The organism is Streptomyces sp. NPDC090119, assembly GCF_044747085.1.
Classification (GTDB): domain Bacteria; phylum Actinomycetota; class Actinomycetes; order Streptomycetales; family Streptomycetaceae; genus Streptomyces.
In genome coordinates, this window is sequence record NZ_JBIVDK010000008.1 from 115,344 (window position 1) to 171,219 (window position 55,876).

Here is a 55,876-nt window from a genome sequence, read left to right on the forward strand (position 1 = left end):
GCGCGCCGCGACCAGCAGCCGGACCCCGATCGGGTCGCCGTGCAGCGGGCGGATGGCGAGGTCGGAGCGGGGGTGCGCGGTGGGCTGGCTGACCGTGACCACCTCGCCGGTGGCGGCCAGCGAATAGGCGGTGAGGTAGTCGCCGTGCAGCAGGTCCGGCTCGATCCCCGCCTCGCGCAGCACCCGGCAGATCGCGTCCCACTCGCCGTCCACCGTGGAGTCGACCATCCACCGGTCCTCGGCCAGCTCGGTGAGCCGCACCTCGCTGCGGGCCGCAGCCGGATGGTCGGCGGCCAGCGAGACGAACTGCGGCTCCCGCTCCACCAGCACCCGCAGCCGCAGCCCGTCCGGGACCCGCAGCGGGCTGCCCTCCACCTCGTGCACGAAGGCCAGGTCGAGCGCGCCCTCGGCGACCAGGCGCAGCAGCGCGTTCGCGGACGCGTCCATCTGGAGCGAGGGATCGGCCGCGGGCACGCGTGAGCGCAGTCGGCGCAGCCAGCCGGGCAGGGCGCGGCTGGCGGTGGCGCCGATCCGCAGCCGGGGCCCGGCGGAGGCGCGGGCGGCGGCCGCGCGGGCCTCGGTGACGAGCGCGGCGAGTTCCCCGACCAGCGGCCGGGCCCGGCTCAGCACCATGCGGCCCAGCGGGGTGGGGCGGCAGCCGGTGTGGCCGCGGGTGAAGAGCCGGCCGCCCAGCGCCTGTTCGATCCGGCCCAGCTGGGTGCTCAACGAGGGCTGGGCCAGGCCGAGATCACGTGCCGCCTGATGCAGGCTGCCCGCATCGGCGATGGCGCACAGAACCCGGAAGTGCCTCACCTCTAGCTCCATGACGGGAGCCTAGGTCGGTTGAGCATGCCCACGCCAGACGCATAAATCACCGCGCACCGGCACGAGTTGCCGGTGATAGCCCGGTGCTATCGCAACTTGCCATTAGCCGGGGGCTGTTGATCTATCCAAGACTCGGAGGCAGCCGGTCGTTCACCCCCACTCGAACGACGGCGACCCCCACACGCATCGAAAAGAGGAGCACCCCACATGTCGTCCTCCAGCATGCCCGCGAAGACCACCAGAATGTTCGTCGCCCTGGGCCTCGGCGTGGCCGCCGCCACGTTCGGTGCCGCCGCCCCGGCGTCCGCCCAGCCCGTCGCCGCCACCGCCCACGCCGGATACACCGGCTCCGCCCAGGAGTCGGCGAACAACAAGGCGTTCTTCGACGCGGTCATGAAGTCGGTCGCCGAGAAGCGGGCCGACAACCCGGGCCTGAAGTCGGTCACCATCACCTACAACCCGTCGGCCGCGCCGACGTTCAGCTCCCAGATATCGAGCGCCGCCTCGATCTGGAACAGCTCCGTCTCCAACGTCAAGCTGTCGGCCACCTCCGGCACCGGCGACTTCTCCTACCGCGAGGGTGACGACTCGCGCGGCTCGTACGCCTCCACCGACGGCCACGGCAGCGGCTTCGTCTTCCTGGACTACGCCCAGAACCAGCAGTACGACTCGGTCCGCGTCGTCACCCACGAGACCGGCCACGTGCTCGGCCTGCCCGACCACTACGAGGGTCCGTGCAGCGAGCTGATGTCCGGCGGCGGCCCCGGCCCGTCCTGCACCAACTCCAGCCCGGACGCCAATGAGCGCGCCCAGGTCGACCAGCTCTGGGCCAACGGCTTCGCCAAGGCCCTGGCCAAGGTGAACCAGGCCCGCTGACCCCTCAGCGCGCCCGACAGGAACACCGGACCGCGGATCGTCGCCCCCACGCGACGGTCCGCGGTCCGTCGTGCGTGGGGGCCGTACGCGGTGCCGGTGACAGCCGGGTGATAGCGCCCCGCTATCCCAACTTGCCATCATCCGGACGCCGTTGACCTGCCCGAGACTCATGGGCAACCGGCCGTTCACCCCCATACGGACGGCCCCCCACGTACGAAACGAGGACCCCACATGACGTCGTCCCGTACGTCCGCCAAGACCGTCAGATCCCTGCTCGCCCTCGGTCTCGGCGTGGCCGCCGCCGCGCTCGGCGCCACCACTCCCGCCTCCGCCCAGCCCGCCCCCGTCGCCGCCCCGCACGCCGGGTACACCGGCTCGGCGCAGGAGGCGGCCAACAGCAAGGCGTTCTTCGACGCCGTGGTGAAGTCGGTCGCCGAGCAGCGGGCCGACAACCCGAGCCTCAAGGCCGTCACCGTCTACTACAACGCCAGCCAGGCGCCGAGCTTCCGCTCGCAGATATCGAGCTCCACGTCCATCTGGAACAGCTCGGTCTCCAACGTCAAGCTCGCCTCGACCACCGGCACCGGCAACTTCTCCTACCGCGAGGGCAACGACTCGCGCGGCTCGTACGCCTCCACCGACGGCCACGGCCGGGGCTACGTCTTCCTGGACTACGCGCAGAACCAGCAGTACGACTCGATCCGGGTCACCGCGCACGAGACCGGCCACGTGCTCGGCCTCCCCGACCACTACAGCGGCCCGTGCAGCGAGCTGATGTCCGGCGGCGGCCCCGGCACCTCCTGCACCAACCGCTACCCGAACGCCGCCGAGCGTTCCCGCGTCAACCAGCTGTGGGCCAACGGGCTCGCCAAGGCGCTGGCGAAGGTGAACCAGGACCGCTGAGCGTCCTCCTGAACCCGCGGGCCGTCGTCCACCCGGTGGACGGCGGCCCGTTCGCGTGCGGGCTCAGTCGTCCGAGCCGGGCGGCGGGCGCTCGATGAGGTTCTGCACCGCCCGGCTCAGCACCAGCACGCCCCCGACGATGAGGATCGCGCCCAGCGCCTCGGGGACGAGCCACCAGCCGGTGCGGATGCGCTCGTGGAACAGGAAGATGCCCAGGGCCAGGCTGACCACCGCGTCCCCGATGGTCAGCGCGGGCTGGGCGGCGGCCAGCGGGCCCGCCTGGAGCGCGTTCTCCAGCAGCAGCACCGCCGCCGCGCCCGCCAGCGCGAAGCCGTACGTCTGCCAGGACGTGAGGAACGCCTCGAAGCCCTCGTCGGCGAACGTGCCCGTGGCCGACTTCAGCAGAGCCGCCGTCAGGGCGTTGGCGATCGCCGATCCCGTGGCCAGCAGGGCGGCGCGGCCGGTGGCCGGACGCTCGTGCCGGGCCAGCAGCACGACCACGACGATCGTTCCGACGCCCAGCACCAGTGCCGGGACCCAGCGGGTCAGCGGCGCCTGGTCGCCCGCGCCGTGCGGTGCGGCCGCCGCCAGTAGCACGGCCAGGCCCACCACCACCCCGCCGACCCCCCACCAGCCGTAGCGAGGCAGATGCCGGTGCAGCAGTGGGCCGACGATCAGCAGCGCGAACGGCAGCTCCAGGATGAACAGCGGCTGCACCAGGGCCAGCGGCCCGTTGACCAGCGCCAGGCTCTGGAACACCGCAGCGCCGATCACCCCGGCCATGCCCAGCACCCAGGCCGGGCGGCGCACCAGCTCCGCCAGCAGCTTGAGGCCGCTGCGTTCGCTGGTGGAGGCCGCCTTGCGCTGGAACGCCGTGCCCATGGCGTTGCTCGCGGCACCCGCGACGGCGAAGGCCGCGGCCAGTTCGATCACTGATGTCTCCCGCCTGCGTAAAGCCTATGAAAAGCCTACGAAAGCCCTGCCCCGTGCGCCGCTGGACCGCCGCCGCGCACACCCGTCCGCGCCAGGCTCTGGCCGAAGCTCCGGCCCGTATTCACTCGTTCGGGTTCTTTCTGTGCTGATGTCCGGGTCTGGGCGCATGGCGCGTCGCTGGACGGAGAGAACACGGACATGACGGACATGCACGAACCGAATCCGGGCAGTCCCCTCCCCGGTCCGCGGTCCGCCGCCGCTTCCGACGTGGTGTTCACCGCGGACTTCACGTCCGAACGGCAGTGGGTGGCGGGCCGCTCCTGGGCCTATCCCGACGGCGGCCCGATCAATCCGGGCGACGACAAACTCGACTACCTGGTGGCCGACCCCGCCTACAGCCGCTCGGGCGTCTTCCGGGCCCGACGCAGACCCGACGGCCGGTTCAACACCGGACTGCTCACCACCGAGGGCAGCCCGGACGGCTTCCAGCTCCGCGCCGGGGACGTGCTGGAGGCCCGCGTCCGGCTGCCCCGCGAGATCGGCGCCTGGCCCGCCATCTGGACCTGGCGGGACGGCGGCCAGGAGGTCGACGTCTTCGAGTACCACCCGGACAACCCCGACCTGCTGGAGTTCACCAACCACGTCCGCGGCAGCAACCGCTACTGGCGCGACGACATGATCAGCCCCGGTGCCTGGGTCGATCTGCGCACCGAGTTCGGCACCCGCTCGGTCGTCTGGTGGGTAAACGGCAGACGCGTCTTCGCCGACCAGCGCGGCACCGGACGCGGCTGGCACGCGTACATCATCGTCAACCTGTCCGTCTGCGGCGGCCGCTACCACCCGCCACCCCGCCGCGAGACCACGGAGATGTCCTACACGGTGAGCCGACTCGTCGTCCGCCGCCCGAACTCCACCCTCGCCGAGGCCCAGGCCGTCACCGCCGAGGAGGGAACCGACGACCAGAAGACCGAAGTGTGACGCACCGCCCCCGGCCGACTCGCGGCTGAGTACCTGATGGCACTGCTCTGCGGGTCGAAGGTCAGCTCGATGCGGATGCACCCTGTTGTGACGGAGCGAGATGGTTGGCCCTGGAAGGGGCTTGCGGGGCCGCCTGAGACTGAGGCGCAGCCGGTCACTAGGCTCCGGCCCCATGACCAGTGATCTCGGGTTCACATGCGCGTGCTGCGGGACCCGCCACCCTGAGCTTCCCATGAACTGCACGGCCGAGGCCCCGGCTGTGTGGGAGTCGGCCTTTGCCGACGCCGACGACTGCCTGCTCTCGTCGGACCAGTGCGTGATCCGCGCGCAGCACTACTTCGTCAAGGGTCTGATCGAGATACCGGTCATCGACAGCGACGAGGTGTTTTCCTGGGGCGTGTGGGTCTCGCTGAGCCGAGAGAATTTCTCCCGGGCCGCGGACCTGTGGGAAAACCCCAGTCGAGAGTCCGAGAAGCCGTACTTCGGCTGGCTCACCACCGACCTGCCGGTCTACCCGGCCACGACTCTCGACCTGAAGACCTACGTCCACACCCGCCCGGTCGGTGAGCGCTTTTTCGTCGAGCTTGAGCCCACTGACCACCCACTCGCCGTCGAGCAGCGCACAGGAATCACCCTGGACCGCGTGCGGGAGATCGCGGCGGCCGTGCTCCACGCAGGCGACGACGCGCAGCGGTGACGGCCGGCAGCCCGATATCGCCCATCCCGGTCGGGCCAACCGGCCTGAGCTCCAGGGCCCGGCGGTTCATCGAGGTGGCGGGCATCCGCGTCCCGCGGCAGGACGTCCGGCGACACCGCGACGCGATGCTCGGGCACGGGGTCCCCGCCGCGGAAGCCGACCGGGCCACCGCCTTCCAGGACCGCTGGGGCGGCCTCGCCCTGCCGCCGGCCCCGTTCTACGAGGGCGGTCCCCGCATCCTGGACGCCGGCTGCCCCGAGCGGATGTCCGGGCAGGGCTGGTCCTTCGAGGCGGGCCTGTGCCGGGTCTCCATGGCCTACAAATTCATGATCGGCCCTGACGGGGCCTTCGGCATCGACGCCTCCCACTGGACACCCCTGCACGCGGACACGGACGGCTGGGTGGAATCCCTGGCTCTCGCCGACCACGCCCGCCGCTGGGCCAGAACCGTCACAAGGATCAAAGGCAGGGCGGTCGAGGCCCTGGGCCTCGGCGGCTTCGAGCCCGTGCCCGAAGTGCGAGGAGTGACCGACAACTGGTGGCGGGGTGCGAACTCCCTCATCGCCGTGTACCGGGGTGAGGCCATCGGCCTTGACGCCCCGCAATGCCTCGAAGCCCACATGTACGGCGGCCTCGACGAGTGGGGCCTCCACGGCGGCTGACGGACAGGGGCTGGATCTGAGCACCTACGTGGTCAGAAGGGCCAACCATCTTGCTCGCTCACAGCTGCGATCCGGGAGTGGCACGCCGTCCACCGGCGGCTCGGCCGTCGGCCCAGCAGGGCGCTCCGGCGGCAACTGCTCGCCCTGTCCGCCGAGGTGCGGGCAGGACCGCACCGAGGCGCGGGCCGCTCTGCACGGTGGTCCCGTCATGGCCGAGCTGCCGCAGATCACGGGTACACGGCGCAGGATGCGGGCCGACTAAACGCGCGCTCTCCTCGTCGAGCCGGGCATCAAGCCGTGTCCCACCTGCCGTCCCGAGTCCAAACCCGGCATGGACGTGGCGTGAGCCCGTGAGGGCGGCTGCCTTGGGTGCCGGCCGACGATGCTCGCCCAGCCCAGGCGTCGGCGAATCGGTCAGGCACTTGGGGCGGGGGCGAGCGGGCCGTCATTCAGCGGGATCGACGTCAGGCAGGGGCATGCCCGTCTTGGTCAGGCGGTGGAGGCTGAGTCGGACGGCGGTCGAGCGAAGGCCAAGCTCACGCGTCAGGATCTTGGCAGGCTCGTCGGGCGACTTTCACATCAGGACGGCGCCGAGAGCACCGGCCGCCACGGTGACCAGGGCGACGGCCCAGACGCCGCAGTTGTCCTGGGCGGCGACGACGATGGAACCACTGACATTCCTGAAGGAGTCTCAGAAAAGCTTCATGTTCGACAAGTTGGCAGTAAACGCACGTAGAGCACGAGTCGCCTTAGCCTGTCTTACCTTCTTGGTGAGTTCGAACCTTCGCCCGGCAGTCCTGCCACGAACGCTGCAAGATCGGATGCTTCGGGCGGCGCCTGTCCATACAGAAACCGCTGGTAGTGGTCGGTGACGAGACGGCGCAGGTCTGCCTCAGCCGGTTCAGCACCCGTGAGTTCGAGGGTGACCTGATGTGGCTCACCCGTCATGCGCAACGGCCTGGCCAGGGAATCGAACCCGCAGACGTATTCGTCGGGCATTTCCCACCACGCCTCGGCGGAGCCTTGGTCCGGCAGGACATACATGTGGTGATCGTCATCAAAGAGAATCACGCGGCCGATCGGCATAGTCACTTGTGGAGTATGGCGCACCCTGCAGATCGGATGCGCTCCCCGGCAAGCTCGAACACCACATGGGTTTCGCCAAATAAGATGACTGCTTAGGCAACTTAGCCGCCCGGAGCCCCGCGACGACTCGACCACCAATGGGGAATCGCGACTCTATCGCTCCGTAAGACAACGTCGGCGAGGTCGTCTGCGGGACCGGACGTGACGACGGGCTGGCGGAGGGGAACGCGCCCGAGATCTGGGCCGGACTGGACATCGGCAAGAAGCACCACCACGCCGTGGTGATCGACGCCGACGGCAAGCGGCTGCTGTCCCGCCGCGTGATGAACGACGAGACCGAACCGCTCCAGCTCGTCGCCAACGTCCTGGAGATGTCCGGCGACGTGCTGTGGGCCGTGGACATCAACAACGGCATCGCCGCCCTGGCCATCGGTCTTCTCCTCAACCACGGACAGCCCGTGGCCCACCTCACCGGCCGGACCATCCACCAGGCGTCCACCACCTACCGCGGCGAAGGCAAGACCGACGCCCGCGACGCCTTCATCATCGCCGACCAGGCCCGCATCCGCCGCGACGTCAGCATGCTCCGCCCCGGCGACGACATGGTCCTCGACCTGCGGCTCCTCACCGTCCGGCGCCTGGACGTCGTCCACGACCGGACCCGCCAGATCAACCGCCTGCGCGCCCAGCTCCTGGAGTTCTTCCCCACGCTCGAACGGGCCCTGGACCTGACGAAGAAGGGCCCCGTCGTCCTGCTGACCGCTCACCAGACCCCGGCCGCGATCCGCCGCATGGGCGTTGGGCGACTGGAGACCTGGCTGCGCAACCGCAAGGTCCAGAGGGCCGACGCGCTCGCGGCCGCAGCCGTGGAAGCAGCCCAGGCTCAGATGACCGCCCTGCGTGGGGAGGAGCTCGTCGGCCGCCTCGCCCGCTCGGTGGCTGCCCACAACGATGAGGCGGCCGAACTCGACGCCCGGATCGAAGCCCGCTTTCGTCAGCACCGGGACGCCGAGATCATCCTCAGCATGCCCGGGGCATGGGCCCCACCACAGGCGCCGAGTTCATCGCCGCGCCCGGCGGCGACCTCAGCGCCTTCGCCAGCCCCGACCGCCTCGCAGGATTCGCCAGGCCCCAGTCCCTTGGGACTCCGGAAAAGTCAGCGGCAACCTGCGCAGGCCACGCCGCCACCGCGGCCTCCAACGCGCCCTCGCCCGCCGACGCATCAACGTCCTGTGGGCCATGATCCGTGACCACACATCCTTCCAGACCGCCCCGGCCGCTGGTGCCTAGGACGGCATCCGAGCAGCCACGGCACCGGCTCCGCTGGCCCGGTGAGGAACGGTCTGAAGAAGCTCCTCCGTGGACCTCGTGGCGCAGACATCCGCATCCGCTTCCTGTCCGACTGCCTTGATAGAACCTCTTCATGACATTCCGATTCACCGCCCGTGTCGCCGGAGCTGAGATCGATCCCGACGGCTACTTCACTGAAGCCGGCCTCTCCGAGGCCGAGGACGGCAGCGGATTCATCCTGTCCTTCATGGCGGGCGAGGAAGATCCCGACGACCAGGAGGTCGCCCTGGGGATGGACACTCATTGCCTGGTCACAGCTGGGCAGGGGACGGCCTATGGCTGCGTGCGCGAAGCCGTCCTGGAGGGCGATGTCCTTCGCGTCGTGCTGGACCCCGAGGCACTGGAGAGCCTTCGGCTGGAGGACAGCGAAATCGAAGCTGTCATTGAGGCACCAGCGCAAGATGTGGCCCGGTTCCGGGAAATCCTCGCTCAGGTGCTCGCCTATGGGAGGCCGGATGCCTTGCCTACCCGGGTAGCGCTCTGATCCGAGGAACAGGGCCCCACCGGGCTTGACAGTCGGTATTGGGAAGTTGCCGCGTCGACCCTGCGCCCGCAGATAGTAAGTGCCCGCCTTTCGGGGCCGTGATCGACGGTTGCGCCGTCATTTCCGATCACACGGTTGTCACACACGGCTGCGAGAATCAGGCTCGTTCCCGTCCGAGTGAGGGAGGAAACCGTGGCGTCCATGTCACGTCCGCTGCGCAAGCTGGGGTTTCTGACGATCGGGCTCTTCGATCCGGCGGAGCCCGCCCGGGGCCACGCCGACACGCTGGAGATCATCGAGCTGGGCGAGCGGCTGGGCTTCGACAGCGCCTGGGTGCGGCACCGGCACCTGCAGTACGGCATCTCGTCGCCCGTCGCCGTGCTGGCGGCCGCCTCGCAGCGCACCCGGCGCATCGAGCTGGGCACGGCGGTGATCCCGCTGGGCTGGGAGAACCCGCTGCGCCTCGCCGAGGACCTGGCCACGGTGGACGTGCTTTCCGGTGGCCGCCTCAATCCCGGGGTCAGCGCGGGACCGCCGATCCACTACGACCAGGTCAAGGAGGCGCTCTACCCGGCCTCCGTCGAGGCGGAGGACTTCGGGTACGGGCGGGTGCGGCGGCTCCTCGACTTCGTCAAGGGTGAGCCGGCCACCAACTTCAAGGGCGCCGAGGGCTTCGAGGAGTACTCCGACGTCGTCCAGCCGCACTCTCCCGGCCTCGCCCGACGGATGTGGTACGGCGGCGGCAGCCTGGCTTCGGCGCGCTGGGCCGGTGAGCAGGGCGTCAACCTGCTCACCAGCAGTGTGGTCAAGGCCGAGGACCCCGACGCCCAGCTGGACTTCGCGGCGATCCAGGCGGCCCAGATCCGGGAGTTCCGCGCGCGGCACCCCGAGGGGGCGGCGGCCCGGGTCTCCCAGGGTCTGGTGGTGATCCCGACCGACTCCGCGACGGCAGAACAGCGGGCGCGGTACGCCGAGTTCGCCGCCGCCCGGCTGCCCCGCACGGCCTCACCGCAGGGTCCGGCGCGGCTGCTGTTCGCGCCGGATCTGGTGGGCACCAGCGAGGAGATCGCCGAGCGGCTGCACGCGCACGCGGGGTTCCGCGAGGCCGACGAGGTGGCGTTCGCGCTGCCGTTCACCCTCCGGCACGAGGACTACGTACAGATCCTCACCGACATCGCGACCAAGCTCGGCCCGGCGCTGGGGCGCCCTGACGGCGGGCACCCCGGCGGCTGATCACCAGCGTCCGGGTTCCGTACCCGTCAGCGCCTCGGACGGCCTGCCGTCCACCCCGACGGGGATGTCGCCCGCCGGCATCACCCGGTGCCGGGTCCGCCAACGCCCGCATCCAGCCTGGCCGATCACACGCAGCAGCACCGGACGACGCCGGACGATCTGCGCTCCTGCACGGTGACGCCGGCCTCGCCTGTGACGGTGACGGTGACCCGCGCGGACGGATCGACGCGAGAGCGTGCCGCGAAACCGGCCCGGCAGGCGATACCGGCACCCGCCGTCGCGGCCCGGCCGTGTGCGCGCTGTGCGTCGGCCCCATCGAGGGACCGCGAGAAGAGGTCGCGCGCCGCGGCGCAAGCCCACCAGGAGGCGAAGAAGCAGGCGAAGGCCGACCGGGGACTGTCCGTGGTGGAGGAGAACCGTCGCCTGTCCGCCGCGCAGGACCGCACCCGCGAACAGCGCAGGGGGCAGAGCCGGGCGGACCGGCCGAAGGCGTAGGGGCGGGCGGACGATCGCGGTCCTGGTGCGGTACCGCAGCGATTCCGGGGAGGCACGGCTGAGGAGGCTGTGGCTCACCACCGTGTCCGAAGAAGTGCAGCGAAGCGGACTTCCCGGGATGACGCCTCGACAGCGCGAGCGTCGCTGTTTAAGATCACGGGTACGGCATCGCGTGTCGGTCACCGTCTGGGTGAGGCATGGAGGCGCCCGTGAGATTGCCTTGCGGAGGCATTCCACACATGTCAGTCGAGTTGAATCACACCATCATCCATGCCCGGGACAACCGGGAGTCGGCCGAGTTCCTGGCGCACATCCTGGGGCTCGACGTCGGGACGGAGTGGGGACCGTTCGTCCCCGTGGCCACCGACAACGGGGTCACACTGGACTTCGCCGCCGTCCCGGCGGAGTCGATCGTCACGCAGCACTACGCGTTCCTCGTCTCCGACGGGGAGTTCGACGCGGCCTTCGCGCGAATCCAGCAGGCCGGGATCACGTACTACGCCGATCCGCATCTGAAGCAGCCTGGAGAGATCAACCACCATCACGGTGGGCGCGGCCTGTACTTCATGGACCCGGCCGGGCACGGCATGGAGATCATCACACAGCCCTACGGCAGCCACGTGGAGCAGCCGGCGGCACCCTGAGGCAGTGGCAGGCCAGGGCACTCCCTGGCCTGCACTCCCCGGCCTGCACTCCGTGGCGGGGTTCAACTGCCGTGCCAGCGCCTCTTCCGGGGCACCGACCCCGCGCTTGAGAACGCCTGAAGTCCCGCCACGTCAGGCCGCATCCGAGCCATGCCCCGGCAACGCTCGGCCCCCCGACCGCGTTCGACGTATCACGCAACCCTTGCAGAGGACCCCAACGTTGTCACCTGACCCGACCACCGTTCACCCGCTGCCCGCCCACGAACGCGTGGTGTTCCTCAACCCTCTCGTCACCTCACCGAACATCGCCGTGGGTGAATACACCTACTACGACGACCCGGACGGTGCCACGGACTTCGAGCACCGCAACGTCCTCTACGCCTACGGGCCGGAGCGTCTCATCATCGGCAAATACTGCGCGATCGCGTCGGGGACCACATTCCTGATGGCCGGTGCCGAGCATCCGTCGATGGGGGTCTCCACATACCCGTTCACCATGTTCGGCGGCCGCTGGGCCGAGCAGACCCTGGACATCGTCACCGCCATGCCCAGCCGCGGCGACACGGTCGTCGGCAACGACGTCTGGTTCGGCTACCGGGCAACCGTCATGCCCGGTGTACGGATCGGCGACGGCGCCATCATCGCGGCCGGCGCCATGGTCACCGCCGACGTGCCGCCCTACACGATCGTCGGCGGCAACCCGGCCAGGCCGATCCGGCAACGGTTCGACGACGCCGGCATCGAGCGGCTGCAGCGCGCCGCGTGGTGGGACTGGCCCGCCGACCTCGTCGCCGAACACGCCCGCACCATCATGGCCGGAACCCCGGCCGACATCGAACGCATCGCCACCGAGCATGGATTGGGGAAGCCTCTTTGAGTCATTCGCCCCAGGTATCCATCGAAGAGCACGCGGTGGCCGACCGGACGGCCGGACCCTACGCCCTCACCACGGGGCCGGACGGCGCGCTGTGGTTCACCCTCGTCCACAGCGGCCGGATCGGCCGGCTCGTCCCCGGCGAGGAGCCGACGAGCCACCGGCTCGACCCCGACAGCGGGCCGACCGTCATCACCCCGGGCCCGGACGGCGCCCTGTGGTTCACCCAGTATCGGGCGGACCGGATCGGGCGGATCACCACCGACGGTGTCATCGACGAATTCGGCATTCCCACCCCCGGCTGCGGGCCGTTCGGCATCGCGGCGGGACCCGACGGTGCGCTGTGGTTCACCGAGACCGCCGCCGACCGCATCGGCCGTATCACCGTCACGGGCCACGTCACCGAGTTCCCGCTGCCCGTCACCGGTGCGTTCCCCTCGGCGATCACCGCCAGTGACGACGGTGGTATGTGGTTCACCCTCAACCAGACAAATGCCATTGGGCGGATCGACATGGACGGTGCGGTCACCCTCCACCCCCTGCCGACGGAGGCGGCAGCGCCGGTCGGGATCGCCGCAGGCCGTGACGGAGCGCTGTGGTTCGTCGAAATCGCCGCCGGGCAGATCGGACGGATCACTCCCGACGGGCAGATCACCGAGTTCCCGTTGCCCGACCGCACCGCCCGACCGCACGCCATCACCGTCGACGGCGACGGCACCGCATGGTTCACCGAATGGGGTGCCAACCGGGTCGGTGCCCTCACCCCCGACGGGTCCCTCACCGTCCACGACCTGCCCACCCCTCACTCCGAACCACACGGCATCACCGTCGGCCCCGACGGAGCCCTGTGGACCGCACTGGAGATCGGCGCACTCGCCCGTATCGCCCCACCGGACGGCAACGCCTGACCAAGCTGCCTGCTTGGGGGCAGCGGCGGAGGGGTGGCACCTGGACCGTGGTCCTGTGGTGCCACCCCTCACCGGCGCGGGGAGCGAGTCGGCTCAGTGCACGTCGACCCCGGTCCAGGCGGCCTCGACCGCCTTGTACTCGGCGCTGTCGGCGCCATAGAGGTCCGTCGCAGCCGACAGGGTGCCCTTGCGGGCGTCGGCGTAGTCGGTGGTGGAGGTGAAGTAGCTGGTCAGCGCCTTGTACCAGATCTGGAGGGCCTTGTCCCTGCCGATGCCGGTCACCGTGGAGCCGTCCTTGGTCGGCGAGTCGTAGTCGACGCCGCCGATGGTCTTCGCACCGCTGCCTTCGGAGAGGAGGTAGAAGAAGTGGTTGGCGACGCCGGACGAGTAGTGGACGTCCTCGCCGCCGACGGACGAGGTCCAGTAGTCGGCGGAACCGCCGTCCTTGCTGGGCTTGTCCATGTAGCGCAGCGGCTTGCCGTCGCCGTTGATGTTGATCTTCTCGCCGATGAGGTAGTCGCCGGGGTCCGCGCTGTTGTTCGCGGCGAACTCGACGCCGGTGCCCATGATGTCGCTGGTGGCTTCGTTCAGGCCCCCCGACTCACCGGAGTACTCCAGACCGGCGGTGTTGGAGGTGACGCCGTGGCTCATCTCATGGCCGGCGACGTCGACCGAGGTCAGCGGGTCGCTGTCGTTGGTGCCGTCGCCGTAGGTCATGCAGAAGCAGCTGTCGTCCCAGAACGCGTTCACGTAGGCGTTGCCGTAGTGCACGCGGGAGTAGGCGGCCGTGCCGTCGTTCTTGATGCCGCTGCGGCCGAACGTGTCCTTGTAGAAGTCCCACGTCGCCTGCGCGCCGTAGGCGGCGTCCGCCCCGGCGGTCGCGGGGTTCGTGGTCTTCCCGTCGCCCCAGGTGTCGTTGTCCTGGGAGAACAGGGTGCCGGTGCCGTCCTGCTTGTGGTCGAGGTCGTACGTCTTGTGGCCGCCGCGGGCGTCGTCGGTGAGGGTGTACGACGAGCCCGACTGCGCCGTGGTCAGGTCGACCTTGCCGCTGTACTGGGTGTTCCCGACTCCGGTCTCGATGCCCTGGTACTGGAAGAGCTTCTTACCCGTGGCCGCGTCGGTGACGACGTGCAGCTGGTTCGGTGTGCCGTCGTCCTGGAAGCCGCCGATCACGGTCTCGTAGGCGAGGACGGACTTGCCGCCCGCCGCCCAGACGACCTTGCGCGGGGCGCGGTCGGTGGTGGCCTTCGCCGAGCCCTTGTCCTTCGCGAGGCCCAGCGCCTGCTTCTGTGCCGTGGTCGCCGCGACCCGCGGTGTGAGGGTTGCGAGCTTCAGCGTCGCCTTCGACGCTCTGGTGACGCCCCGGGTGCCACCGGACTCGGAGGTGTGCACGATCAGGTCGCCGCCGAGCACCGGAAGGCCCTCGTAGGTGCGCTCGTAGCGGGTGTGGACGGTGCCGTCGGCGTCCTTGACGACGTCCTTGACGACCAGCTTCTCCTTCGCGCCGAGGCCTATGTCCTCGGCGGTCCGGGCGAGCCCGGCCCGCGCGGTCCGGAGGAGGCCGGTGCGGGCGGCGGCCGACAGCGCGACGGGCGCGGCGGCCGGTCGCCCGGAGGCGCCGGTGGGCCGGGGGGTGGCCGAGGCCGTGAGCGCGGTGCCCATCAGGGCGGCCGCGGTCGCGGTGGCGATGGCCGCCGCGAGGACGGTGTGGTGACGTGTGGTGCGGGAGGTCATGCGAGCTCCGGTTCCGTGGGGGGATTTGACCGGCCGTGCGGAGACGGTCCGGTGCGAGCTACATGAAGGTCACACCCAGAAAGGCAGGGGCATGACAAATCGAAGATCGGGGGTCCACGACTCATCAGTTCTCCTCAACAGGAGTTCGGTTGGCGGGTACTGCCCCGAGACAACCCCAGGTGCCCGCGCCCGCGCCACACACCCGGGTGGTAAATGACAACAACCCCACGCGGCCTCCATGCATGGCTCACAGCCCTCTACATCTGTGGACACCGTGCGAACTGGTTGAAAAGAGATTGATCACAACGAGGGGGGGAAGCGCGGCTCCGAACTCCAGGTCAGGGCCCGGGGGCCGTTCCCTCGTCGACGGGCAGGGCGACCGGTCCGCGAGCCGGGAGCCGCCCCGTCCTGCGGGGTCCCGGCCCCACGCCGTCTGCCCTGCCCGTCGCGTGGTGCGCGCGGCGCAGTGCCACATGCAGGACCAGGACCAGCGCGCACGTGACGGCGGCCGACTGCCACAGCAGCGTGTCGAGCCGGTCCGCCGCCAGATAGGCGCCCGCGGCCACCGCGGCCAGCGCACACACTCCGCGGTCCACGATGCTCTCCACCGACAGCAGGGTGGCGCGCGGGGCGTGTTCGGGGATCGCGTCGTTGATGAGCTTGCGCTGCACCGGGTAGCAGAAGCCGGTGACCGCGGCGAACGCGCACAGCAGCCCGGCCACGGCCCACGGACCGCCGACGGTGGTGCCCGCCAGGGTGGCCGCGAGCGCCACGCTCAGCAGCGAGACCCAGGCCGTGGGACGGAGCCGGGACGTCAGCCACTGGGGGCGCGCCGAGGCGATCGCCTCGGCGACCGTCATCGCCGCGAGCACCGTGCCATGACCGCTCTCCGCGATGCCGTGGTGCAGCAGCACCGGCTGGAAGAGGTTGACCTGGCAGATCCGCGACAGCGTGAAGACACCGACGCCCTGGACCATGAGCAGGGCCAGCCAGGGCGACGACCTCAGCGTCCGCAGCGCGGCGCCCGTGTCGCGCAGCAGCGCCGGGCCGCGCTGCCCGGAATCCGTCACCTTCCCCGTGTCGCGCCGGGCGGTCCGTGGCAGCGCGAGGGCGCACCCGAGCGAGCACGCCGCGCTCACCGCGCTGAGCACGTACGGGGACTGAGGCGCCAGCGCCATCAGCGGTCCGACGAACGGCCAGCAGACCACCTTGGCGGCCAGCCCCAGAGCACGCGCGGTGCCCTCCGCGCGGAGATAGTGGGAGCCCGCCCCTTCCGCTCGCAGCCCGTCGTACAGGCAGGCACTGGCGGCCCCCGACGCCAGGGAGCGGCCGGCGGCTATGGCCAGGAAGTGGAGGAGGAAACCGGTGTAGGAGGGCGAGAACACCGGCGTCAGGTTCGCCGCGGTCATGACGGCGGCGCCCGCCCACAGGCAGTTGCGGGCGCCGATGCGGTCCGCGACTAGTCCGGTGGGGATCTCGAAGAGGCAGAAGGCGATGTAGTAGATGCTCTGGATGCCGAAGATCTGGCCGTCGGACAGGCCCACGTCCCGCTGGTACGCGTAGAAGACGGGCATCCACCACAGCAGGTTGAACAGGAGCTGGAACCCGTTGTTGAGGTGGATGATCCGGCGGGCCGCTGGGGTCAGGTCCTCCCGGGGCGCTCGGCGCCACGGGGTGGACGTCCGGCGCCTCATCGGGCGTACGGGCGTACCTGGACCAGATGGAACGCCCCCTCGCCGGTCATGAGCCATTCGATGTCCAGGGGGCCGTCCGGGTCGCCCTGGCTGAAGTGGGACTGCAACAGCCGTCCCGCCAGGGCCAGTCGGGCCAGCACCGCCCGGGTGTCCGCCGTGAGGTCCGTGCCCGACGATCCGACGGCGACCGTACGGCCGCCGCCTTCGACCGTGTTGTACAGGTACTGGTGCGGCAGCGCCGTGCCGTCCACCACCCGCTCGGGTGAACCGGCGGTGCAGTTGAGGTACACGTTGCGGAAGTCCTCCCGGCGGGTGGGGTTGCAGGTGACCAGGACGCCGCCGAGGTCGGCCGGCGCGTACTCCTGGACGATCACCCCCATGTAGGTGTCGTCGAGCGGGATACCGACCTGGTGACGCATCCGCACGCTGCGCGGCGAGAGCAGTGAGGCCCAGACGTGGACGACGGCGGACATCAGCTGCTGTTCGCCGCGCACGGTCGTCACCGAGTCGTAGATGCCCGCTGCCGAGAATCCCGGCAGGTCCTCGGCGTTGGAGGAGGAGCGCACCACGAGACGGCGGCCGTCGGCCAGCAACCGCGGGACCGATCCGGTGATGGCCCGCGCCACCTCGTCGGGTACCGGGGTGCTCCACATCAGGTGCTGGAGGTCCAGGGCGAGCGAGTCGATCATGTCGGTGGCATCGAGTTCGAGCGCCATCTTCAGTTTGCCGATGCCCTGTTGGAGAGCGGGCGACGAGGTCAGGTAGAGATGGTGCAGATGGAACGGCAGCGCGACACCCCGCGGGGCCCGGACCGTCTCGGCCACGCGTTCCAGGGCCGCGGAACGGAGCTGTTCCAGGGGCGCTCCCGGCTCGCCGAGCCGCGCTCCCAGATGGGCGAGCAGGTCCGGCCGTGGCGGGCGCGGGCGGGCGTAGAAGGCGGTCAGGTCCGCGGACCGGCTGTCCAGTACGTGGTGCAGTTCGCCGAGGTTGGCGGCCTTGGTGCCGTAGCTGTCGCGGTCGTCGGCGCGCAGCCGGTGCAGTTCCATGACCGGCGCGTCCCCGATGAGCGGGGGCTCTATGTGGATGCGCTGGGCGTCCCAGACCGGCCGCTCCAACTCCGGTGTGCGGTCCAGTCGTTCCAGGGCGATGGTGTCTTCCCGCACGCGGTAGTCCACCCACGCGCCGTCCAGGCCCTGCCGCTCCACGAGAGCGTCCAGATCGCGGATGATCGCGTTCGGGATGCCCCAGCCCGAGGCCAGCACGTTGGTGTGCGAAAGCGGTGTCGTGGCGGCGGTGTTGATGAAGCCCGCCACCCGGGGCACGTCGTCGGGCAGGCCCGCCATGGCCACGATGTCCGACCAGCCGAGGTCCGCGGCGCCCGCGCGGTACTCCCGCTGACTGCGGAAGTACCGCAGCCGTCCCCGCGCCGCCCCCGGGTTGAGGCAGGTCCGGGTGCGGTTGCCGAAGAGTTCCTGGCTCAGGACGCGCGGGAGGCGGGCGTCGCTGACTGAGGCGAGCTCGTGTTCCTGGCCGTGGTTCGCGGGCTTGAGGAGCAGCGGGAGGCGACCGTCCACGCGCTGCCGCACGTAGTCGTAGAAGTCCTGGAGCAGGGCACCGTGCATGGTGTCCGCCTCTGTCGTCTCCAGCACGAGGAAGGGGCGTTCGGCACCGTCGGCGTCCTCGTCGCTGTGCAAGGAGAGGACTCCCAGCAGGAACCGGCGGTCCGGCGCCATGTACACCGAGGCGTTGAAGGCGTCCAGCTCCGCGTCGAGCTGCCGCGGTGTCATGCCGAGGACGCGCGCGGCGATGTAGTCGACGTGGAAGGGATGCACCCGGGTGTCCAGCACATGCCAGGTGTCCTCGGCCCGGTCCACCACGACCTTCAGGTACGGGTGCCCGGCGAGCACGCCGGACAGTGTGCGGAACAGCGGCAGCGACAGATTGGCCCCGACGACGGTGCCGTCGGCCGCCGCCTCGGGTGCGGGCGCCGCGTCCTGTGCGAGCGTCATGCGCGGACCTCCTCGGCGGCGTCCGCCGACAGGATGTCCGGCAGCGCGTCCACCAGGGCGGTGAAGTCGCGTACGACGGTCTGCGGCCGGTCGGCCGACAGCAGACACAGTCCGGCCATGGTGTTGGCGCCGCCCGCGGGATCGTAGACCGGGACCGGCGAGCCGTCCGGCAGGGAGCTCTCCCGGACGACGGACAGCGTGCTGCCGGCGGCGACCGGTGCCTCGCGGACCACCGTCGAGGAGTCCCACCGGCCCCGCCGCGCCCACGGGGTGCCGTCACCGTTGACCGCGAGCACCACCAGCGACCCCGCCGCGCGCCCGGCGTCCGCGGGGGTCAGCGCCCGGGTGGGCCAGGCGGGCGGACGGCCGAGCATCTGGTCGGTGAAGATCCCTATGAGGTCCAGCCCGAAGACCTCTTCGATCTGCGGCACGGTCATCGCGCCACCGAACCGGGCCGCGGTCTCGATGACCCACATCCGGCCGTCCGAACCGAGTTTGATCTCCGTGTGGGTGCCGCAGTTCTCCAGCCCCAGCGCGTCCACGGCCTGCCGCGCGAGCCGCACGATCCTGTCCTGCGCCGCGCTCTCGACGGCGGCCGGCGTGATGCCGGCGCGTTCGGTGAACGGTGGCACCGTCGGCATGCGCCCGGTGAGACAGACCGGCCTGAACTCGCCGTCGACGACGGCGCCTTCGACGCTGACGTAGTCACCCCAGCCGGGGCCGTCGAACCACTCCTCGGCCCGTCCGGTGACGATCTCCTCGACGATGAAGTCCTCGGCAGCCCCTCGCACATGCAGTTCGGCGAACCCCAGGAGCGCGGACTCCGCCATCACCTGTCCCGAGCGGCTCCACGCCTGCCGCGCCCGCTCGGGCCTGTCGATGATCTGGTGCGCGGTCGATCCCGCGCTCCAGGCCGACTTGAGCAGCAAGGGACATGACAAATCACGAGTCGCGGTCTCCAGTTCGGCGAGGCTGGTGACGGCACGGAACCTGGGCTGCGGCACGCCGCGCCGATCCCAGGCGGCGCGCATCAGCCGCTTGTCGCGGGCGAGACCGGCGGCGGCCCCGGCACCCCGCAGACCGAGCCGTCGGCACGCCTCGGCCACCGCGACCACGGCGTACTCGGAGAAGGTGAGGACCGCGTCCGCGCTCACCTCGCGGGCCCGGGCGGTGATCAGCTCGACCAGATCCCGCTGCTCCGCCCCGGACGGCGCGACCACGGAGGCGCACAGCCGCGCCGCGTCCTCCTCCATCCCCGCGGGCAGCTCGCTCAGCAGCAGGAGGTGCACCTCGGACCTCGCGGCCACCCGCTCCAGCGCGTGGCCCACCGGGGGGCCGCCCTTGGCATGCACGTACAGCACCTGGCTCATGCGGTTCCGTCTCCTTCGAAGTCGCGGCCCTTGACGCCCACAGCACTCATGCCTGCCGTCCGCCTCCTTCCAAGCGAACCATTCCGAACCCGCCGCCTACCCGAGGCCGCGGGTTCGCTGCTCAGGCAAATGCCTTATTCGGGGGAGGGGTTCGCGCCTCGTGAAGGTTCGGTGATGCGCTACCGGACACGCGGTGCAGACAGTGAGGACGACCGGCGCTTCCGCCTCCCCCGGGTGCTACGGCTTACACGCGAGGCATCACCGAACGTCACACAGTGCAGCGTTGAAGGAGTTGGGCCGTGAGCGAGCCGGAGTCCAGGACGTGGCCGGTGCACCCGGCGGGTCCGCCCGACCACAACCCGTTCGGCGCCCTCGCCGAACTCACCCCGGCCGCCGCGTTCATGCGCGACGGCACGGGCCGCTATGTATGGGCCAACCACGCCTACGCCCATCTCTACGGGACGACCCGGGACGCGGTGATAGGCCGCCATCTGTCCGATGTGGACGAGCCGGCCGACGTGGACCGCTTCCTCGCCATGGACCGACAGGTGCTGGCCGAAGGCAGGTCCGTGCGGCACACCCTCACCTACCGGCGCCCCGACGGGTCCCTCGCCCACGCGGCGGGCTACCGCTTCCCGGCCACCTGGAGCACCGGGCGCTGCGTCGGGGGCATCTACGTCGACGTGACCGACTACATCCGGGCGACTGACCAACGGCACCACGCCGAGGCGGACTTGAGGGCACTGCGCGACCACAGCGGACTGGCCTGCGTCAGACTGACACGGGACGGACGGGTGAGCGAGGCGGGCGTGGCGGCGGCGGAGGTCCTCGGTGTCCGGCTCTCCGATCTGGCCGGTGTGCGCGCCGACTCGCTCCTCGCCGACACACGCGAACACGCCGACCTGTTCCGGGCCTGGAAGGACCTGATCAGCGGACGGCGCAGGAGCGCCCGCGCCCTGGCGGTACTGGTCGACGGGGAGGGGGCGCAGCGCCGGGCCCATATCCATCTGACCACCGTCAGCACACCGGCGCCGCGCGTGACCGGCGTGTGGGCCGTCGCCACCCGTCTGAGCCGACGTCAGCGGACCCAGCCCTGTCTGACACCCGCCCAGCTCCGTATCGTCACCCTGCTCGCCGCCGGTCGCACCAACACCGGCATCGCCGCCGAATTGCGCCTCTCACGTCAGACCCTGGACTACCACCTGAGCCGGCTGCGTCAACTCCTCGAAGCGCCGACCCGCCCCGCGCTCGTCGCCCGCGCCTACGTCCTGGGCCTCCTTTCCCCGCAGATGTGGCCGCCCCAGGCCCCCGCAGGGGCGCGCACCTCCGGCCCGTCGTGACCGACACCGGCCGGACCACGTCATGTGACGAGAACGTCGGCCGGATCATCTGGGCCGGGCAGCCGCTCAGTGCCGCAGCGTGAACGGAACCGGTGCCACGCACTTGCCGGGCGGCTCGTGTCGGCGGCGGGTCGGGTCAGCCGTTTCGCCGGTGTCCGGACCGCACGTCGTCCAGCATCCGCTGCTGGTGGCGGTACCCGATCGTCTCGTATCCGATCACGGTGACGTAGGGGGCGAGCATGACCACGACCAGGCACACCGCGACGGAGACTCCCGCTGCCGACAGGAGTGCCGCCGCGGCGAGCACGGCGAGGGTGAGAGCGATGAGCAGGAGGTGGAAGCGGTCTGCCGCCGACAGGAGCAGGGTGTGGAGCAGGTAGACCATGAGCAGGTAGAGGCCGGTGGGCAGGGCCAGGGCCAGTACGACGGCGGTGGGGCCGAGGTGTGCGTGGTGTTCCATGTACAGGCCGGCCACGTGGAGTCCCGCTCCGACGCCCGCGATGCCGGTGAACAGGGGGATGTGCCCGTAGCCGAAGAGGTATCCGCGGTTGCGGCGGTGGACGAGGATGTCGCCGAAGGGGGTGGCGAAGTAGACCCACCACATCCCGAAGGTCAGTCCGGCGCCGGCGACGATGACGGCGATGGCGTCGCGGGTCCACTGCGTTCCGTCCGGGCCGCCGAGGAGGTCGCCGGAGGAGGCCGCGGTGCCGACGACGCTCTCGCCCAGCACGATGATGGCGAACAGGCTGTAGCGCTCGGCGACATGGTGCGGGTGCCAGGGCGTGGTGTCGGCGCCGCCCTGGGCGAGCACCGGCAGCAGCAGTTCCAGGGTTCCGATCACGACGACGCAGACGATCACTGCGACGAGCGGCAGATGCGTGAATCCCACGACGGTCCAGCCGACTTGGGCGACCAGCGTCCAGACGACGTTGGCCCGGGCCACCTTGCGGAACGCGGGCGACTGCCGGGACACGCGCCACCACTGGAGCACCATGGCGACGCGCATCACGATGTAGCCGACGACCATCACGCGCAGTTCCAGGTGGTCGCCTTCCTCGACGGAGTGGAACATCGCGGGGATGCCGAGCGCGAAGACGACGACGCCGGTCATCTGCACCATCGTCAGTGCCCGGTAGAGCCAGTCGTCCGTGCCGAACGCGGAGGCGAACCAGCTGAAGCTGATCCAGGCGACGCTGATCGCGAACATGGCGAGGAGGAACGCGACGACGGCCTGCGCCGGATGCCCGCCGGCGAGCAGTTCGGCGTACTGGGAGGCCGCGGTGCCGACCGCCACGACGAAAGTCAGGTCGAACAGCAGCTCCAGCGGTGTGGCGACCCGGTGGGCCTCCTCGGGGTCGCGTCCGGTCATCGGCATGAGCCGGTGCGCGAGCTTGCCTCTACCGGTACTGCCGGTGCTTCGGGAATCGCTCATGCGGATCATGTTCCGTCAAGGAGACGGTGGACGTCTCGGCCTGGAATCGTGCGGATGGGGGAGGGGCGCTGCCGGGTCGGGTCGCCGCCGACTGTCGGGCCTGCCGTGTCGGGGGCGTCGGGGTGCCGGCCCGCCGAGCCGCCGCCCGGCACCCCGGCCCGCGTGGCGGCGGGTCGCGCGGACGCGCGCCGGTCAGGCGCCCGCCGGTTCAGGCGCCGTGCGGGAGGAACACGCCGCGGAAACGCATCTTGCCCGAGGCGAGCCGGTCGTACGCCTCGTTGGCCTGGTCGAGGGAGAAGGTCTCGATGATCGGCTTGACCTTGCCCTGGCCGGCGAGGTCGACGACCTCGGACAGGTGGTGCTGCCCGCCGTGGGTGGAACCGATGACCTTCTGGCGCATCATGTGGAACGGGATGCCCTCGGAGGAGATGGAGAACGGCCGGGTGAAGTCCAGACCGCTCAGGACCACGCGGCCGCCGGGCCGCAGGCCCGCCATCGCCTCTTCCGCCGCCTCGAAGGCGTTGGTGGTGACGAGCAGGACGTCCGCGCCGCCCAGGTCATGCAGCTCCTTGCCGCCTGCGACGACGTGGTCGGCGCCCAGCTCGACGGCCAGATCGTGTTTGTCGGGAGAGTGCGTGACGGCGACGGTCTCGAAGCCCGACGCCTTGGCGAGCTGCAGGGCCACGTGCCCCAGCCCGCCGATGCCCACGATGGCGATCCGCTCTCCCGGCTGCGGATCGGCATCCCGCAGGGCGCTCCACGTGGTGTAGCCGGCGCACATCATCGGTGCCGCGTCCTCGAACGCCAGGTCGTCGGGCAGCAGCACCGTGCCCCCGGCCGCGATGGCGATGTACTCGGCGTGGCCGCCCTGCGCCGAGAAACCGGTGGTTCGCGGTGCGACGCAGTTCATCGCGGTCTGGCCGGTCAGCGGCAGGTTCTTGCGGCAGTAGTCGCAGCGGCCGCACGCCGACTGCACCCAGGTCGTACCGACCCGGTCACCGACCTCACGCCCGTGCACACCGTCGCCCACCGCGACGACCTCCCCGACGACCTCGTGGCCAGGGGTCTGCGGGTAGATGTCCCCGCCATAGCCCCGCGTCGCCCACACGTCGGTGAAACACATGCCCGACGCACGGACCTTCACCAGTACCTGACCGGGCTCGGCCACCGGGGTGGGGACCTCCTGGACCTCCCACGGCTGGTTCGCGCCGGTCATCACAACAGCCTTCATGATCTCGCTCCTGGCTTGACGGGGAAGGTAACCAACTGGATAGGTACAACGTAGCACGGGGTCATCGGGGCCACGAACGGTCAGATCTTGTACGGGTGGACGGCGCTGTTGACCTGGCATTTCACCCGGTGCGCAGACGTGCGACGCGGCACATCGCCACCCGATTTCTCACGCTACCGCCCGCAAGCTCCGCCGCATCTTCAGCTGTACCGCGCAGCCCCACGCCCCGGGCGTTCGCCCTCTGCGCAGGCGCCCCCCTCGGTCCGGTTACGCAACGCACTAATCTGTACCCATGCCGCCGGATGCCACCGCCACCAAGAAGCGCCTGCTCAAAGCCGCGTACGACGAGTTCGCCCAGTTCGGGCTCGCGGGTGGCCGCGTGGACCGCATAGCCGAAGCCGCCCAGGCGAACAAGCGCATGATCTACGTCCACTTCGGCAACAAGGACGACCTCTTCGACCTCGTCGTCGCCAACAGCCTGGCAGACCTCGCCAAGGCCGTCCCGTTCGCTGCCAACGACCTCCCCGACTATGCGGGCAGGCTCTTCGACTACCTCCTGGAACATCCCCAGGTGCTGCGTCTGACCGGCTGGGCCCAACTGGAGCGCCCCGACGCCACACCGGCTCAGGTGGACGCCTATGTGCCCAAGATCGACGCCGTCGCGAGCGCTCAGCGGCAGAACGTCGTCACCGGGACGGTCGCCCCCGCCGACGTCCTGGCCCTTCTGCTCGGACTGACCACCGCGTGGGCCAATGCCTCTCCGGCCCTGCGGTCACTGGCGGATCAACCGCCCTGGGACAGGGAACGCCTGCGGATTCACCGCGCCGCGATGATCGCCGCGGTGCAAGCACTCATCACACTGTCCCCGTCCACCGGCGAAGACCAGAGCACGGGGCAATTGCGCACAGCCCCGACGCCCAACTGAGGTCATTTGGCGGGCCACCCGCGTGAGGCCGTTGCGGACGTGATGGCCCGGCACGCGCAGAGCGGCCGGGTGAACACCGGCGGACGCGACGCCTCGTCTCAGTCCACCGGCCAGGTGTGCACCGGGGCGTTGAGGTGCATGTAGTCGATGTACATGTTGTCGGCGTGCGCGATTGCCGTTCTCACCTGCGACTTCGTGGTGTGCTCTGAGCCTGTGGGGAGCCCGGGGACTTCTCAGGGACATTCGGTTGTGGCTCATGACCGAACTACACGTCCATGGTGGCGAGGCCCCGCTTGCCCGCCCCGGGCGTGAAGCGAGCGCACTGGGTCAGCGTGGTCTGGGGCGAGGCGTGTCCGAGCTACGCCGACACGCTCCTGGTCGGCTCGCCGGCCTCAAGCTGGGTACTCGCGTACGTGTGTCGGAGGACGGGGAACTGGCGCGGTGTGTCGGACTCGATGAGGAGGCGACGAGTCTGTGCCGCGACGTGGCGGTCGAGGACGGAACACCCGGGTGGGGCGAGACGGACGCAACCGGCCGGTCGACGGCGCGTCGGGACATCAGGCCGCCATGGCATTCCTTGCCCAGAGCCCCGCCGCCTCGCTGCGCGGGACGGCCCTTGGTGGCGGACGTGGCCGAGGCGTACGCGACCGAGTGGACGTGGCTGGCCGAACAGCTCACGCGACAGCCGCGCATCGGGGCGTGACCCCTGGGCCGGGGGCTCTCAGCTGGGGTCCTCGCGCTGTTCGGCCTCGATCAGGACGCGTCGCAGCAGATCCGCCAACTGCTCTCGCTCCTCGGGGGACAGCGCGCGCAGGATGCGGTGCTCCTCCCGGCCCTGGATCTCCAGGGCGCCCTGCCAGGCCGCCCGGCCCTCGCCGGTCAGTTCCACGTCGAGTCTGCGCCGGTCGACGGTGCTGGGACTGCGGCGGACGAAACCGCGCTGTTCCAGGCCGTCGAGCCGCCCGGTCATCGCGGAGGGGGACAGCTTCAGGTCCGTCGCCAGCTCGGTAGGGGAGGCCGTGCCCTCGCGGCCGGCCAGAGCGTGCAGCGTGACGTACTCGAAGGTCTGGAGACCGTGGGCAGCCAGTGACTCCTCCTTCGTGGCACCCAGGTGCTTGATCAGCACCCACATCCGCTTCACCACTCCCTCGACCGCGGGGTCGAGGGAGGGCAGGACCTTGAGCCAGCGGTCGAGGTGGTCGTCCACCGAATCAGATGCGGTCATGGACCCAATCTACTTCACTGTCACAAATTACGCTGCCATATATTTCTTTACCGAATATTGCGGCGTCGAAGTAAAATGATCGGGTGACTCATCCACTTCGTCTTCGTGACTTCCGCCTGCTCTTTGTCAGTCGCACCATGTCCACGCTCAGCGACGCGCTGGTGCCCACCGCCCTGAGCCTCGCCGTGGTCGAGGTGACCGGATCGGCGACGGCCCTGGCCTTGGTGCTCGGCTGCGCCCTGGGCGCCCGGCTGCTCATGCTGCCCTTGGCCGGAGTGGTGGCCGACCGCTACAACACGCGTTGGGTGGCCTTCGGCGCCGATCTGACCCGGGTTGTGACGCAGGCATTCGTCGCCGTCCAACTGGTCGGCCACCACCCCTCGATCGCGCTGATCGCCGTCGCCCAGGCGGTGGCGGGAGTGGCCTCGGCCGTCAGCCTCTCCAACCTCTCCGCGCTCGTCACCCGGGCGGTGCCCGGCCCCGGCCCCGAGCGGCAGAAGGCCAACTCGCTCATGGGCGTGGCCAAGAGCATCTCCCAGCTGGCCGGACCCGCCCTGGCCGGCGCGCTGATCTGGGCGGTCGGCATCGGCTGGGTCTTCGTGCTCGATTCCGCCGCCTTCGCCGTCAGCGCGACCATGATGCTCATCGTCCGCCTGAGCTGGGAGGCGACGCCGGCCAGCGCCCAGCGCGCGATCCTCGTCGGCCTGGTCGAGGGCTGGACCGAGGTACGCGCCCGCGACTGGTACTGGATCAGCCTGATCGCGCACGCGACCTGGAACCTCGTCGCCAGCGTGCTGCTCACCCTCGGTCCGCTCATCGCGGTCACCCGGCTGGGCGGACAGGGCACCTGGATCGCGGTGACACAGGCGGGCGGCATCGGCCTGCTGGCCGGGTCGCTGCTGGCCGGACGGGCCCGTCCCCGGCGTCCGATCCTCGCCGGCAACCTGGTCCTGGCGAGCTACGCCGTGCCGCTGACGTTCTTCGCGGTGGGGGCGCCGGTGCCCGTGCTCGTGGCCGGGTACGGCATTGCCATGGCCGGCCTCGGCTTCCTGAACCCCACCTGGCAGACGGCGGTGCAAACGGTCATCCCGCAGCATGTGCTCGCCCGGGTCAGCTCCTACGACTGGCTGGTCTCGCTCGCCGCGCAGCCCCTCGGCGTCATCCTCGCCCCCATCGCACTGCATGCCGGGGGCGCCAGGCTGCCCTTCGCGGCCTCGGCCGTCCTGGTAGCCGCCGTATGCGCGGGCACGGCACTGGTGCCCAGCGTGCGCAACCTGCGCCTCGATCAGTCCGGCGACATCTCCGAAAACGACGCGCCCCCGCTCGGCAAGGCGGCGCCGGACAAGACGGCGAGCACGCCCTGACCGGCCGCCGCCGCCCCACCCGGGGGCCTCGCGCACGGACGCGACGAGGCCCCCGCGGTGATCGCTTGACGCTCACCTCCTCGACGGCCACGGTGTGACCCCTGCCAGCGATATCTGAAGCCTCGGGCAGCTCATCGGCTGGATACTCACCGGGATCTGGCCGCAGGCCAATGTGCCGCTCCGTCCCGAACCGGGCCCGTGGCATAGGGTCGTACGCCAGTCCACCCAATCCGATCCCGCCCGCCGTCCCCAGGACATGGCTGCCTTCCTCGACCTGGTGGAACGCGAGACGGGTGCCGGCAGCGAACTGCCCAGCGCCCACTGGATGACCCCGACAGGAACGACACCGTTGCGGCCGTTCAGTTGCTCACCCTCGCTGCCGATCAGTTCGGCTTCGAGGAGCTGTACCTGGACGTGATCACCAGACTGGACGTGACGACCGCCAGGAAGGCGCTGCTCGACAACCCTGCCCAGACCACTGCCGTGACTCAGGCATTGACCCGGCATGCCGCTGCCCACGGTTGGCCCAGCTGGGAGCGAACCGAACGCCGGTCAGGACCGCAAGATCAACTCATTGCCTGACAGCTTTGAAAAACACAAAGCCTCAGTCCACCGGCCAGGTGTGCACCGGGGCGTTGAGGTGCATGTAGTCGATGTAGAGCTCCGTCATGCGGCGCAGCGCCTCATGACGGCTCGCGTGGGTGGTGTCCTCCAGCTTCCGCACGGTCTCCTTCTGCCACACCGCGCCGTTGCGGGCCGTGACACACCGCTGCTCGATGATGCCGAGCAGCGGCTCCCGCCACGCCGCGTCCATGCCGGACAGCTCCAGACCCCGGTGCGCCAGCGGCAGCAGCCTGCGCAGAACCAGTTCCGGCACCGGCACCTCGCCCATGCCCGGCCAGTACAGCAGGGCCTCGATGCCGTGCCGGGCCGCCGTGTGCAGGTTCTCCTCCGCCGCCGAGAACGACATCCGGGACCACACCGGCCGGTCCTCCTCCACCAGGGCCCGCGTCAGGCCGTAGTAGAAGGCACCGTTGGCGAGCGTGTCCGCGACGGTCGGGCCCGCGGGCAGCACCCGGTTCTCCACCCGGACGTGCGGCCGACCGTCCGCGACCGCGTACACCGGGCGGTTCCAGCGGTAGATGGTGCCGTTGTGCAGGGTCAGCTCGGCCAGCTCCGGAATGTCCCCCCGGTCCAGCGTCTCCGCCGGGTCCTGTTCGTCGCACAGCGGCAGCAGGGCCGGGAAGTAGCGCAGGTTCTCCTCGAACAGGTCGAAGACGCTGGTGATCCACCGCTCCCCGAACCACACCCGCGGCCGCACCCCCTGCACCTTGATCTCCTCCGGCCGGGTGTCCGTCGCCTGCTCGAACAGCGGGATACGCGTCTCGTGCCACAGCTCCTTGCCGAACAGGAACGGCGAGTTCGCCGCCAGCGCCACCTGCACCCCCGCGATCGCCTGCGCCGCGTTCCAGTAACCCGCGAAGTCCTCCGGGGATACCTGGAGATGGAACTGTGTACTGGTGCAGGCCGCCTCCGGGGTGATGGTGTCCGCGTAGGTGCGCAGCCGGTCCACGCCGTCCACCTCGATGCGCAGGTCCTCGCCGCGGGCCGCGAACACCTGGTCGTTGAGCAGCCGGTAGCGCGGGTTCTCCGACAGCGCGGCCACCCCGATGTCCGCCTGGCGCAGCGTGGGCAGGATGCCGACCGTCACCAGCCGCGCGCCGACCGTACGGGCCCGGTCCTCGGCGTGGTTGAGGGCCGCCCGGATCTCGTCCTCCCAGGCGTCCGGACCGCCCGCCGTCAGCCGACGCGGCGGCACGTTGATCTCCAGGTTGAACCGGCCCAGCTCCGTCGACCAGGACGGGTCCGCGATGGCCGCCAGCACGTCGCTGTTGCGCATCGCGGGCTCCGCGTCCGCGCCCACGAGGTTCAGCTCGATCTCCAGACCGACCCGCGGCCGGTCGCTGTCGAACCGTGACTCGCGCAGCATCTGGGCGAACGCGTCGAGGCACTCCTGCATCTTGAAGCGGTACCGGCGGCGGTCCTCGCGGGTGAAGACGAGCGCCGGGACGTCCCGTCCCATCGGCCCTCCTGGATTTCCTCCTCCAACACCTGTGCGGACTCAAGCCTCGCACCACCGACGGCACCCCACCACCTACGATCCGTCCACCACCCGGGCGAGCAGCAGGGCCACGTCGTCGTGGTCGTCGGGGTGGCGCAGGCCGTGCACCAGGCGGTCGCAGACCTCCTCAAGGGAGGGGCCGGGTTCGCCCAGCAGGGACAGCAGTGTCTCCAGCCGGTCGTCGATGGCATGCTGCCGGGTCTCCACCAGCCCGTCCGTGTACAGCACCAGCAGATCGCCGGGCTCCATCGGTACCGTGGCCGCCTCGAACGGCACCCCGCCCACCCCGAGCGGCGCGCCGGTCGGCAGGTCCAGGAACTGCGGCGCCCGGCCCGGCCGGGCCAGCGCGGGCGGCAGATGCCCCGCGTTGGCGACCGTGCACCGGTTGGTGGCGGGGTCGTACACCGCGTACAGACAGGTCACGATGTAGTGCTCCAGATCGCAGGTGATCCGGTCCAGGTGCCGCAGCACCGCCTCCGGGGCCAGGTCCAGGTCGGCGTAGGCGCAGGTCGCGGTGCGCAGGCGGCCCATGGTGGCGGCCGCGTCGATGCCGTTGCCCATCACGTCGCCCACCACCAGGGCGGTCCGGTCGTCGGCCAGCGGGATCACGTCGTACCAGTCGCCGCCCACCTCGCTGGTGGCCTGCGCGGGCTCGTACCGGGAGGCCACCTCCAGGCCGGTGTGCCGCGGGGAGTGGTCGGGCAACAGGCTCCGCTGCAGGGTGAGCGCGGTGTTGCGCACGCTCTGGAACCAGCGCGCGTTGTCGATCGCCACCGCGGCCCGGCCCGCGATCTCGGCGGCCAGCACCACGTCGTCCTCGTCGAACGGCAGCGGATTACGGGTCCGCTTCAGGTCCAGCGCGCCCAGCACCTCGCCGTGCGCGATCAGCGGCACCGCCAGATACGAGTGCACGCCCGCCTCGGCCAGCAGCGCCTCGCCGTCCGCGTCCCGCGCGATCCGCGGCAGGTCGGCGGGCTGCACGTGCGGGATCAGCACGGGGCGTCCGGTGTGCACGCACAGCGTGACCAGCCGGTCCCCGGCGTAGGCGGCCAGGTCGCCCGGCGGATCGGCGGCGCGTGTCGCCACCGTGGGATGCGCCGCCTTCAGGGCGAGCGCCCGGAACAGCTCGGGGCCGTCGTCCAGGCTGCTCATGCGGCGGCAGGCCAGCGCCGAGTCGAGCACGTCCACGGCGACCACGTCCGCCAGCACCGGCGCCGCGACCTCGGCCAGCTCGCGGGCGGTGCGCTCCACCTCCAGGGTGGTGCCGATCCGCGCCGAGGCGTCGGCGATGACCGCCAGCCGTCTGCGCGCCCGGTCGGCTTCGCCGGCTGCCTGGTGCCGTTCGGTGACGTCCACGACGGAGACGGCGGCGCCCAGGACCCGGCCGCCGGGGTCCTCCAGGCGGTAGAAGGACAGCGACCAGGCGTGCTGCTGTCCGGGATCGTTGCGCGGGCGCCCCACGTGGTACTGGTCCAGCAGCGGGGAGCCGGTGGTGAGGACCTGGCGCAGCGCCGACTCCACGGTCTCCATGTCCGTCAGCGGCAGCGTCTCGCGCAGGCTCCGGCCCACGTGCTCGGCGGCGGGCATGCCGTCGATCCGCTCCAGCGCCGGATTGACCAGCAGGAACCTCAGGTCCGGATCGAGCAGGGCGAGACCGATGGGGGACTGGTAGATCAGCCGCTCGCACAGCGCGAGGTCGGTCTCCACCCGCTGGAGCAGGCCCCGGTCGGCGGCGATGCCGAGCGCGTACACCTCGCCCTCGTCGTCGAGCAGCCGCATGGTGCGGAACTCCGTCAGGCGGCTGGAGCCGTCCTTGTGCCGCACCGGGAAGGCGCCCGCCCAGCCCTGGCCGGTGGCGAGCACCTCGCTGAACAGCCGTACCGCCGACTTGATCCGGCCCGGCGAGACCAGCAGCTTTCCCGCTTCGGAACCGAGCGCCTCCTCGGCGGACCAGCCGAAGAGATCCTCCGCCTGCGGGGTCCAGAAGACGATGCGTCCACGGGTGTCCAGGACCACCGCGGCCACGCTCAGCAGGTCCAGCAGCCCCGTCGGCCGGGGGTCCCCGGCGTCGTGCTCCTCGTCGGACCGGAAGGAGTCCACTGCCATCCCGCCACCTCCACCCACCGGCACGGGCATCACCCGACGGCTCGGGACCGGTACCCCTCCATGCTGCCCCCGCCGCCCGCACTCGCCCACCGCACGGCCCGGTCACCGCTCCTCGTCGTCGTGCGAGGGCGTCCAGTGGTGCTCGGTGAACCAGCGGCCCAGCAGCGCGCCCCCGTACACCACGAACCCGACGCCGATCAGCCAGGACGACACCACCAGCACGGTGCCGACCGCCCCGTAGCTCAGCGCGTTGGTCACGATCAGCGGGGTGAACACCAGCGTGGAGAAGGCGCGCAGCCCGGCCAGCCCCACGACGCTGGCGACCGCGCCCGGCAGCAGATCCCGCCAGCGGACCTGGCCGCCCAGCAGGAACCACGGCCCCCACCAGAAGAAGAACAGCGTGGTCACCGTGGTCAGGAAGATCCGCGAGAACCCCCGCATCGTGGTCCCCGTCTGCACCTCCTGGTACAGGTACGCCATCAGCACCACCAGCCAGGTCGCCTGCCGCCACACCCGGTGCCAGCGCCCGGCGGGCAGCCCCCAGATGCGCTCGAACGCGTTCTGCACGCTGCCGCCGAAGGACACCCCGAACACGGCGAGCATCAGGATGCTCCACGCGCTGGTGGTGCCGATGACCTCGCGCGGCGGGCTGAACACCTCGTTGAGCAGTTTGGCGGAGCGCCCCGACAGCCCCATGCCGTCCGACAGCCAGGACGGGAAACCGCCGCGCACCAGCGGGTCGGCGGCGGCGACCACGATCAGCAGCGGGGCCAGCGTCACCAGGGCGAGCGTGGCGAACCCCATGGCCCGGTGCAGCAGTTCCAGCTCGCGGCCGCGCCGGATCAGGACGTGCAGGGCGAGCCACTCCCAGGCGCGGTCCAGGCCACGCCGGACCCGGCTCATGGTTCTTCCCCGCCGGGCGGCGGCGGGTAGGTGAGATGTCCGTCCTCGACGTGCGCGTGTTCGTTCAGCGAGGCCGGTCTCGTGCTCGTCTCCGACATGATGTGGTCCACGTCCGCGCCCGCCACCAGCAGGGCGTCCGTGATGAGCCTGCGATGGCAGCGCCAGGGCACCGCCTCGCTGCACATGATGGCGGGGCTGCCGTGCTCGGCCAGTTCCAGGAGTTCGTCCAGCCCCTCCTGGAACTCGTCCGTGGCCATGTGGTCGGCGTAGTCCCGGAACGCCTTGACCCGCCAGGCGCCGTTGGGGGTCGGGACGTCCTTGGGCGTGTGCCGCCGCCCGCCCAGCTGCGGTATCCAGCGGTACGCGATGTCGGGCGGCAGCGCCTCCTCGATGGCCGACCGGTTCCACTGCGGGTACTTCCGCGACGACGGGAACGAGCGCACATCCACCAGATGGGTGATGCCGTTGTTCCGCAGCATCGTCACCAGCTCGTCGAAGTCACGCGTGGAGTGCCCCACCGTGCGGATGCGGTTGGTCATCCCGGCGCCGCCTCACCCGACCCGTCCACAGGGCCGGTTCAGGCGTTCGCGGCCCGCACCAGCACCCGGTCCTGGGAGATCTTGACGTCCCAGTCGGGCTGGGCGACCGTCGCCGGGCCCCGCGTGACCTCGCCGTCCGACAGGCGGAACGCGCTGCCGTGCCAGGGGCAGCGGATGCAGCCGTCCGCGTCGACCTCGCCCTCGTCCAGCGGGCCACCGGCGTGCGTGCAGGTGGCCGAGAGGGCGTCCACCTTCCCGCCGTGCCGCACCAGCACCACCGGCACCCCGCCCGCGTCGACCCGCAGCGGCTTGTTCTCCTCCAGCGCGGTCAGCGCCGCCACGTCCGTCCACTTGCCCGTCGGCTCCTCGAACGCCGTGTGGTTGACGCCGATGCCGTTCACGTACGAGAGATGCCCGCCCAGGTAGGCGGATGCGCAGGTCAGGCCGAGGCCCACCCCGCTCAGTACGGCGCCGGCGCGGCGGCGCCCGGTCAGCCGGACCACCCAGGACGCGGACTGCAGGACGGTCGCCGCGCTGTTGAGCATGCCGTGGACCAGGCCGAGCCGCTGGGTGCCCCCGATGGTGTCGGCCCAGTCGGAGGCGCCGGTCGCGGCCGTCGGCACCACGGCGAGCACGCCGAACCCGACGAGCCTGCGGGCCGCCAGGGCGCCGCGTTCGCCCGCCGTCAGGTCCAGCAGCGTGGCCATGCCCCAGGCGCCGATGGGCACATCGGTGAGCACCGGGTGCAGCGCGTGGCCCAGCCAGGTACCGGAGAGCGCGTTCTTGACGGCGGTCGGCTGGGTCACCCTGTTCACCAGCTTGGCCGCCGGACCGGCGAGGGCGTCGAGCGCGGTGCGGTCCTCGATGTCTCGGATGACGTGCTCGATCTGCTTGGGCATGACACTCGCTCCTCGTAGCGTTCGGACCTGACGGGCCGGTGACCCGGGGGTCCACCGCCTCGCGCTCTCATCTGGACCGGGCTGCCTGCGCCCGAGCATCCCCGGCGGCCGGTACGGCAGTTCGCCGCCGGGGCCGGATGCCGTGTTCAGCGAGGCCACTCCCGTGGACCCGCGCCCCGCCACTCGACCCAACCCGCGCTCACGACGTCCGCCTCCTCCACCGACGCCAGGCCCTCCGGCGCGGCCCGGCGCAGGAACTCCACGACGTCCAGCACCGTGTAGGCCAGGCCGACGAACCGGTCCCCGACCCGCACCCGCCTGCCCCCGTCCGGGGCGGGCGGGTAGATCACGACGGGCATGTCCGGGGCCATGTCCCGAGGGTGGCCCAGGACCGCGGACGCCGCATGCCGGAGTGCTCCGCGGCGGCCCGGCGGGGCCGCTACTCCACGGCGGGGTCCTCGTGGGCGTGCCGCACCGCCTCCTGGACCTCCCGCTCCAGCGCGCAGCGGTCCTCACCGGTCCGGTCCGACCGCTCGGCGATGGCCGCGCACACGGCGTCATAAGCCGTGCGCCAGCGGCGCCGCTGGGCGTCGTACTCGCTCCCGGTGAGACCGGCCAGCTTGGCGCGTTCCACCTCGGCGGACCGTTCCAGGGCGATGAGGCTGTCGGGAATGTCTGCCACGTGGGGATCGTAAGCGCGGCGGCCGGAGGGCGCCTCTCGTGGTGCCGGACCGGTGGTCTCCCCGGCTGAGCCCGAGGAGCCGTACAGAGGCCTCCCCGGCTGAGCCCGGAGAGTCATATATCCGAGGCCGGAGGGCCGGAGGATTGGTTTCGATCTTTATTTCACCTGATCGGGGGAGTGACCAATCCGCTTCCGCAGCAGATCCGGATTCCCCACGTGAGGGATGAAGAGTGGGACCACCGATCGCCGGCCGCCCCGGCGCGCTTCGCACTGCGCGCGCCGCGCGAGCCGCTCGCGGGCTCTGCCGCGCCGGCGGACCGGGACCCGGCGGTAGGGGCCGCCGGGGGCCCACTCTTCGGTGGAGTCGGGGCGCCGACTGCCACGAGCCGCCCCGACTCCACCGGCATCCTGGCCGTACGGGCCGCCCCGCGCCGGAGACCTCCCCTCCACCCCGGATCACTCGTTCCCGCGACACCCCCCAGCGCGGCACTCGCCACGCGTCACCCTCAGGAGATGACAGAGAAATGATGACCACCCCCCGCGCCCGCCGTACCGCCGTCACTCTCGCTGCCGCCGCCGTGCTGCCGCTCGCGCTGAGCGCCTGCTCCTCCAGTGACGCCAAGGACAACTCCGGCTCCTCGGCCTCCGCCGCCGCCTCCTCGCCCATGGCGAGCCAGAGCATGAGCAGCGGCTCCACGGACCAGCCCTTCGGCCCGGCCTGTTCCTCGGTGCCGAAGGACGGTGCCGGTTCCTTCGACGGCATGGCCAAGGACCCGGTCGCCACCGCCGCCTCCAACAACCCGGCGCTGTCCACCCTGGTCACGGCGGTCAAGAAGGCCGGTCTGGTCGACACCCTGAACAACGCCCAGAACATCACCGTGTTCGCGCCGACCAACGACGCCTTCAACAAGATCCCGAAGGCCACCCTGGACAAGGTCCTCAACGACAAGGCCCAGCTGACGAAGATCCTGACCTACCACGTCGTCGGCCAGAAGCTCGCGCCCAAGGACCTGGAGAACGGCTCCTTCGACACCCTCGAGAAGTCGAAGCTGATGACCTCCGGCTCCGGCGAGTCGTACACCGTCAACGACAGCGCCAAGGTCGTCTGCGGCAACGTCAAGACCGCCAACGCCAACGTCTACATCATCGACACCGTCCTGATGCCCAAGAGCTGACCCCACCCGGCAGCGCCCGCCCGCTCCAGCGTCCCCGGAGCGGGCGGGCGCGCAGCCCTTTCCCCACCCAGAACCCCAACTCCCCGGAAGGGAACGCACGATGCGCCGAACCGCCGTCGTGGGCAGCGGAGTCGCCGGACTCACCGCCGCCCACGTGCTGCGCAGGGCCCACCACGTCACCCTGTACGAGGCGGACGACCGCCTCGGCGGCCACGCCCACACGCACGACCTCATAGCCCCGGACGGCCGCATCGACCGGGTCGACTCTGGTTTCATCGTGCACAACCGGCGCACCTACCCGAACCTGCTCCGCCTCTTCCGTGAACTCGGCGTCGCCACGCAGGAGTCGGAGATGAGCATGTCGGTGCGGTGCGAGGGCTGCGGCCTCGAGTACGCCGGTGCGCGCGGCGCCCGCGGCCTGCTCGCCCAGCCCCGCAACGTCCTGCGCCCGGCCTACCTGCGCATGCTCGCCGAGGTGCCCGCCTTCCACCGGGCCGCCCGCACCCTGCTGGAGCACGGAGGCCACTCCACGCTCACCCTGGGCCAGTTCCTGGACCGGTGCGGCTTCTCCCCGTACTTCCGGGCCCACTTCATGACCCCGCTGGTCTCCTGCGTCTGGTCCTGCGACGCGGAGACCGCGCAGCACTACCCGGCCGCCTACCTCTTCCGGTTCCTCGACCACCACGGCATGCTCTCCGTCACCGGCTCACCCGTGTGGCGCACCGTGACCGGCGGCTCACGCAGCTACGTCGACAAGGTCGCGGCGGAGATCCAGGAGGTCCGCACCAGCGCCCCCGTCCGCGGCATCCTGCGCCACGCCGACGGCGTCGACATCACCACGCACGACGGCTCCACCGAGTCCTACGACCATGTCGTCATCGCCGTCCACCCCGACCAGGCGCTCCGGCTCCTCGAAGACGCGACCGCCGACGAGAAGGAGGTCCTGGGCGCCTTCCGCTACTCCCGCAACGCCACCCTGCTGCACACCGACACCGCCCTGCTGCCCGAGGCCCCCGGGGCCCGCGCCTCCTGGAACTACCTGATGCCGAACTGTTCGGCGGGCGCGGACCGGGTACGCGTCACCTACGACATGAACAGGCTCCAGCGTCTCGACGCCTCCCCGCGCTACCTCGTCACCCTCGGCGGCGAGGACCGCGTCGACCCCGCACGCGTCCTCGCCCGGATGAACTACGAACACCCCGTCTATACCCCGGAGTCCGTCGCCGCACAGCAGCGGCTGCCCGAACTCGCCACCTCCGTCACCGCGTTCGCCGGCGCCTATCACGGCTGGGGGTTCCACGAGGACGGCTGCCGCAGCGGGGTCGCGGCCGCGAACGCCCTGGGGGTGACCTGGTGAGCACGCCCGCCCTCTATCCGTGCGTGGTCCGGCACACTCGCCGCGCCCCCATCCACCACGCGCTGCGCCACCGCACCTACATGTGGCTCATCGACACCGATCACATACCTGAACTACCCCTGCTGCTCCGCCCGTTGGCCCGGTTCCGGGCCCGCGACCACTTCACCGGCCGTGCCCCCTCGATCCGGGCCGCGCTCGACGGCTTCCTCGCCGAGCACGGCATCGACCTCGACGGGGGCCGCGTCATGATGCTCACCCACGCGCGCGTCCTCGGCCATGTCTTCAACCCCCTCACCCTGTACTGGTGCCACGACCGCGACGGCAGCCCCCGCTGTGTGGTCGCCGAGGTCCACAACACCTACGGCGGCCGCCACGCCTATCTGCTGCACACCGACGCGGCCGGAAAGGCCGACGTGGACAAGGAGTTCTACGTCTCGCCCTTCTATCCGGTGGACGGCCGCTACCACATGCGGCTCCCGCTGCCCGGCGACCGCCTCCAGCTCTCCCTGCGCCTGGACAGACCCGGCAGCCCGCCCTTCACCGCGACCGTCCACGGAACCCGCCGCCCGGCAACCCCGGGCGCGCTGCTGCGTCTGGCCCTGCGCCATCCGTGGTCCACCCTCGCGGTGTCCGCCGCCATCCGCTTCCACGGCATCCGCCTGTTCCTACGGGGCCTGCCGGTGCAACCGCGCCAGGTCCGCCACGACCCGGAGAACGCCACATGACCACAGCCCACCCCCGCCCCACGACCAGGACCGAGGCAGCCGCGGTCCCGGCCCCGGTGGACGCCGGCCGCTGGCCCGACGTGGCCGCCGTGCCGAAGGCGTCCCGGCCGGTACGTAGCGTCGCCGCCGCCGTCGTCCGGCACGCCCTCGGACGGCTGCCGCTCTGGGTACGGTTCCCCGACGGCACCATCCTGGGCCAGGGCGGACCGCTCATAGAGGTGCGGGACCCGGACGCCTTCCACGCCCGCATCGGCACCACGGGCCTGATCGGCTTCGGCGAGTCGTACATGGCGGGGGAGTGGGACGCCCCCGACCTGGTCGGCGCGCTCACCGTGCTCGCCTCCCACGCCGCCGAACTCGTCCCGGCCCCGCTGCAGCGCCTGCGCCGCCTGTGGGCGCTCCGGCAGCCCGCCGCCCAGCGCAACACCGCGACCGGTGCCCGCGACAACATCAGCCGCCACTACGACCTGTCCAACGACCTGTTCGCCCTGTTCCTGGACGACACCCTCACCTACTCCTCCGCCGTCTTCCGCGGCTTCCCCGCCGAGTGGGCGCTGCTCCCCGCCGCCCAGCACCGCAAGATCGACCGGCTGCTCGACCTCGCCGAGGTCGGCGAGGGCACCCGGCTGCTGGAGATCGGCACCGGCTGGGGCGAACTCGCCCTGCGCGCCGCCGCCCGCGGCGCCCACGTCACCTCGCTGACCCTCTCCCGCGAACAGCGCGACCTCGCCCGGCAGCGGGTGCGCGAGGCGGGCCTCGCCGACCGGGTCGCCATCGAACTGTGCGACTACCGCGAGGCCGAGGGCACCTACGACGCCATCGTCAGCGTGGAGATGATCGAGGCCGTCGGCGCCGAGTTCTGGCCCGTCTACTTCCGCACCCTCGATGCGCGCCTCGCCCCCGGCGGCCGGGTGGCCCTCCAGGCCATCACCATGCCGCACGACCGGATGCTCGCCTCCCGCGACACCCACACCTGGATCCAGAAGTACATCTTCCCCGGCGGCCTGCTGCCCTCCGTGGAGGCCGTCGACCAGACCGTGCGGGAGCACACCGGGCTCAGCATCACCCGCCGTGACGCGTTCGGCGCGCACTACGCCGAGACCCTGCGCCTGTGGCGGGAACGGTTCACCGAGCGCGCCGAGGAGGTCGACGACCTCGGCTTCGACCATGTCTTCCGCCGCCTGTGGACCTTCTACCTCGCCTACTCCGAGGCCGGATTCCGCTCCGGCTACCTCGACGTCCAGCAGTACCTGTTCACCAAGGAGCCCACCCGATGAGCCCGCTGAGCCTCCTCGGCACCCCCGCCCGCAGCGGCGCCGCCCACCGGATCGCCGCGCTCGTGGAGGACGCCCTCGGCACCCCGCTGCCCATCCGGCTGCGCGCCTGGGACGGCAGCGAGACCGGCCCGTCCGGCACCCCCGTCGTCGTACTGCGCTCCCGCCGCGCCCTGCGCCGCCTGCTCTGGCAGCCCGGTGAACTCGGCCTCGCCCAGGCGTACATCACCGGCGAGATCGACGTCGAGGGCGACCTCGCCGAGGGACTGCGCACCGTCTGGGCCGCCGGTCGCGAACGCGGCGCCCACACCCCGCGCCTCACCCTGGCCGACCGGGCCCGCGCGGTCGGGGAGGCCGTACGGCTCGGCGCGATCGGCCCCCGCCCGCCCGTGCCCGCCTCCCAGGCCCGGCTGCGCGGCGACCGGCACACCAAGGCCCGCGACCGCGCCGCCATCAGCCACCACTACGACCTGTCCAACGACTTCTACCGGCTCCTCCTCGACGACACCATGGCCTACTCCTGCGGCTACTGGACGGCCGAGGCCGGTGAGGACGGCGACCCCGTGGACGCCCAGCGCGCCAAGCTGGAGCTGATCTGCCGCAAGCTCGGCCTCACCGAGGGCGCCCGCCTGCTCGACATCGGCTGCGGCTGGGGCTCGCTGACCCTCTATGCCGCCGAGCAGCACAAGGCCCAGGTCACCGCCGTCACCCTGGCCCGCGAACAGGCCGCGTACGTCCGCGAGCAGGTCAAGAAGCGCGGGCTGGAGCAGCGGGTGGAGGTGGTCTGCCAGGACTACCGCGACATCACCGGCTCGGCCTACGACGCGGTCGCCACCATCGAGATGGGCGAGCACGTCGGCGACGCCGAGTACCCCGCCTTCGCGGCCGCCCTGCACCGGATGGTCCGTCCCGAGGGCCGGGTGCTGGTGCAGCAGATGTCCCGGGGCGCCAACGCGCCGGGCGGCGGCGCGTTCATCGAGGCGTACATCGCGCCCGACATGCACATGCGCCCCCTCGGTGACACGGTCAACCTCCTGGAGGCGGCCGGTCTGGAGGTGCGCTCGACGGAATCGATGCGCGAGCACTACGTGCGCACCGTCGCCGCCTGGCACCGGACCCTGGAGAGCCGCTGGGACGAGTTCGTCGCCCTGGTCGGCGCCGAGACCGCCCGCGTGTGGCGGCTCTACCTGGTCGGCGGGGCGCTCGCCTTCGAGGAGGGGCGGATGGGCGTGGACCAGATCCTCTCCGTGCGCCGGGACCGCGCGGGCGCCAGCGGGCTCGACCTGTCCGAGGCGGCCGACTGGTACCGGAACCTGGGGGAGCGGTGAGCGGCTTCCACTGGGGCGCCTTCGCGGCGAACCTCGGCTGGGCGGCGCTCACCGCGCTCGGCGTCATGGTGATCACCTTCGCCATCGCCGTCCGCAAGGGCATGCACCGGATCGTGGACATCGCCTGGGGCGCCGCCTTCGCGGTGGTCGCCCTGGCCACCTTCGGCGCGTCGGCGGGCGAGGGAGACCTCGCCCGCCGGGCCCTCGTCACCGCCCTCACCGTCGTCTGGGGCCTCAGGCTCGCCGTCCACATCGGACGGCGCGGCCGCGGCCACGGCGAGGACCCGCGCTACGAGGACATGCTCGGCAAGGCGTCCGGCAACCGGAACCTGTACGCCTTCCGCATGGTCTACCTGCTCCAGGGCGCCCTGGTCTGGCTGGTCTCCCTGCCCGTGCAGGCCGCCCAGTACGCCACCGGCCCCGTCTCCTGGCTCGCCTGGCTGGGGACGGCCCTATGGGCGGTCGGCATCTTCTTCGAGGCCGTCGGCGACGCCCAGAAGGCCCGCTTCAAGGCCGACCCCGCCAACCAGGGCCGCATCATGGACCAGGGCCTGTGGCGCTACACCCGGCACCCCAACTACTTCGGTGACTTCTGCGTCTGGTGGGGCCTGTTCCTCATCGCCTGCGACGGCGGCGCCGCCCCCGCCGTGGTCTCCTTCGTCGCGCCGCTGGTGATGAGCTATCTGCTGATCAACGGCAGCGGCAAGCGCCTGCTGGAGCGCCGCATGTCCGGCCGCCCCGGCTGGGCGGAGTACGCCTCCCGCACCAGCGGCTTCTTCCCGCTGCCCCCGCGCGGCTGACACCGGATCACGAAGGAGGGGAGCCCCGGATCACCGGGGCTCCCCTCCTCTCATGTCACGCCGCCTACGACGGCATGCTCAGCACCGTCACCGGCGCGGTCGTCGGCCTGGCCGAGCCGCCCGCCGGTTCCACGGTGACCCCGACGCCCGACGCCCCGTCCACCGCGCCCCGCATCAGCACCGACTGGCTGGCGCGTGCCGGGTCCATCAGGCCGGCGTTCCGCATCGTGCCGCCGTCGTCGAACCAGAGCTGGTACACCTTGCCCTTCGGCGGCTCGGGCATCTTCGACGACACGAACACCGCCCGGTCCTGCTCGGCGGACACCACCACGGTGCCGGTACCGCCCGCCACCTTCACCGTGCGGGACTTGGCGTCCGGCGCCGCCAGCACCCCGGCCAGCTCGGACGACTGCCGCTCCGCCCGCGCCGCCTGCTGCTGGGCGTCCTGCGCGCGGTCGTACTGCCACACCGCCGTACCGCCGAAGGCGGCGGCCGCCGCCACACACGCAGCCAGCGCCCAGCGGGTCCCGGCCGCGCCCAGGGTCTTGCTCCGGCGCACCCGCTCCACCGGGGTCGTCGCGGGCGTGAGCTGGCGCACGGAGCCGACGCGGTGCAGCACCTCCTCCCGCATCGCCGGACGCACCGGCACGGTCGCCGCCAGCGCCAGCCGGGCAGCGGCCGCCTCGAACTCCTCCACCTCACGGGTGCAGGACGGGCAGCCGGACAGATGCCGCTCGAAATCGGCACGCTCGTCGTCGGGCAGCGCGTGCAGCGCGTAGGCACCCGTCAGCGTGTGCGGATCGGTCATGGTCACGCGGTCACCCCCAGGCAGTCGCGCAGCCGGATGAGGCCGTCGCGCAGTCGTGTCTTGACGGTGCCGAGCGGCAGCGCGAGCGCCTCCGCGACTTCCCGGTAGGTCAGCCCCCGGTAATAGGCGAGCGTCACCGACTGGCGCTGGAGATCGGTCAGCGTACGCAGACAGCGCCGCACCTGCTCCTGCTCCAGCCGGGACTCCACCTGCTCGGTCACCTCGTCGTACTCCGGCGTACGGTCCAGCAGCGCCGCCTTGGTGTCACGGGCGGCGGCCGCCTCCACCGAGCGGACCCGGTCCACCGCGCGCCGGTGCGCCAGCGTCAGGATCCAGTTGATCGCGGTGCCCCGGTCGGGCCGGTAGCGCGGAGCGGTGCGCCAGACCTCCACCAGCACGTCCTGGGCCACCTCCTCCGACTGGGCCAGATCGCGCAGCACCGCCCGGACGACCCCGAGCACCGGACCGGCGACCGTGTCGTAGACCGAGGCGAACGCCTCCTGGTCTCCCAGGGCCACCTCGTGCAGCAACTGCTGCAAGTCCGGTTCCGCTGCCGGGTTCCTGCCGATGTAGACGGCTTCCTTCACAACTGTCCTCTCCAACGTTGCGCCGGGACGGGGCTCCCGCGTGTTCGCGCGGCAGTCGTCCCCACGTAATCCGAGGCCAGGAAGGCCGCGGATTGGTCACCCGGACCAATAACGACGACGGGTGCCGGGCTCAGACCAGCCCGGTGACGGTCACGGTGACCTTCGGCGGTTGCTCACCGGGCAGCAGCCCCGCCAGCCGCCCCTCGACGGACCGTACGACGTCACGGGCCACGTCGAGCGTGCGGACGTGCCCGCGCGCCACGACATGGATCTCCACCCGCCACGGCCCGGCCCCGTCCGGCCCGGTCAGCCGCACCCCGGCGGGCACCGCCCGGCCGCCGCCTGCCGCGCTCGCGCCGCGGGGCAGCGCCGAGCGCAGCCGCCCGCCCAGGCCCGGCCGCAGGAACGCCACCCCCGGCACGGCCTCCACGGCCGCGGCGATCTCTCCGGTGAGCGTAGTGCGCAGCGCGCGGTCAGTCATCGCTCGGCCCTTCCTCGAATCCGGCCGGAGCGTCCACGAGGTCGACGATCCGGACGTCCACCGACGCGGGCCGCAGCCCCAGCCGCAGCCGCGCCGCCTCGGCCACCCGCCGTCGTACCTCCTCGGCCACCTCCTCCAGCGGCACGCCCAGCGGGGCGTGCACCTCCAGGCGCACCGTCACCTCACCCCGCCCGGAGGCGTCCGGCGGGGTGATCCGGCACGAACCCGCGCGGACCCCGGTGACCGTCTCGGCGGCGGCCCGCAGGGTGCGCGCGGCGACCGCCTCCATCACCCACAGGTCCTCGTCGTCGTCCCCGAGCGGCACCGGACGGCCCGGCCGCAGCTCCATCCGGACCACGTCCATCACACGCCGGGTCAGCGCCGAGGGGTCGTAGCCGGTCTCCGCCGGGGCGGTCTCCTCGCGCAGCTCACGAACGGTCGACTCCAGCAGCGTCAACTCGCGGACCGCGTCCTTGCAGTGCGGGCAGGTCGCGCGGTGCGGGTCGGGATCGGCCTGCTCCCAGCCGTCCCAGACGCCGGACAGCAGCCGCCCGCAGGCGAGCCGCTCGTCGTCGCCGTCGGGCCCGGTGTACCGGTCGGGCGGGTCGGTGTGCGTGGTCATCGCCAGGCCCCCAGTGCTCGTGTCAGACAGCGTCGTGCGCGGAAGACGCGGGCGCGCACCGCCTCCTGGCTGATGCCGACCGTCTCCGCGATGAACTCGTAGGAACGTCCGTCCAGTTCGCGCAGCACCCAGCAGGCCCGCTGCTCCGCCGAGAGCTCGTCCAGCGCCCGGCGCATCCCGCGCACGGCGTCCCGCGCCTCGGTGATCCGCTCGGGGGAGTCGTGGTCCGGCGCCGCGAACTCCCCGGCAGCCTCCAGCGACGTCACCGGCCTGCGCGCCCGGAGGACGTTCAGACAGCGGTTGGTGACGATGCGGTAGAGCCAGGTGCCGAAGGAGGAGCGCCGCTGGAACTCCAGCAGCCTGCGCCAGGCGCTGATGAAGGCGTCCTGCACCGCGTCCTCCGCCTCCGCGCGGTCGCCCAGCAGCCGGGTGGCGAGGCCGACCAGCGCCGGGGCGTGCTCGCGGACCAGCACGGCGAACGCCTCCTCGTCGCCCTCGGCCGCACGCACCGTCAGCAGGTCGTCGTCCGGGCGTGCCGCCGTCGCCTCCCGTGCCGGGGTGTGGTCGGGCGCGCGTTCCGGTCCCGGATACGCGATCTGTCTACGGGCCCCCGACACCGGGCGGCTCCTCTCCGTCGTCCTGCCTCTTCGACACCTCGAAGGCGGCTCTGTGACGCCTTGTTCGCCGCGCCCCCTGTCCGCCGTGCCCCTCATCGGCTACTTCAGGCACGAAAACCCAGGTGGATGCAGGTTGCGGGGCGCGTCAGCGAGGGGAAGAGAGGCATCAGCGGAGAAAATCCGGGAATCCGCGTCACAGTCGTGGACCGGCCGGGTCCAACGGAACGACACCAGCAGTACGGCCCATCGAGAGGACCTGGTCATGAGCGTCCAGAGCGCGCCCGCCACCGGCATCGCCCCGGCGGGAACCACCACGAAGCCGCAGCCGTCCTCGACGGCCCTCGCGGGCGGCGCCACCGGAGCCGACGAGCCCGCCGCCACGCGCGGCCGGACCTCCATCGCCGATGTCGTCGTCGTCAAGGTCGCCGGGGTGGCCGCACGCGAGATCCCCGGCGTGCACGCCATGGGCGGCGGCCTGTCCCGCACCATCGGCGCCGTCCGCGACCGCGTCCCCGGCGGCCGCTCCAACGTCGGCCGCGGCGTCAAGGTCGAGGTGGGGGAGCGGCAGACCGCCATCGACCTCGACCTGGTCGTGGAGTACGGCGTCCCGATCGCCGACCTCGCCCGCGACGTCCGGGAGAACGTCATCGACGCCGTCGAGCGGATCACCGGCCTGGAGGTCGTCGAGGTCAACGTCGCCATCAACGACGTCCACCTGCCCGACGACGAGGACGGCACCCCGGAGACCACGTCCCGCGTGGCCTGACACCGGGCGTGGCGAAGCAGGGATCGAAGAAGGGGACGGAGAGATGGACAGAGCGCTGGTAGGGCTGATCGCCGGTATCGCGCTGGCGTTCGCGGGCTGGTTCGGCGGCTTCGGCGCGTTCCTGCTCGTGGCCGCGCTCGGCGCGGTGGGCTACGCGGTCGGGTACTGGTTCGACCGGGGCGGGCGCGCCGAGGACCTGCGGCACGCCTTCGAGCGGGGCCGCCGATGACCGCCCCCGAGCGGCGCGGCACCACCACGGTCTCCGACCGTGCCGTCCGCCGGATCGCGGGCCGCGCCGTCACCGAGGCGCTGCCCGGCCGCGCCGCGCGGGCGACCGGCTCCTCGGCCGCCGTGCGCGGTGGCCGGGCCGAGGTCGCGGTCGACGTGGCCCTGCCCTACCCCGCGCCGCTCACGCCCACGGTCCGCCGCGTCCAGGACCATGTGACCGCCCGCACCGCCGAGCTGACCGGCCTGGACGTGCGCACGGCCCGCGTCGGCGTCACCACGCTCACCCCGGACCGGATGACGGGACAGGAGGACACGCCGGAACGGGAGGTGGCCCCCGGCGGCCGGGTCCCGCGCCGCTGGTGGGCGCAGCGCAGGCTGCCCCTCGGCGTGCTCACCCTGCTCGCCACGCTGACCTGCGGCGCCCTCGCCACCGACCTGATCCTCGTGCACACCGGGCACCGCCCGGCCGCCGCCTGGCGCACCGGCGCCCTGCACTGGCTGTACGTGCACGGCCCCGGCGAACCCCCGGTCACCGCCGCCGCCGTCGGCTGCGTCCTGCTCGGCGTCTGGCTCATCGTCCTCGCCGTCACCCCCGGTCGGCGCGGCCTGCTCACCGCCCACTCCCCGGCACCGGCCACCCGGGTCGCCGTGGACCGTACGGCCGTCGCCGCCCTGCTCCGGGACACGGCCGCCGGGACCGAGGGCGTCGACACGGTCGCCGTACGGGTCCGGCGCCGCCGCGCCACCGTGCGCGCCGCACTGGCCTTCGGGGACCGCGCCGCCGCCCGCGAGCAGATCACCGAAGCCGCGCGCCGCGCCCTCGCCGAGTGCGGCCTGCGCCGCCCTCTGCGGCTGCGGGTCGCCGTACGCCCCCTGCCGGTGTGGACCCCGCCCCCGGCCGAACCGGCACCGGCGCCGCTGGGGGTCGTGGCGCCCGCGGGAGGCAACTGATGCGCACCGCCCTCAACCGCTGCGTCCTCGCCGTCACCGGACTGGCCCTGCTCGCCGCCGGAGCCTGGCTGGCCTCCGCCGACCCGACCCTCGGCACCCACCTGCCCGCCTGGTGGCCCGGGCCCTCCGACGACGTCACCTTCCTGAGCCCCGCCCGCCTCCTCGACGCCCGCACCCAGGGCTGGTGGACGCCCACCGTCATGGCCGCGTCCGTCGCCGCCACCGCGCTCGCCGCCCTCTGGTGCGCCCGCCAGTTCCACGGCGGCGGACGCCCGCTGATCACCCTGCCCGCACCCGGCTCCACCGTGCGCGCCCGCGCACTGGAGGAGGCCGTCGCCCGCGACGCGGCCGCCCTCGACGGCGTCGCCCGCTGCCGCGCCCGCGTCCTCGCCGGACGCGGCCGGATCACCGTACGGCTGCACCTCTGGCTCCAGCCCGACACCACCCCCGACGCCGTGCTGCCCGGCGTCACCCGGCTCCTCGGCCGGGCCGAGACGGCCGCCGCCCCCTGTCCCGTCGACGGCCGGGTGCGCCTCAGCGCCCGCCCCCACCAGGTACCGCATGTCCGCTGAACCACACGCCCCCGCCGCCACCCGCCCGCCCCCGCCCCGTCCCGGAGACTGGGGCGCGGCGCTGCGCCGCACACCCCTCTCCATGTGGCGCGACGACGTATCCGACGACGCCGCCGCCCTCACCTACTACGCCATCCTGACGGTGCTGCCCGCCCTCCTGGTCACTGTCATCGCCTTCGCGCTGATCAGCCCCGGTACGGCGGAACGGTTCATCACCCAGGTCACCGCCTACGCCCCCGCCGAGTCCGGCGGCGAACTCCACGACGTACTGGGCCGCATGCTGCGCCCCGACGCCGCGATCTGGCCGCTGCTGGTCGCCGGGTCGGGCAGCGCCATCTGGTCCGCCTCCAGCTATCTGGCCGTCTTCCGCCGCTCCCTGCACCGCATGCACCGCGTCGAGGACCACCGCTCGCCCCTGCGCAAGGCCCACCGCATCGTGCTGACCGCGCTGGCCCTGCTCGGCCTGCTCGTCGTCAGCGCCCTGGTCCTGCTGCTCACCGGGCCCGTAGCCGAGGCCGCCGGACGCTTCTTCGGCCTTGACGCCACGGTGGCCTGGGTGTGGCGCCTGCTGCGCTGGCCGCTGCTGCTCGGGCTCGCCGTCGTCCTGATCGTGATCGTCTTCCGCACCGGTCCCGTACAGGCCCGCCGACGCAGCCACAGCCTGCCCGGCGGAGTGCTCGCCGCCGCGCTGTGGATCATGGTGTCGGGCGGCTTCGCGTTCTACACCTCGGCGCTCGGCGGCTACAGCAGGCTCTACGGGTCGCTCGCGGGCTCGGTCGTGTTCCTGATCTGGCTCTGGCTGACCAACCTCGCGCTGCTCACCGGGGCGCAGTTCACGGCGGAGTTGAACCGCAACCCTGCCGAACCGTCCCCGCCTGCCGACTGAGCGGGGGCGGCCGCGGGCCGGGTCCAGCAGCTGGGCCGCGATCCCGCTGAGCACCAGCCCCGTCGCGATCAGCAGCCCGTGCGGCAGCACGATCCCCGCCGCCAGCAGCACCCCGCCGAGCGCCAGCAGCCACCAGCACCGCACACGGAAGGGGCGGGACCGGGCGCGCGGCGGGGGTGCGGGTCCGTGGCGCGGCCCGTCGTACGGGCCGCTCCGGGCGAAGCGCCCCCGCACCCCGGCCAGGGTCTCCTCGTCGTATGTGTGCATAGGGCGCCTCCCTCCGGTTCGCCTCCAGCATCCCGGCCGCACCACCCGCCCCACCATCGGGTACGACCCCCATTTCCGCGGCCCCCAGCCCCTAGGGGGTGCCCCCACGGATGGCGCCCCGCCCGCTCCCCGCACAGGCTGTAGCTGACGGGCCCGACCGCGGCCCGGCGGCCAGGAGGTGAGGCGCGGTGCCCCTGTTCTGGCGGATCTTCCTGCTCAACGCCGTCGTCCTGGTCGCGGCCGCCGCCCTGCTGCTCGGCCCCGTCACCGTCTCCACCCCGGTCCTGCTCACCGAGGCCGCCATCCTCACCGCGGGCCTCGCCGCGATGCTCGTCGCCAACGCCGTGCTGCTCCGCGTCAACCTCGCCCCGCTGCACCGGCTCAGCCGCGCCATGACCACCGCCGACCTGCTGCGGCCCGGCGTACGCCCACCGGTCGGCGGACACGGCGAGATCGCCGAGCTGATCACCGTCTTCAACGCCATGCTCGACCGGCTGGAGCAGGAACGGGCCACCAGCAGCGCCCGCGCCCTCTCCGCCCAGGAAGCCGAACGCCACCGCGTCGCCCAGGAACTCCACGACGAGGTCGGCCAGACCCTCACCGCCGTCCTCCTCGAACTGGGCCGTGTCGCGGGCCAGGCCCCGCCCAGGCTGCGCGAGGAACTCCACCAGGTGCAGGAGACCACCCGCGCCGGACTCGACGAGGTACGCCGCATCGCCCGCCGCCTGCGCCCCGGCGTCCTCGACGAACTCGGCCTGCTCAGCGCCCTCAAGGCCCTCACCACCGAGTTCTCCGGCCCTGGCCTCACCGTCCGCCACCGGCTCGGCACCGACCTGCCCCCGCTCGGACACGAGACGGAACTCGTCCTCTACCGCGTCGCGCAGGAAGGACTCACCAACATCGCCCGCCACGCCCACGCCCGGCACGCCGAACTCGCCCTCACCCGCACCCCGGCCGGTGTCGAACTCCGGGTCGCCGACGACGGCCGGGGCATCGACGGCGCCCCCGAGGGCTCCGGTCTGCGGGGCATGCGCGAACGCGCCCTGCTCATCGGTGCCCACCTCACCGTGCGCCCCCGCCCCGAGGGCGGCACCGAGATCCGCCTCACCGTTCCCGTCCGGAGCCGCCGACCATGACCGACCCGGCCCCCGCCCGCATCCTCCTCGCCGACGACCACGCCCTCGTCCGGCGCGGCGTCCGGCTCATCCTCGAGGGCGAACCCGACCTCACCGTGGTCGCCGAGGCCGACGACGGCGCCGAGGCGCTGACCCTGGCCCGCGACCACCGCCCCGACCTGGCCGTCCTCGATATCGCCATGCCCCGTCTCACCGGACTCCAGGCCGCCCGCGAACTGTCCCGCACCCAGCCCGAGACCCGCGTCCTCATCCTGACGATGTACGACAACGAACAGTTCTTCTTCGAGGCCCTGGCCGCCGGAGCCTCCGGCTACGTCCTGAAGTCCGTCGCCGACCGCGATCTCGTCGAAGCCTGCCGCGCCACCCTGCGCGGCGAGCCCTTCCTCTACCCCGGCGCCGTCAACGCCCTCATCCGCGACTACCTCGACCGGGTCCGCGACGGCCGCGCGCTGCCCTCCCGGGTCATCACCGGCCGCGAGGAGGAGATCCTCAAACTGGTCGCCGAGGGCCACACCACCCAGCAGATCGCCGACCTCCTGGTCATCAGCCCCAAGACGGTCGAACGCCACCGCGCCAACCTGCTGCAGAAACTCGGCCTGAAGGACCGCCTGGAACTCGCCCGGTACGCCATCCGGGTGGGCCTGATCGAACCCTGACCAACCGCTCCGCGAGAACCGGCGCCTCGACCTACCGCTCCGCGGGAACCGGCGCCTCCTCCTCGGACGGCGCCGGGGACGGCGGAGCCGGACGCACCGCCCGCATCGCACGCGCCAGCAGATCCGCCCGCTTGGCGATGACCGGCCCGAGGATCGCCAGCACCAGGACGTACCCCGCGATGAACGAGGACAGTCGCCCGTCCAGCCCCGCGCTCGCCGCCATCGCGCCCAGGATCAGGGCGAACTCCCCGCGCGCCACCAGCGTGGTGGCGATGTCGGCGGCGGGCTCCGGCCCGTACCCGTAGGAACGGGCCACCAGCAGACCGGCGAGCACGTTCATCACGATGGTCAGCGCCGCCGCCGCGGCCACCGGACCCGCCACCGACGCCAGTCGGGCCGGGTCCAGCGCCAGCCCGAAGGCGAAGAAGAAGATCGCCGCGAACGCGTCCCGCAGCGGATGCACCAGCTGCCGGATACGCGGCCCGGACGACGTCCCCGCCAGGATCAGCCCCACCATGAACGCGCCGATCGCGTCCGCCACCCCCAGCAGCTCCGACACCCCGGCCACCAGCACGGCCGCGCCCAGGAAGCTGATCACCAGCAGCTCGTTGTCGCGGACCTGGATCAGCCGCCCCACCAGCCGGGTGCCCCACCGGGCCGCGGCGGCCAGCACCAGCAGGAAGCCGAACGCCTTCGCCGCCTGCAACACCGTCTCCCCGGCCCCCTCCGCACCCCCGATCACCGGCTGGAGCGCGGCGAGATACAGCGCGAGGAACAGGTCCTCCACCACGATCACCCCGAGGATCAGCCGGGTCTCCGGGCGGCTGATCCGGCCCAGGTCGATGAGGATCTTGGTGACGATCGCGGAGGAGGAGATACCGAGGACACCGGCGAGCACCAGCGCCTCCCGCGCACCCCAGTCCAGGGCGAACCCGAAACCCAGGCCCGCGCCCACGTTGAGCAGCAGATAGATGCCGCCCGCCGTCAGCAGCCGTCTGCCGCCGCGCCGGAGGTCGTCCAGCTTGAACTCCAGCCCCAGATAGAACAGCAGCAGCACCAGCCCGAGCGCGGACAGCATCTCGAAGTCGTGCGGGTCCGACACCAGCACCAGACCGGGGGTGTGCGGGCCGAGCAGCAGACCGGCCAGCATGAACAGCGGGATCGTCGGCACCCCGAAGCGGGCGCCCAGCCGGGCGAGGAAGGCGGCGGCCAGGAAGGCGCCGCCCATGGCGAGCAGGGTGTCGGCATGTCCCACGGGCCACCTTCGCCTTCCTTGCGGACGCGCGAAGGGCCTGGTCCCCGGAAGCGGTCCGGGCATGGAGGCCCCGTGCCGTCGACGGTCCCGGTTCGGGTCGCGGGGGCCATGACACCGTCGCACGCCCGCGCACCGCGCCACCATCGGTGCTGACCCCCATACCGGGACGGGTCCGACACCCATACGCGACCGCGCAAGCCGTACGGCGAACGCCCCGCGACGAATTGCCGACCGCCGCCCGCCGTGTTTCGTTGGGTGCTGAGCCGCCCCCGTCCCGGTGGCGGCGCCCTGTCCGGCTGGAGGAACCGTGGCCGAGAAGTTCGTGCAGATCATCGCCTTCGAGACCGACCGCATCGACGAGATGCGCACCCTGGCGATGGACATCGACCGGCGTTTCGGGGGCATGGAACACGGCCCCAGCTACCAGGCCGTCCTCAAGGACAAGAGCAAGGACGACCGCTACTACGAGGTGCTGGAGTTCGCCTCCCTGGAGGCCGCGGGCCGCAGTCGCCACGACCCCGAGGCCCGTGCCTTCGCCGAGCGCATGGCGGCCCTGTGCACCAGCCCGCCCTCGTTCATCGAGTGCGACCTGCTGGAGTCGTCCCGGCCCAGCTGACCGGGACGACTCCCACGGTTAGCCGATCCGCCACAGATGGTCGTCGGTGCCGTTGTCCGCGAACTGCACGACCTGCGCGCTGTTCGCCGTGGACATCCGGTCCACCCCGAGCACCTTGCCGCTGTGCTTGTTCTGGAGCCGGAACCAGCCGTCACCGCTGTCCAGGCGCCGCCACAGATGGTCGTCCGTGCCGTTGTCCTCGTACTGGACGACCAGCGCGCTGTCGGCCGTCGACATGCCGTCCACGCCCAGCACCTTGCCGCTGTGACCGTTGCGGACCAGGAACCAGCCGTCCCCGCGGTCGAGCAACTGCCAGGCGTGGTCGCCGGTCGGCGTGTCGTCGAACTGCACCACCCGGGCGCTGTTGGCCGTGGACATGTTGTCCACGGCGAGCACCTTGCCGCTGTTCTTGTTCCGAATCCGCCGGAACGGCGGCTCCGGGGTCCACGGGCGGCCGTCCGGCGCGGCGGTCGGGAAGCTGCTGATCCGCAGCCGCGCCGCCCCCATCGGGACCAGCGTGACCGTCTCCACGGGGGCGGCGGACCGGGCCGGACTCGGCTGGAGCGGCGCGACCACGTGCTCATCGTCCGCGACCCACTCGGCGACACGGCGGGCCCGCGCCGTCATCCGTACGGGCGTGCCCTCCAGGGTGAACGGGTTGGCCGGGACCGCGCCCCCCGCCCGGACGAACTCCGGCACCGCGCCCGGCACCAGCCCGTAGTTCCACGGGGTGGTGGCGTGCACCTCGTACTCGGGGAAGGTGTCGTCGCCCGCGTACCGGACGTAGCGCTCACCGATCTTCAGCGCGTAGGTCAGCGGGCCGTGCGCCACGCTGACCGCGTTCTTGCCGCCCGTCCAGGTGCGTACCGTCGTGCGCTGGGGCAGCTTCAGGGCGACGATGTCGCCGTTCGCCCAGGTGCGGTCCACGGTGACGAAGGTAGGGCCCGGACGCGCGGCCACCGCCTGGCCGTTCACCGTGAGCACCGGGTCCGCGCACCAGCCCGGCACCCGCAGCCGCAGCGGGAAGCGGACCGGCTTGGGCGTGGAGAGGGTGAGCCGGACCGTCTCGCCGAAGGGGTAGTCGGTCTCCTCGGTGACGGTGACCCGCGTGCCCCCGGCCACGGTGGCCGTCACCTGGCTCGGCGCGTAGAGAGCCGCCGCCAGACCCTGGTCCGGGGTGACCAGCCACAGCTCCTCGGTGAAACAGGGCCAGCCCATGCCGTAGTTGTGCGGACAGCACCGGTAGTTGTCGACGCCGGGCTGGAACGACTGCATGGCGAAGCCGTTCTGGAACTGCCCCTGCGTCTTCGCCGCGTTGTCGAGGTCGACGCTGTTGGCGCTGGTGATGTAGTGCACCGCCTTGCCCTGCGGATCGAGCGCGGCGGGCAGCATGTTGAACGCCAGCTCCTCGCAGCGGTCCGCCCACACCGGGTCCCCGGTGACCCGGGTGAGCAGCTCGTGGCTGGCCATGAACTCGACGATCCCGCACGTCTCGAACCCCTGCCGCGGATCACCGAAACCGGCCCGCAGATTCTCGTCCCCGGCAAACCCGCCACCGGGGAACTGACCGTACACACCCAGCACTTGGTCGTACGTGCGGTACGTGGCACTCGTGTCCGAGGCCGAGCCGGAACGCCGGGCGTACTGGGCCGGTTCGCGGAAGCCCTGCGCGATGTTGACGTTGTGCGGGGAAGGCAGCGGGCCGGTCCAGTCGGCGCCCCACGTGTGCATCTTGTCGGCGAGGTCCAGCAGGAAGGCGTCGCCGGTACGGTCGTGCAGCCACAGCGCGACGTCGAGGCCGTCGCCCCAGCGGGTGGCGATCCAGCTGTGGTCGAAGGCGCCCTTGCCCTGGGCGTTCATGAAGGTCAGGAAGCGGGTCAGGAACGGGATGATCCGCTGGTCGCCCGCGTACTCCTGCCAGGTGCGCAGCGCCATCAGCAGCGGCAGGAACGGCCAGAAGTCGGGGCCGCCGTCCAGCGAGGTGCGCAAGCCGCGCGGGCCGAAGAACCCGTCGGACTGCTGGGTGGCCAGCACCGCGTCGATCCAGCGGCGGGCTCTGGCCAGCGCGTCGGCGTCCCCGGTGGCGATGGCGAGTGGGACGAAACCCCGTAGCCAGTAGGGCAGTTCTTCCCAGCCGGGCTTCTCGGGGTGCACCCAGCCGGAGTTGTCGAAGTCGAGGAAGTGCGAGCGCCGGTCGTAGCGCCCGCACAACCCGTCGAGCTGAAGTCTGAGCTGTCCGGCCAGCCAGCCGCGGGCGGTGATGCTGCCTGGCGCGAGCCTGGTGAAAGCGGCCGGTGCGAGGGCTCGGGCGGCGCCGGGGGCGGCGTACGCGAGGGGGCCGGACAGTGCGGCCGAGCCCAGCGCCAGCGCGCCGCCGGCCAGGAAGTGACGTCGAGGGAGGGACATGCGGGCGCTCCTGGGGGTGAGTCCGGCATGGGGACACGCGGCCCGCCCCCACGGGGGAGCGGGCCGCGCGGTAGGTCAGGAGGTGCAGGTGAGCGTGCCGTTCTCGGCGCCCTTGATCAGCGCCTCGTGCGCGGCGTGCAGTCGCTTGGTGTCGGCCTTGAGGACCTTGCGGTCATAGGTGAGGAGGCCGTTCAACTCGCCCTCGACGTCCGTGATCTGGGTGTACACGGCGCCGTTGCTGCCCTTGCAGGCCGCGAGCTGCTCGACCTCCTTCAGCCGGTCGAGGTAGACGTCGGTGTACGTCTCCGGGGTCACGCCGACATAGGTCATCTGGACCGGGAAGGCGTGTCCGGGGACACCCAGGCCGAGGCCGCCGTACTCGCCGCTGACCAGGGCCCTGCGGCCGTCCGCCTGCGGGACCTGGGGGCTGGGGTAGCCGTGGGCGTCGGCGATGTCGCCGTTGCCGCCGTCCACCGCGCCGCAGCAGTTCAGGCCGCTCATGTTGTTGACCAGCCGGGTCGGGTCGAGGGACTTGGCGTAGTCCGCGATCCGCGCCTGGTCGTACTGGCCCCAGCCCTCGTTGAAGGTGACCCACATGACCACCGACGGGTGGCTGTCGTGCTGGAGGATCATCTCCTTCAGCTCGTGCTCGTACTCGGTACGGGCCGTCGCCGACGGGTTGACCGTGTTCATCGCGGGCATGTCCTGCCAGACCATGAGGCCCAGCTTGTCCGCCCAGTAGTACCAGCGGTCCGGCTCCACCTTGATGTGCTTGCGCACCGAGTTGTAGCCGAGCTGCTTGTGCACCTTCAGGTCGTAGGCGAGCGCGTCGTCGGTCGGCGCGGTGTGCAGGCCGTCCGGCCAGAAGCCCTGGTCCAGGGTGGCCATCAGGAACTCCGGCTTGCCGTTGAGCAGGACGCGCTGCTTGCCGTCCACCGTCTTGACCTCGACCGAGCGCATACCGAAGTAGCTGCCCACCCGGTCGGTGTCGTTGCCGCGGCCCACGGTGACCTTCAGCTGGTACAGGTGGGGGTCGTCCGGGGTCCACAGGTGCGGGCGGGGGACCGGCACCGAGAACGCCTTGCCACCGCTGCCGCTCGCCCGGCCGACCTCGCGGTTGCCGTCGTAGGCCACGGCCGTGACCGGCACGCCGTCCCGGACACCGCGCACGCTCACCGAGACCGAGCGGTTCGCCAGGTCGGGGGTGGTCTTCACGTCCTCGGCGCGGTCCCGGCCGACCGGCTCCATCCACACCGTCTGCCAGATACCGGAGCTGGGCGTATACCAGATGCCGCTGGGGTCGAGGCGCTGCTTGCCCATCGGCGGGTTCTCGCCGTTCGCCGAGTCGGTCGGGTCGTAGACGCCGACGATCAGCTCCTGGAGGCCGCCGTTCTTCCGCAGCGCGTCGGTGACGTCCAGGCTGAACCGGTCGTAACCGCCCTTGTGCTCACCGACCTTCTTGCCGTTGACGTACACCACGGCCTGCCAGTCCACCGCGTCGAAGTTGAGCTGGAGGCGGCGCGTGCCGTGCACCTGCCAGTCGGCGGGCACGGTGAAGGTCCGCTTGTACCACATGCGGTCCTCGTGCCGTTCGATCCCGGAGAGCTGGGACTCGACGGGGTAGGGCACCAGGATCTTCTCGCCCAGCTTCTTCTTGCCGGTGGGCGGCTGCTCGCCCGCCTCGGCGCCCGCGAACTCCCAGGTGCCGTTGAGGTTCTTCCACTTGTCGCGGGTCAACTGCGGCCGCGGGTACTCCGGATGGGCGTTGGTGGGGCTCACCTGGTCGGCCCAGGGGGTGCGGAGCTGGTACGTGGAGTGGTTGCTGCCCGTGCTCCAGAAG

53 protein-coding genes and 2 pseudogenes (2 of these 55 only partly in view) are annotated in these 55,876 nt (G+C 71.7%); 29 read left to right on the top strand and 26 right to left on the bottom strand.

Features of this window, described 5'->3' with window-relative positions:
• Positions 1–825 carry the 5' portion of a LysR substrate-binding domain-containing protein gene (locus ACIPPM_RS29605; RefSeq protein WP_401453303.1) on the bottom strand. The gene continues 207 nt to the left of window position 1, outside the view, so the window shows 825 of its 1,032 coding nt (coding positions 1–825); its start codon is at positions 823–825; its stop codon lies off the left edge, out of view.
• Positions 826–1,032: 207 nt separating this feature from the next.
• On the opposite strand from ACIPPM_RS29605, the gene snpA (ACIPPM_RS29610) reads away from it, so the two are divergent.
• Both snpA (ACIPPM_RS29610) and snpA (ACIPPM_RS29615) read left to right on the top strand, forming a co-directional pair.
• Complete coding sequence (gene snpA / locus ACIPPM_RS29610) at positions 1,033–1,701, top strand: snapalysin (RefSeq protein ID WP_401453305.1); 669 nt, start codon at positions 1,033–1,035, stop codon at positions 1,699–1,701.
• Between the two features lie 231 nt (positions 1,702–1,932).
• Positions 1,933–2,604 (top strand): snapalysin, encoded by a 672-nt coding sequence (snpA, locus tag ACIPPM_RS29615; protein ID WP_401453307.1) that lies wholly within the window; start codon positions 1,933–1,935, stop codon positions 2,602–2,604.
• A 63-nt stretch (positions 2,605–2,667) separates the two neighbouring features.
• Here snpA (ACIPPM_RS29615) and ACIPPM_RS29620 read toward each other — a convergent pair whose 3' ends face one another.
• Positions 2,668–3,537 (bottom strand): DMT family transporter, encoded by an 870-nt coding sequence (locus ACIPPM_RS29620; RefSeq protein ID WP_401453309.1) that lies wholly within the window; start codon positions 3,535–3,537, stop codon positions 2,668–2,670.
• Positions 3,538–3,744: 207 nt separating this feature from the next.
• Between ACIPPM_RS29620 and ACIPPM_RS29625 the strand changes: the two genes are divergently transcribed.
• The 3 genes from ACIPPM_RS29625 (at position 3,745) to ACIPPM_RS29635 (ending at position 5,874) form a co-directional block, all read left to right on the top strand.
• On the top strand, positions 3,745–4,515 hold the full coding sequence (locus ACIPPM_RS29625; protein ID WP_401453469.1) for a beta-glucanase: 771 nt from the start codon (positions 3,745–3,747) through the stop codon (positions 4,513–4,515).
• A gap of 232 nt (positions 4,516–4,747) precedes the next feature.
• Positions 4,748–5,212 carry a DUF2199 domain-containing protein gene (locus ACIPPM_RS29630; protein ID WP_401453471.1) on the top strand — a complete coding sequence of 155 codons (465 nt, stop codon included), beginning with the start codon at positions 4,748–4,750 and terminating at the stop codon, positions 5,210–5,212.
• Positions 5,209–5,874 (top strand): hypothetical protein, encoded by a 666-nt coding sequence (locus ACIPPM_RS29635; RefSeq protein ID WP_401453311.1) that lies wholly within the window; start codon positions 5,209–5,211, stop codon positions 5,872–5,874. The genes ACIPPM_RS29630 and ACIPPM_RS29635 overlap by 4 nt, the downstream gene beginning before the upstream one ends.
• A gap of 759 nt (positions 5,875–6,633) precedes the next feature.
• Here ACIPPM_RS29635 and ACIPPM_RS29640 read toward each other — a convergent pair.
• The gene (locus ACIPPM_RS29640; RefSeq protein ID WP_401453473.1) at positions 6,634–6,960 is read right to left on the bottom strand and encodes a hypothetical protein; all 327 of its coding nucleotides are present in this window, start codon (positions 6,958–6,960) and stop codon (positions 6,634–6,636) included.
• 212 nt (positions 6,961–7,172) lie between these two features.
• Here ACIPPM_RS29640 and ACIPPM_RS29645 point away from each other — a divergent pair.
• The 3 genes and pseudogenes from ACIPPM_RS29645 (at position 7,173) to ACIPPM_RS29655 (ending at position 10,027) form a co-directional block, all read left to right on the top strand.
• Positions 7,173–8,250, top strand: a pseudogene (locus tag ACIPPM_RS29645) (IS110 family transposase).
• Between the two features lie 133 nt (positions 8,251–8,383).
• Entirely contained in the window at positions 8,384–8,794 is a 411-nt protein-coding gene (locus ACIPPM_RS29650) for a hypothetical protein (protein WP_401453313.1), read from the top strand.
• Between the two features lie 192 nt (positions 8,795–8,986).
• Positions 8,987–10,027 (top strand): LLM class flavin-dependent oxidoreductase, encoded by a 1,041-nt coding sequence (locus ACIPPM_RS29655; RefSeq protein WP_401453315.1) that lies wholly within the window; start codon positions 8,987–8,989, stop codon positions 10,025–10,027.
• Here ACIPPM_RS29655 and ACIPPM_RS29660 read toward each other — a convergent pair.
• Positions 10,028–10,126, bottom strand: a pseudogene (locus tag ACIPPM_RS29660) (TauD/TfdA family dioxygenase); the annotation flags it as partial.
• A 635-nt stretch (positions 10,127–10,761) separates the two neighbouring features.
• Between ACIPPM_RS29660 and ACIPPM_RS29665 the strand changes: the two are divergent.
• From ACIPPM_RS29665 to ACIPPM_RS29675, 3 genes are all read left to right on the top strand, one after another.
• Positions 10,762–11,166, top strand: a complete 405-nt coding sequence (locus ACIPPM_RS29665; protein WP_401453317.1) for a VOC family protein — start codon at positions 10,762–10,764, stop codon at positions 11,164–11,166.
• A gap of 220 nt (positions 11,167–11,386) precedes the next feature.
• Positions 11,387–12,043, top strand: coding sequence for a CatB-related O-acetyltransferase (locus ACIPPM_RS29670; RefSeq protein ID WP_401453319.1), 657 nt, complete (start codon positions 11,387–11,389; stop codon positions 12,041–12,043).
• Positions 12,044–12,078: 35 nt separating this feature from the next.
• Positions 12,079–12,948: a virginiamycin B lyase gene (locus ACIPPM_RS29675; RefSeq protein WP_401453321.1), complete on the top strand. Its 870-nt coding sequence runs from the start codon at positions 12,079–12,081 to the stop codon at positions 12,946–12,948.
• Positions 12,949–13,041: 93 nt separating this feature from the next.
• Here ACIPPM_RS29675 and ACIPPM_RS29680 read toward each other — a convergent pair whose 3' ends face one another.
• The 4 genes from ACIPPM_RS29680 to ACIPPM_RS29695 all read right to left on the bottom strand — a co-directional run bounded on the left by ACIPPM_RS29680 (position 13,042) and on the right by ACIPPM_RS29695 (position 19,755).
• Complete coding sequence (locus ACIPPM_RS29680) at positions 13,042–14,682, bottom strand: M4 family metallopeptidase (RefSeq protein WP_401453323.1); 1,641 nt, start codon at positions 14,680–14,682, stop codon at positions 13,042–13,044.
• Positions 14,683–15,020: 338 nt separating this feature from the next.
• Positions 15,021–16,376 (bottom strand): MFS transporter, encoded by a 1,356-nt coding sequence (locus tag ACIPPM_RS29685; protein ID WP_401453325.1) that lies wholly within the window; start codon positions 16,374–16,376, stop codon positions 15,021–15,023.
• Complete coding sequence (locus ACIPPM_RS29690; protein WP_401453327.1) at positions 16,373–18,385, bottom strand: PEP/pyruvate-binding domain-containing protein; 2,013 nt, start codon at positions 18,383–18,385, stop codon at positions 16,373–16,375. The genes ACIPPM_RS29685 and ACIPPM_RS29690 overlap by 4 nt, the downstream gene beginning before the upstream one ends.
• Positions 18,382–19,755: an acetyl-CoA carboxylase biotin carboxylase subunit family protein gene (locus ACIPPM_RS29695; RefSeq protein WP_401453329.1), complete on the bottom strand. Its 1,374-nt coding sequence runs from the start codon at positions 19,753–19,755 to the stop codon at positions 18,382–18,384. Before ACIPPM_RS29695 ends, ACIPPM_RS29690 begins: the two co-directional genes overlap by 4 nt.
• A gap of 299 nt (positions 19,756–20,054) precedes the next feature.
• On the opposite strand from ACIPPM_RS29695, the gene ACIPPM_RS29700 reads away from it, so the two are divergent.
• Positions 20,055–21,095 carry a helix-turn-helix transcriptional regulator gene (locus tag ACIPPM_RS29700; protein ID WP_401453331.1) on the top strand — a complete coding sequence of 347 codons (1,041 nt, stop codon included), beginning with the start codon at positions 20,055–20,057 and terminating at the stop codon, positions 21,093–21,095.
• Between the two features lie 136 nt (positions 21,096–21,231).
• Here the strand turns inward: ACIPPM_RS29700 and ACIPPM_RS29705 are convergent, their stop codons facing one another.
• Positions 21,232–22,527: a low temperature requirement protein A gene (locus tag ACIPPM_RS29705; RefSeq protein WP_401453333.1), complete on the bottom strand. Its 1,296-nt coding sequence runs from the start codon at positions 22,525–22,527 to the stop codon at positions 21,232–21,234.
• 208 nt (positions 22,528–22,735) lie between these two features.
• A complete protein-coding gene (locus ACIPPM_RS29710) occupies positions 22,736–23,758 on the bottom strand; it encodes an alcohol dehydrogenase catalytic domain-containing protein (RefSeq protein WP_401453335.1) in 1,023 nt (340 codons plus the stop codon).
• Between the two features lie 292 nt (positions 23,759–24,050).
• On the opposite strand from ACIPPM_RS29710, the gene ACIPPM_RS29715 reads away from it, so the two are divergent.
• Complete coding sequence (locus ACIPPM_RS29715) at positions 24,051–24,683, top strand: TetR family transcriptional regulator (RefSeq protein WP_401453337.1); 633 nt, start codon at positions 24,051–24,053, stop codon at positions 24,681–24,683.
• A 721-nt stretch (positions 24,684–25,404) separates the two neighbouring features.
• Here ACIPPM_RS29715 and ACIPPM_RS29720 read toward each other — a convergent pair.
• Positions 25,405–25,908, bottom strand: coding sequence for a MarR family winged helix-turn-helix transcriptional regulator (locus ACIPPM_RS29720; RefSeq protein ID WP_401453339.1), 504 nt, complete (start codon positions 25,906–25,908; stop codon positions 25,405–25,407).
• A gap of 83 nt (positions 25,909–25,991) precedes the next feature.
• Here ACIPPM_RS29720 and ACIPPM_RS29725 point away from each other — a divergent pair, with 83 nt between their 5' ends.
• Both ACIPPM_RS29725 and ACIPPM_RS29730 read left to right on the top strand, forming a co-directional pair.
• Positions 25,992–27,272, top strand: a complete 1,281-nt coding sequence (locus ACIPPM_RS29725; protein ID WP_401453341.1) for an MFS transporter — start codon at positions 25,992–25,994, stop codon at positions 27,270–27,272.
• A 363-nt stretch (positions 27,273–27,635) separates the two neighbouring features.
• The gene (locus tag ACIPPM_RS29730) at positions 27,636–27,854 is read left to right on the top strand and encodes a hypothetical protein (protein ID WP_401453343.1); all 219 of its coding nucleotides are present in this window, start codon (positions 27,636–27,638) and stop codon (positions 27,852–27,854) included.
• A 22-nt stretch (positions 27,855–27,876) separates the two neighbouring features.
• Here the strand turns inward: ACIPPM_RS29730 and ACIPPM_RS29735 are convergent, their stop codons facing one another.
• From ACIPPM_RS29735 to ACIPPM_RS29765, 7 genes are all read right to left on the bottom strand, one after another.
• Positions 27,877–29,355 (bottom strand): glutamate--cysteine ligase, encoded by a 1,479-nt coding sequence (locus ACIPPM_RS29735; protein WP_401453345.1) that lies wholly within the window; start codon positions 29,353–29,355, stop codon positions 27,877–27,879.
• A gap of 72 nt (positions 29,356–29,427) precedes the next feature.
• Positions 29,428–31,500, bottom strand: a complete 2,073-nt coding sequence (locus tag ACIPPM_RS29740; RefSeq protein ID WP_401453347.1) for a SpoIIE family protein phosphatase — start codon at positions 31,498–31,500, stop codon at positions 29,428–29,430.
• Between the two features lie 102 nt (positions 31,501–31,602).
• Entirely contained in the window at positions 31,603–32,403 is an 801-nt protein-coding gene (locus tag ACIPPM_RS29745) for a ribonuclease BN (protein WP_401453349.1), read from the bottom strand.
• Positions 32,400–32,942, bottom strand: coding sequence for a DUF488 family protein (locus tag ACIPPM_RS29750; protein ID WP_401453351.1), 543 nt, complete (start codon positions 32,940–32,942; stop codon positions 32,400–32,402). Before ACIPPM_RS29750 ends, ACIPPM_RS29745 begins: the two co-directional genes overlap by 4 nt.
• Positions 32,943–32,980: 38 nt before the next feature.
• The gene (locus ACIPPM_RS29755) at positions 32,981–33,841 is read right to left on the bottom strand and encodes a Rieske 2Fe-2S domain-containing protein (RefSeq protein WP_401453353.1); all 861 of its coding nucleotides are present in this window, start codon (positions 33,839–33,841) and stop codon (positions 32,981–32,983) included.
• 146 nt (positions 33,842–33,987) lie between these two features.
• A complete protein-coding gene (locus ACIPPM_RS29760; RefSeq protein ID WP_401453355.1) occupies positions 33,988–34,212 on the bottom strand; it encodes a hypothetical protein in 225 nt (74 codons plus the stop codon).
• A 68-nt stretch (positions 34,213–34,280) separates the two neighbouring features.
• Positions 34,281–34,523, bottom strand: coding sequence for a hypothetical protein (locus ACIPPM_RS29765; protein WP_388999861.1), 243 nt, complete (start codon positions 34,521–34,523; stop codon positions 34,281–34,283).
• Positions 34,524–35,047: 524 nt separating this feature from the next.
• Here ACIPPM_RS29765 and ACIPPM_RS29770 point away from each other — a divergent pair.
• The 6 genes from ACIPPM_RS29770 to ACIPPM_RS29795 all read left to right on the top strand — a co-directional run bounded on the left by ACIPPM_RS29770 (position 35,048) and on the right by ACIPPM_RS29795 (position 41,182).
• Positions 35,048–35,698: a fasciclin domain-containing protein gene (locus ACIPPM_RS29770; RefSeq protein ID WP_401453357.1), complete on the top strand. Its 651-nt coding sequence runs from the start codon at positions 35,048–35,050 to the stop codon at positions 35,696–35,698.
• 100 nt (positions 35,699–35,798) lie between these two features.
• Positions 35,799–37,055, top strand: coding sequence for an NAD(P)/FAD-dependent oxidoreductase (locus ACIPPM_RS29775; protein WP_401453359.1), 1,257 nt, complete (start codon positions 35,799–35,801; stop codon positions 37,053–37,055).
• On the top strand, positions 37,049–37,780 hold the full coding sequence (locus tag ACIPPM_RS29780; RefSeq protein WP_401453475.1) for a DUF1365 domain-containing protein: 732 nt from the start codon (positions 37,049–37,051) through the stop codon (positions 37,778–37,780). The genes ACIPPM_RS29775 and ACIPPM_RS29780 overlap by 7 nt, the downstream gene beginning before the upstream one ends.
• Positions 37,777–39,057 carry a class I SAM-dependent methyltransferase gene (locus ACIPPM_RS29785; RefSeq protein WP_401453361.1) on the top strand — a complete coding sequence of 427 codons (1,281 nt, stop codon included), beginning with the start codon at positions 37,777–37,779 and terminating at the stop codon, positions 39,055–39,057. Before ACIPPM_RS29780 ends, ACIPPM_RS29785 begins: the two co-directional genes overlap by 4 nt.
• The gene (locus ACIPPM_RS29790; protein WP_401453363.1) at positions 39,054–40,382 is read left to right on the top strand and encodes a class I SAM-dependent methyltransferase; all 1,329 of its coding nucleotides are present in this window, start codon (positions 39,054–39,056) and stop codon (positions 40,380–40,382) included. The genes ACIPPM_RS29785 and ACIPPM_RS29790 overlap by 4 nt, the downstream gene beginning before the upstream one ends.
• Positions 40,379–41,182, top strand: coding sequence for a DUF1295 domain-containing protein (locus ACIPPM_RS29795; protein ID WP_401453365.1), 804 nt, complete (start codon positions 40,379–40,381; stop codon positions 41,180–41,182). Before ACIPPM_RS29790 ends, ACIPPM_RS29795 begins: the two co-directional genes overlap by 4 nt.
• 64 nt (positions 41,183–41,246) lie before the next feature.
• Here the strand turns inward: ACIPPM_RS29795 and ACIPPM_RS29800 are convergent, their stop codons facing one another.
• The 5 genes from ACIPPM_RS29800 to ACIPPM_RS29820 all read right to left on the bottom strand — a co-directional run bounded on the left by ACIPPM_RS29800 (position 41,247) and on the right by ACIPPM_RS29820 (position 44,198).
• Complete coding sequence (locus tag ACIPPM_RS29800; RefSeq protein ID WP_401453367.1) at positions 41,247–41,996, bottom strand: anti-sigma factor domain-containing protein; 750 nt, start codon at positions 41,994–41,996, stop codon at positions 41,247–41,249.
• A complete protein-coding gene (locus tag ACIPPM_RS29805) occupies positions 41,993–42,577 on the bottom strand; it encodes a sigma-70 family RNA polymerase sigma factor (RefSeq protein ID WP_086694527.1) in 585 nt (194 codons plus the stop codon). Before ACIPPM_RS29805 ends, ACIPPM_RS29800 begins: the two co-directional genes overlap by 4 nt.
• A gap of 130 nt (positions 42,578–42,707) precedes the next feature.
• Positions 42,708–43,058, bottom strand: a complete 351-nt coding sequence (locus ACIPPM_RS29810; protein ID WP_401453369.1) for a hypothetical protein — start codon at positions 43,056–43,058, stop codon at positions 42,708–42,710.
• Positions 43,051–43,680, bottom strand: a complete 630-nt coding sequence (locus tag ACIPPM_RS29815) for an Asp23/Gls24 family envelope stress response protein (RefSeq protein ID WP_401453371.1) — start codon at positions 43,678–43,680, stop codon at positions 43,051–43,053. The genes ACIPPM_RS29810 and ACIPPM_RS29815 overlap by 8 nt, the downstream gene beginning before the upstream one ends.
• Positions 43,677–44,198, bottom strand: a complete 522-nt coding sequence (locus ACIPPM_RS29820) for an RNA polymerase sigma factor (protein WP_401453477.1) — start codon at positions 44,196–44,198, stop codon at positions 43,677–43,679. Before ACIPPM_RS29820 ends, ACIPPM_RS29815 begins: the two co-directional genes overlap by 4 nt.
• 361 nt (positions 44,199–44,559) lie before the next feature.
• Between ACIPPM_RS29820 and ACIPPM_RS29825 the strand changes: the two genes are divergently transcribed.
• From ACIPPM_RS29825 to ACIPPM_RS29855, 7 genes are all read left to right on the top strand, one after another.
• Positions 44,560–45,063, top strand: a complete 504-nt coding sequence (locus tag ACIPPM_RS29825) for an Asp23/Gls24 family envelope stress response protein (RefSeq protein ID WP_401453373.1) — start codon at positions 44,560–44,562, stop codon at positions 45,061–45,063.
• A gap of 43 nt (positions 45,064–45,106) precedes the next feature.
• Entirely contained in the window at positions 45,107–45,292 is a 186-nt protein-coding gene (locus tag ACIPPM_RS29830) for a hypothetical protein (protein ID WP_161149876.1), read from the top strand.
• Positions 45,289–46,242: a DUF6286 domain-containing Asp23/Gls24 family envelope stress response protein gene (locus ACIPPM_RS29835; RefSeq protein WP_401453375.1), complete on the top strand. Its 954-nt coding sequence runs from the start codon at positions 45,289–45,291 to the stop codon at positions 46,240–46,242. Before ACIPPM_RS29830 ends, ACIPPM_RS29835 begins: the two co-directional genes overlap by 4 nt.
• Complete coding sequence (locus ACIPPM_RS29840) at positions 46,242–46,814, top strand: hypothetical protein (RefSeq protein WP_401453377.1); 573 nt, start codon at positions 46,242–46,244, stop codon at positions 46,812–46,814. The genes ACIPPM_RS29835 and ACIPPM_RS29840 overlap by 1 nt, the downstream gene beginning before the upstream one ends.
• Positions 46,804–47,700 (top strand): YihY/virulence factor BrkB family protein, encoded by an 897-nt coding sequence (locus ACIPPM_RS29845; RefSeq protein ID WP_401453379.1) that lies wholly within the window; start codon positions 46,804–46,806, stop codon positions 47,698–47,700. The genes ACIPPM_RS29840 and ACIPPM_RS29845 overlap by 11 nt, the downstream gene beginning before the upstream one ends.
• 455 nt (positions 47,701–48,155) lie before the next feature.
• Positions 48,156–49,103: a histidine kinase gene (locus tag ACIPPM_RS29850; RefSeq protein ID WP_401453381.1), complete on the top strand. Its 948-nt coding sequence runs from the start codon at positions 48,156–48,158 to the stop codon at positions 49,101–49,103.
• The gene (locus ACIPPM_RS29855) at positions 49,100–49,759 is read left to right on the top strand and encodes a response regulator (protein ID WP_401453383.1); all 660 of its coding nucleotides are present in this window, start codon (positions 49,100–49,102) and stop codon (positions 49,757–49,759) included. The genes ACIPPM_RS29850 and ACIPPM_RS29855 overlap by 4 nt, the downstream gene beginning before the upstream one ends.
• Positions 49,760–49,790: 31 nt before the next feature.
• Here ACIPPM_RS29855 and ACIPPM_RS29860 read toward each other — a convergent pair whose 3' ends face one another.
• A complete protein-coding gene (locus ACIPPM_RS29860; protein ID WP_401453385.1) occupies positions 49,791–51,014 on the bottom strand; it encodes a cation:proton antiporter in 1,224 nt (407 codons plus the stop codon).
• A 307-nt stretch (positions 51,015–51,321) separates the two neighbouring features.
• On the opposite strand from ACIPPM_RS29860, the gene ACIPPM_RS29865 reads away from it, so the two are divergent.
• A complete protein-coding gene (locus tag ACIPPM_RS29865; protein WP_401453387.1) occupies positions 51,322–51,630 on the top strand; it encodes a hypothetical protein in 309 nt (102 codons plus the stop codon).
• Between the two features lie 18 nt (positions 51,631–51,648).
• On the opposite strand, the gene ACIPPM_RS29870 is transcribed toward ACIPPM_RS29865, so the two are convergent.
• Together ACIPPM_RS29870 and ACIPPM_RS29875 are read right to left on the bottom strand one after the other, a co-directional pair.
• Complete coding sequence (locus ACIPPM_RS29870) at positions 51,649–54,036, bottom strand: RICIN domain-containing protein (protein WP_401453389.1); 2,388 nt, start codon at positions 54,034–54,036, stop codon at positions 51,649–51,651.
• Positions 54,037–54,111: 75 nt separating this feature from the next.
• Positions 54,112–55,876, bottom strand: partial view of a PA14 domain-containing protein gene (locus ACIPPM_RS29875; protein WP_401453391.1) — the 3' portion only. Its footprint extends 884 nt past the window's final position; only the last 1,765 of its 2,649 coding nucleotides appear in the window; its start codon lies off the right edge, out of view; the stop codon is at positions 54,112–54,114.

Coding starts and splice junctions, on each gene's coding strand:
- snpA (WP_401453307.1), top strand. CDS start 1,933: ATGACGTCGTCCCGTACGTCCGCCAAGACCGTCAGATCCCTGCTCGCC.
- ACIPPM_RS29810 (WP_401453369.1), bottom strand. CDS start 43,058: ATGACTGACCGCGCGCTGCGCACTACGCTCACCGGAGAGATCGCCGCG.
- ACIPPM_RS29630 (WP_401453471.1), top strand. CDS start 4,748: ATGAACTGCACGGCCGAGGCCCCGGCTGTGTGGGAGTCGGCCTTTGCC.
- ACIPPM_RS29785 (WP_401453361.1), top strand. CDS start 37,777: ATGACCACAGCCCACCCCCGCCCCACGACCAGGACCGAGGCAGCCGCG.
- ACIPPM_RS29650 (WP_401453313.1), top strand. CDS start 8,384: ATGACATTCCGATTCACCGCCCGTGTCGCCGGAGCTGAGATCGATCCC.
- ACIPPM_RS29840 (WP_401453377.1), top strand. CDS start 46,242: ATGCGCACCGCCCTCAACCGCTGCGTCCTCGCCGTCACCGGACTGGCC.
- ACIPPM_RS29760 (WP_401453355.1), bottom strand. CDS start 34,212: ATGGCCCCGGACATGCCCGTCGTGATCTACCCGCCCGCCCCGGACGGG.
- ACIPPM_RS29750 (WP_401453351.1), bottom strand. CDS start 32,942: ATGACCAACCGCATCCGCACGGTGGGGCACTCCACGCGTGACTTCGAC.
- ACIPPM_RS29705 (WP_401453333.1), bottom strand. CDS start 22,527: ATGAGCGATTCCCGAAGCACCGGCAGTACCGGTAGAGGCAAGCTCGCG.
- ACIPPM_RS29855 (WP_401453383.1), top strand. CDS start 49,100: ATGACCGACCCGGCCCCCGCCCGCATCCTCCTCGCCGACGACCACGCC.
- ACIPPM_RS29640 (WP_401453473.1), bottom strand. CDS start 6,960: ATGCCGATCGGCCGCGTGATTCTCTTTGATGACGATCACCACATGTAT.
- ACIPPM_RS29665 (WP_401453317.1), top strand. CDS start 10,762: ATGTCAGTCGAGTTGAATCACACCATCATCCATGCCCGGGACAACCGG.
- ACIPPM_RS29845 (WP_401453379.1), top strand. CDS start 46,804: ATGTCCGCTGAACCACACGCCCCCGCCGCCACCCGCCCGCCCCCGCCC.
- ACIPPM_RS29685 (WP_401453325.1), bottom strand. CDS start 16,376: ATGAGGCGCCGGACGTCCACCCCGTGGCGCCGAGCGCCCCGGGAGGAC.
- ACIPPM_RS29790 (WP_401453363.1), top strand. CDS start 39,054: ATGAGCCCGCTGAGCCTCCTCGGCACCCCCGCCCGCAGCGGCGCCGCC.
- ACIPPM_RS29830 (WP_161149876.1), top strand. CDS start 45,107: ATGGACAGAGCGCTGGTAGGGCTGATCGCCGGTATCGCGCTGGCGTTC.
- ACIPPM_RS29695 (WP_401453329.1), bottom strand. CDS start 19,755: ATGAGCCAGGTGCTGTACGTGCATGCCAAGGGCGGCCCCCCGGTGGGC.
- ACIPPM_RS29715 (WP_401453337.1), top strand. CDS start 24,051: ATGCCGCCGGATGCCACCGCCACCAAGAAGCGCCTGCTCAAAGCCGCG.
- ACIPPM_RS29735 (WP_401453345.1), bottom strand. CDS start 29,355: ATGGGACGGGACGTCCCGGCGCTCGTCTTCACCCGCGAGGACCGCCGC.
- ACIPPM_RS29710 (WP_401453335.1), bottom strand. CDS start 23,758: ATGAAGGCTGTTGTGATGACCGGCGCGAACCAGCCGTGGGAGGTCCAG.
- ACIPPM_RS29740 (WP_401453347.1), bottom strand. CDS start 31,500: ATGGCAGTGGACTCCTTCCGGTCCGACGAGGAGCACGACGCCGGGGAC.
- ACIPPM_RS29720 (WP_401453339.1), bottom strand. CDS start 25,908: ATGACCGCATCTGATTCGGTGGACGACCACCTCGACCGCTGGCTCAAG.
- ACIPPM_RS29755 (WP_401453353.1), bottom strand. CDS start 33,841: ATGCCCAAGCAGATCGAGCACGTCATCCGAGACATCGAGGACCGCACC.
- ACIPPM_RS29835 (WP_401453375.1), top strand. CDS start 45,289: ATGACCGCCCCCGAGCGGCGCGGCACCACCACGGTCTCCGACCGTGCC.
- ACIPPM_RS29680 (WP_401453323.1), bottom strand. CDS start 14,682: ATGACCTCCCGCACCACACGTCACCACACCGTCCTCGCGGCGGCCATC.
- ACIPPM_RS29775 (WP_401453359.1), top strand. CDS start 35,799: ATGCGCCGAACCGCCGTCGTGGGCAGCGGAGTCGCCGGACTCACCGCC.
- ACIPPM_RS29825 (WP_401453373.1), top strand. CDS start 44,560: ATGAGCGTCCAGAGCGCGCCCGCCACCGGCATCGCCCCGGCGGGAACC.
- ACIPPM_RS29815 (WP_401453371.1), bottom strand. CDS start 43,680: ATGACCACGCACACCGACCCGCCCGACCGGTACACCGGGCCCGACGGC.
- ACIPPM_RS29745 (WP_401453349.1), bottom strand. CDS start 32,403: ATGAGCCGGGTCCGGCGTGGCCTGGACCGCGCCTGGGAGTGGCTCGCC.
- ACIPPM_RS29690 (WP_401453327.1), bottom strand. CDS start 18,385: ATGACGCTCGCACAGGACGCGGCGCCCGCACCCGAGGCGGCGGCCGAC.
- ACIPPM_RS29770 (WP_401453357.1), top strand. CDS start 35,048: ATGATGACCACCCCCCGCGCCCGCCGTACCGCCGTCACTCTCGCTGCC.
- ACIPPM_RS29625 (WP_401453469.1), top strand. CDS start 3,745: ATGCACGAACCGAATCCGGGCAGTCCCCTCCCCGGTCCGCGGTCCGCC.
- ACIPPM_RS29870 (WP_401453389.1), bottom strand. CDS start 54,036: ATGTCCCTCCCTCGACGTCACTTCCTGGCCGGCGGCGCGCTGGCGCTG.
- snpA (WP_401453305.1), top strand. CDS start 1,033: ATGTCGTCCTCCAGCATGCCCGCGAAGACCACCAGAATGTTCGTCGCC.